This is a genomic window from Streptomyces gardneri (genome assembly GCF_006539185.1).
GTDB classification, from domain to species: domain Bacteria; phylum Actinomycetota; class Actinomycetes; order Streptomycetales; family Streptomycetaceae; genus Streptomyces; species Streptomyces gardneri.
Genome location: NZ_BJMN01000060.1, coordinates 1 through 50282, shown reverse-complemented (window position 1 = coordinate 50282; position 50282 = coordinate 1). Strand labels below are relative to the sequence as shown.

At 73.5% G+C, this 50282-nt stretch carries 38 protein-coding genes; 22 read left to right on the top strand and 16 right to left on the bottom strand.

Features of this window, described 5'->3' with window-relative positions; translation table 11 throughout:
* From SGA01_RS35615 to SGA01_RS35590, 6 genes are all read left to right on the top strand, one after another.
* Window positions 1-367, top strand: a 367-nt coding sequence (locus SGA01_RS35615; RefSeq protein WP_304364582.1) for a flotillin domain-containing protein, incomplete at its 5' end; no start/stop codon positions are given.
* Window positions 368-500: 133 nt separating this feature from the next.
* A complete protein-coding gene (gene pdxR, locus SGA01_RS35610) occupies window positions 501-1961 on the top strand; it encodes a MocR-like pyridoxine biosynthesis transcription factor PdxR (RefSeq protein WP_141302046.1) in 1461 nt (486 codons plus the stop codon).
* Between the two features lie 125 nt (window positions 1962-2086).
* Window positions 2087-3721 carry an alkaline phosphatase D family protein gene (locus SGA01_RS35605; RefSeq protein ID WP_229918345.1) on the top strand — a complete coding sequence of 545 codons (1635 nt, stop codon included), beginning with the start codon at window positions 2087-2089 and terminating at the stop codon, window positions 3719-3721.
* A gap of 105 nt (window positions 3722-3826) precedes the next feature.
* Window positions 3827-5257 carry an SWIM zinc finger family protein gene (locus tag SGA01_RS35600; RefSeq protein WP_229918344.1) on the top strand — a complete coding sequence of 477 codons (1431 nt, stop codon included), beginning with the start codon at window positions 3827-3829 and terminating at the stop codon, window positions 5255-5257.
* Between the two features lie 65 nt (window positions 5258-5322).
* Window positions 5323-8025, top strand: coding sequence for a DUF7824 domain-containing protein (locus SGA01_RS35595; RefSeq protein WP_229918343.1), 2703 nt, complete (start codon window positions 5323-5325; stop codon window positions 8023-8025).
* 227 nt (window positions 8026-8252) lie between these two features.
* Complete coding sequence (locus SGA01_RS35590; protein WP_141302043.1) at window positions 8253-9725, top strand: GNAT family N-acetyltransferase; 1473 nt, start codon at window positions 8253-8255, stop codon at window positions 9723-9725.
* Here the strand turns inward: SGA01_RS35590 and SGA01_RS35585 are convergent.
* Window positions 9634-10863: a trans-sulfuration enzyme family protein gene (locus SGA01_RS35585; protein ID WP_141302041.1), complete on the bottom strand. Its 1230-nt coding sequence runs from the start codon at window positions 10861-10863 to the stop codon at window positions 9634-9636. The genes SGA01_RS35590 and SGA01_RS35585 overlap by 92 nt on opposite strands.
* A 59-nt stretch (window positions 10864-10922) precedes the next feature.
* Between SGA01_RS35585 and SGA01_RS35580 the strand changes: the two genes are divergently transcribed.
* The 3 genes from SGA01_RS35580 (at window position 10923) to SGA01_RS35570 (ending at window position 13712) form a co-directional block, all read left to right on the top strand.
* Window positions 10923-11420: an Lrp/AsnC family transcriptional regulator gene (locus SGA01_RS35580; RefSeq protein WP_055644748.1), complete on the top strand. Its 498-nt coding sequence runs from the start codon at window positions 10923-10925 to the stop codon at window positions 11418-11420.
* A gap of 48 nt (window positions 11421-11468) precedes the next feature.
* On the top strand, window positions 11469-13172 hold the full coding sequence (locus tag SGA01_RS35575) for a DUF885 domain-containing protein (protein WP_167534249.1): 1704 nt from the start codon (window positions 11469-11471) through the stop codon (window positions 13170-13172).
* Between the two features lie 90 nt (window positions 13173-13262).
* Entirely contained in the window at window positions 13263-13712 is a 450-nt protein-coding gene (locus SGA01_RS35570; RefSeq protein ID WP_141302037.1) for an Lrp/AsnC family transcriptional regulator, read from the top strand.
* On the opposite strand, the gene SGA01_RS35565 is transcribed toward SGA01_RS35570, so the two are convergent.
* The 4 genes from SGA01_RS35565 to SGA01_RS35550 all read right to left on the bottom strand — a co-directional run bounded on the left by SGA01_RS35565 (window position 13702) and on the right by SGA01_RS35550 (window position 20437).
* Complete coding sequence (locus tag SGA01_RS35565; protein ID WP_141302035.1) at window positions 13702-16803, bottom strand: AAA family ATPase; 3102 nt, start codon at window positions 16801-16803, stop codon at window positions 13702-13704. The two genes, SGA01_RS35570 and SGA01_RS35565, sit on opposite strands and share 11 nt — an antisense overlap.
* Complete coding sequence (locus SGA01_RS35560) at window positions 16800-17978, bottom strand: exonuclease SbcCD subunit D (RefSeq protein WP_141302033.1); 1179 nt, start codon at window positions 17976-17978, stop codon at window positions 16800-16802. The genes SGA01_RS35565 and SGA01_RS35560 overlap by 4 nt, the downstream gene beginning before the upstream one ends.
* A 173-nt stretch (window positions 17979-18151) precedes the next feature.
* Window positions 18152-18778: a YigZ family protein gene (locus tag SGA01_RS35555; RefSeq protein WP_141302031.1), complete on the bottom strand. Its 627-nt coding sequence runs from the start codon at window positions 18776-18778 to the stop codon at window positions 18152-18154.
* A gap of 9 nt (window positions 18779-18787) precedes the next feature.
* Complete coding sequence (locus tag SGA01_RS35550; RefSeq protein ID WP_229918342.1) at window positions 18788-20437, bottom strand: RsbRD N-terminal domain-containing protein; 1650 nt, start codon at window positions 20435-20437, stop codon at window positions 18788-18790.
* Between the two features lie 186 nt (window positions 20438-20623).
* Between SGA01_RS35550 and SGA01_RS35545 the strand changes: the two genes are divergently transcribed.
* Both SGA01_RS35545 and SGA01_RS35540 read left to right on the top strand, forming a co-directional pair.
* Window positions 20624-22102 carry a long-chain-fatty-acid--CoA ligase gene (locus tag SGA01_RS35545; RefSeq protein WP_141302029.1) on the top strand — a complete coding sequence of 493 codons (1479 nt, stop codon included), beginning with the start codon at window positions 20624-20626 and terminating at the stop codon, window positions 22100-22102.
* A 77-nt stretch (window positions 22103-22179) separates the two neighbouring features.
* Window positions 22180-23694, top strand: coding sequence for a carboxylesterase/lipase family protein (locus tag SGA01_RS35540; RefSeq protein WP_141302027.1), 1515 nt, complete (start codon window positions 22180-22182; stop codon window positions 23692-23694).
* Between the two features lie 137 nt (window positions 23695-23831).
* Here SGA01_RS35540 and SGA01_RS35535 read toward each other — a convergent pair whose 3' ends face one another.
* Together SGA01_RS35535 and SGA01_RS35530 are read right to left on the bottom strand one after the other, a co-directional pair.
* The gene (locus SGA01_RS35535; RefSeq protein ID WP_141302025.1) at window positions 23832-28082 is read right to left on the bottom strand and encodes an nSTAND1 domain-containing NTPase; all 4251 of its coding nucleotides are present in this window, start codon (window positions 28080-28082) and stop codon (window positions 23832-23834) included.
* Between the two features lie 17 nt (window positions 28083-28099).
* A complete protein-coding gene (locus SGA01_RS35530) occupies window positions 28100-28477 on the bottom strand; it encodes a CU044_2847 family protein (protein WP_229918341.1) in 378 nt (125 codons plus the stop codon).
* A gap of 173 nt (window positions 28478-28650) precedes the next feature.
* On the opposite strand from SGA01_RS35530, the gene SGA01_RS35525 reads away from it, so the two are divergent.
* Complete coding sequence (locus SGA01_RS35525; RefSeq protein WP_141302023.1) at window positions 28651-29058, top strand: CoA-binding protein; 408 nt, start codon at window positions 28651-28653, stop codon at window positions 29056-29058.
* 32 nt (window positions 29059-29090) lie between these two features.
* On the opposite strand, the gene SGA01_RS35520 is transcribed toward SGA01_RS35525, so the two are convergent.
* Together SGA01_RS35520 and SGA01_RS35515 are read right to left on the bottom strand one after the other, a co-directional pair.
* The gene (locus tag SGA01_RS35520) at window positions 29091-29654 is read right to left on the bottom strand and encodes a YbaK/EbsC family protein (RefSeq protein ID WP_141302021.1); all 564 of its coding nucleotides are present in this window, start codon (window positions 29652-29654) and stop codon (window positions 29091-29093) included.
* Between the two features lie 44 nt (window positions 29655-29698).
* Entirely contained in the window at window positions 29699-30271 is a 573-nt protein-coding gene (locus SGA01_RS35515) for a helix-turn-helix domain-containing protein (protein WP_141302019.1), read from the bottom strand.
* Between the two features lie 111 nt (window positions 30272-30382).
* On the opposite strand from SGA01_RS35515, the gene SGA01_RS35510 reads away from it, so the two are divergent.
* Window positions 30383-31246 (top strand): EamA family transporter, encoded by an 864-nt coding sequence (locus SGA01_RS35510; protein WP_141302017.1) that lies wholly within the window; start codon window positions 30383-30385, stop codon window positions 31244-31246.
* 83 nt (window positions 31247-31329) lie between these two features.
* Here SGA01_RS35510 and SGA01_RS35505 read toward each other — a convergent pair whose 3' ends face one another.
* The gene (locus SGA01_RS35505; protein ID WP_141302015.1) at window positions 31330-32085 is read right to left on the bottom strand and encodes an acyltransferase; all 756 of its coding nucleotides are present in this window, start codon (window positions 32083-32085) and stop codon (window positions 31330-31332) included.
* Window positions 32086-32218: 133 nt separating this feature from the next.
* Here SGA01_RS35505 and SGA01_RS35500 point away from each other — a divergent pair, with 133 nt between their 5' ends.
* The gene (locus tag SGA01_RS35500; RefSeq protein ID WP_055644734.1) at window positions 32219-32746 is read left to right on the top strand and encodes a gamma carbonic anhydrase family protein; all 528 of its coding nucleotides are present in this window, start codon (window positions 32219-32221) and stop codon (window positions 32744-32746) included.
* 85 nt (window positions 32747-32831) lie between these two features.
* Here the strand turns inward: SGA01_RS35500 and SGA01_RS35495 are convergent, their stop codons facing one another.
* The 3 genes from SGA01_RS35495 to SGA01_RS35485 form a co-directional block, all read right to left on the bottom strand.
* Window positions 32832-33485 (bottom strand): DedA family protein, encoded by a 654-nt coding sequence (locus tag SGA01_RS35495; protein WP_141302013.1) that lies wholly within the window; start codon window positions 33483-33485, stop codon window positions 32832-32834.
* A gap of 66 nt (window positions 33486-33551) precedes the next feature.
* The gene (locus tag SGA01_RS35490) at window positions 33552-36098 is read right to left on the bottom strand and encodes a beta-glucosidase family protein (RefSeq protein WP_141302011.1); all 2547 of its coding nucleotides are present in this window, start codon (window positions 36096-36098) and stop codon (window positions 33552-33554) included.
* A gap of 161 nt (window positions 36099-36259) precedes the next feature.
* The gene (locus SGA01_RS35485) at window positions 36260-36712 is read right to left on the bottom strand and encodes a DUF4442 domain-containing protein (protein WP_174867632.1); all 453 of its coding nucleotides are present in this window, start codon (window positions 36710-36712) and stop codon (window positions 36260-36262) included.
* Between the two features lie 82 nt (window positions 36713-36794).
* Here SGA01_RS35485 and SGA01_RS35480 point away from each other — a divergent pair, with 82 nt between their 5' ends.
* Together SGA01_RS35480 and SGA01_RS35475 are read left to right on the top strand one after the other, a co-directional pair.
* Window positions 36795-37931, top strand: a complete 1137-nt coding sequence (locus tag SGA01_RS35480) for a DUF8017 domain-containing protein (protein ID WP_141302009.1) — start codon at window positions 36795-36797, stop codon at window positions 37929-37931.
* A gap of 87 nt (window positions 37932-38018) precedes the next feature.
* Window positions 38019-39380 carry an MFS transporter gene (locus SGA01_RS35475; RefSeq protein WP_141302007.1) on the top strand — a complete coding sequence of 454 codons (1362 nt, stop codon included), beginning with the start codon at window positions 38019-38021 and terminating at the stop codon, window positions 39378-39380.
* On the opposite strand, the gene SGA01_RS35470 is transcribed toward SGA01_RS35475, so the two are convergent.
* Window positions 39342-40187, bottom strand: a complete 846-nt coding sequence (locus SGA01_RS35470; RefSeq protein WP_141302005.1) for a spermidine synthase — start codon at window positions 40185-40187, stop codon at window positions 39342-39344. The genes SGA01_RS35475 and SGA01_RS35470 overlap by 39 nt on opposite strands.
* A 23-nt stretch (window positions 40188-40210) precedes the next feature.
* On the bottom strand, window positions 40211-40927 hold the full coding sequence (locus SGA01_RS35465) for a DNA alkylation repair protein (protein ID WP_141302003.1): 717 nt from the start codon (window positions 40925-40927) through the stop codon (window positions 40211-40213).
* 96 nt (window positions 40928-41023) lie between these two features.
* Between SGA01_RS35465 and SGA01_RS35460 the strand changes: the two genes are divergently transcribed.
* On the top strand, window positions 41024-41794 hold the full coding sequence (locus tag SGA01_RS35460; RefSeq protein WP_141302001.1) for a TVP38/TMEM64 family protein: 771 nt from the start codon (window positions 41024-41026) through the stop codon (window positions 41792-41794).
* A 19-nt stretch (window positions 41795-41813) separates the two neighbouring features.
* Here the strand turns inward: SGA01_RS35460 and SGA01_RS35455 are convergent, their stop codons facing one another.
* Entirely contained in the window at window positions 41814-42983 is a 1170-nt protein-coding gene (locus SGA01_RS35455) for a thiolase family protein (protein WP_141301999.1), read from the bottom strand.
* A 103-nt stretch (window positions 42984-43086) separates the two neighbouring features.
* Here SGA01_RS35455 and SGA01_RS35450 point away from each other — a divergent pair, with 103 nt between their 5' ends.
* The 5 genes from SGA01_RS35450 to SGA01_RS35425 all read left to right on the top strand — a co-directional run.
* Window positions 43087-43548 (top strand): winged helix-turn-helix transcriptional regulator, encoded by a 462-nt coding sequence (locus SGA01_RS35450; RefSeq protein WP_141301997.1) that lies wholly within the window; start codon window positions 43087-43089, stop codon window positions 43546-43548.
* A gap of 124 nt (window positions 43549-43672) precedes the next feature.
* On the top strand, window positions 43673-44545 hold the full coding sequence (locus SGA01_RS35445) for an undecaprenyl-diphosphate phosphatase (RefSeq protein WP_141301995.1): 873 nt from the start codon (window positions 43673-43675) through the stop codon (window positions 44543-44545).
* Window positions 44546-45113: 568 nt separating this feature from the next.
* Window positions 45114-45884, top strand: coding sequence for a leishmanolysin-related zinc metalloendopeptidase (locus SGA01_RS35435; RefSeq protein WP_229918340.1), 771 nt, complete (start codon window positions 45114-45116; stop codon window positions 45882-45884).
* A 264-nt stretch (window positions 45885-46148) separates the two neighbouring features.
* Window positions 46149-48815: a hypothetical protein gene (locus tag SGA01_RS35430; RefSeq protein WP_229918339.1), complete on the top strand. Its 2667-nt coding sequence runs from the start codon at window positions 46149-46151 to the stop codon at window positions 48813-48815.
* Between the two features lie 18 nt (window positions 48816-48833).
* Window positions 48834-50282 (top strand): M28 family metallopeptidase (locus tag SGA01_RS35425; RefSeq protein WP_167534248.1); only part of this gene is annotated, 1449 nt, incomplete at its 3' end.

Here is a 50282-nt window from a genome sequence, read left to right as displayed (position 1 = left end):
CGCGGCCATCACGGCGCGGGGCTCCGCCGAGGCCGAGGCCATGGAGAAGAAGGCCGACGCCTTCGCCCGGTACGGTGACGCCGCCGTCCTCCAGATGCTCGTCGAGGTCCTGCCGCAGGTCGTCGCCAAGGCGTCCGAGCCGCTGTCGGCCATCGACAAGCTGACCGTCATCTCCACCGACGGGGCCAGCCAGTTGACCCGTACCGTCACCGACAACGTCGCCCAGGGCATGGAACTCCTCTCCTCCACCACGGGCGTCGACCTCGCCCAGCTCCTCCAGGGCTTCACCCAGCGGAAGCCGGTCCCCGCACCGGCACCGGCACCGGCACCGGCCACCGCCGGCACTCCGGTCGAGATCGGCGAGTAGGGCACACTCGTCGGGAGCGGACTCCCAGAGACAGGATCGTGAGGCGGACGTGCCATTCGGGGTGGGCGTGCCAGGCGATGTGCCAGGCGGGCCGGACATGCCACGCGAACCGGACATGCCATGTGGGCCGGACATGCCATGTGGGCCGGACGTGCCGCGCGGGCCGGACGGGAATCCTCCGGCCGCGGGGCAGCACGCCCAGCCCGCCTGGGAGTTGCTCCTGCCGGCGGCCGGCGCCCCGGCCCGGCGGCGGGGGCGGGCCCTGCAGGAGGCCTTGCGCGACGCGGTGCGCTCGGGGCGGCTGACGCCAGGGACCCGGCTGCCGTCGAGCCGTGAGCTCGCGGCCGACCTCGGTGTCTCACGGGGCCTGGTCACCGAGGCCTACGAACAGCTCACCGCCGAGGGGTATCTGCGCAGCGACCGGGGCGCGGGGACCTGGGTGGGCGGTGCCGCTCGCTCGGCCGTGCGCGGGGTCCGCGACCCGGCGCCCGGGGTGCCCGGGGTCCTGGTGGACTTCCGTCCGGGCACCCCCGACCTGTCGCTCTTCCCGAGAGCCGCGTGGGCGGCGGCCCAGCGGTCCGTCATGACGCGGCTGCCGCACCCCGCGCTCGGCTACCCGGACCCGCGCGGACTGCCCGAACTGCGCGAGGCGCTGGCCGGGATGCTGGCCCGGCGGCGGGGCGTGGTGGCCGATCCCGAGCGGGTCGTGGTCTGTTCGGGCGTGGCGCAGGCGTCGACGCTGCTCGGCTTCGTCCTGCGGGCGCGGGGGCTGCGCACCGTGGGCATCGAGGATCCGGGCAGCCCGGAGCACGGACGGCTGTTCGCCGCGACCGGCATGGACACGGTGTGGCTGCCGCTGGACGAGGAGGGGCTGCGGCCCGGGCCGCTCACCGCCTCCGGGGTGCGCGCGGTGGTCGTGACGCCCTCGCACCAGTTCCCGTCCGGGATCAGCTGGTCGGCGGAGCGGCGCGCCGCGCTCCTCGACTGGGCGCGGACGGTGGACGGATACGTCCTGGAGGACGACTACGACGGGGACTTCCGCTACGACCGTGCGCCGGTGGGCGCGCTCCAGGGGCTCGACCCGGAGCGCGTCGCGTACGCGGGCTCGGTCAGCAAGTCGCTGGCGCCGGGGATGCGGCTGGGCTGGATGCTCGTCCCGGGGGAGCTCCTCGGCGAGGTCGTCGAGCGGAAACGGACGATGGACCTCGGTAATCCCGTACTCGATCAGGCCACGCTCGCGGAGTTCGTGACGCGCGGCGGGTACGACCGGCAGCTGCGGCGCTGTCAGCGTGCCTACCGGGAGCGGCGGGACGCGCTGCTCGCCGCGCTCGACGAGCATCTGCCGGGCACGCGGGTGAGCGGGATCGCGGCCGGACTGCACGTCATCGCGCGCGTGCCGGGGCGGTTCGGGCCGCCCGCGCGGTTCCTGGCGCGGGCGGCGGAGGCGGGCGTGGCGCTGCGGCCCCTGGAGGAGTACGGCACGGAGCGGCCCGTCGACGGGGACGTACGGCTGGTCCTCGGGTACGCGCATCTGGCGCCCTCGGCCATCGCCCGGGGCGTCCGGCTCGTGGCGGGGGCGGTCGGCAGGGAGTGACGGGCCGGCAGTGACGGGCCGGGAGTGATCTGTTCACGCGGGGTTCGCGCGGGCGCCGCCCCCGGCCGTTAGGCAGGGTGCGGCGGCGCGACTCCCGCGCCCGGACGCGCTTCCGGAGGTCTTCCATGTCCCACCCCGTGCCCGGTTCCTCCCCCACGCCCCCTTCCACTCCCCCTCCGTCTACGTCTCCGTCTCCCGGGCGGCGCGGTCTGCTGCGCGGGTCGCTGGCCGCCTCGGCGGCTCTCGCGCTCGGCGGCGCGGGCATGGCGGCGCCGGCGTTCGCGCTCTCGGGGCGGCCGCGCGCCGGCTGGGGTGTGCAGACGGGCGACGTCACGGCCTCCTCCGGTCTGGTGTGGGTCCGTGCGGACCGGCCCGCGCGCATGCTCGTCGAGACCTCGGCGAGCGAGTCGTTCCGGCGGGTACGCCGGCACCACGGGCCGCTCGTCGGCGCGGGCACGGACTTCACCGGCACGACCGCGCTGCGCGGACTGCCGGCCGGCGAGCAGATCCACTACCGGGTGACGCTGGCCGACCCGGACGACCCGCGCCGGACGGGCGAGCCGGTCGTCGGCACCTTCCGCACGGCCCCGGAACGGCGCCGTGACGGGGTCCGCTTCCTGTGGTCGGGGGACATCGCGGGCCAGGGCTGGGGCATCAACCCGGACATCGGCGGCTTTCGCGCGTACGAGGAGATGCGCCGCCTCGACCCCGACTTCTTCCTGTGCAGCGGCGACTCGATCTACGCCGACGGGGTCATCCAGCCGAGCGTGACGCTGCCCGACGGGCGGATCTGGCGGAACGTCACGACGCCGGAGAAGTCGAAGGTCGCGGAGACGCTCGCCGAGTACAGGGGCAACTTCCGGTACAACCTGCTCGACCACAACGTCCGGGCGTTCAACGCGCAGGTGCCGTCGGTGGTGCAGTGGGACGACCACGAGGTGCGCAACAACTGGTACCCGGGCCAGATCCTGGACGACGTGCGGTACTCGGAGAAGGACGTGGACGTCCTCGCGGCCCGCGCGCTGCGGGCCTTCGGCGAGTACACGCCGGTGTCCACCCTCCACGCGCGCGGGGGCGCGGAGGCGCGCGCGGGTCGGATGCACCGGGTGGTGCGGTACGGCCCGCTGCTCGACGTGTTCGTGCTCGACATGCGGTCGTACCGGAACGCCAACTCCCCCGGTCGGCAGGCCGACGACACCACCGGAATCCTGGGCGCGGAGCAGCTGGCTTGGCTGAAGCGGGAGCTGGCCGCGTCGACGGCGGTGTGGAAGGTGCTCGCCGCGGACATGCCGCTCGGGCTCGTCGTGCCGGACGGCTCCGCGAACTTCGAGGCGGTCGCGCAGGGCGACCCGGGCGCGCCGCTGGGCCGTGAGCTCCAGATCGCGGAGCTGCTGCGGTTCGTGAAGCACCGCCGGATCACCGGCACGGTGTGGCTGACGGCGGACGTGCACTACACGTCGGCGCAGCACTACGCGCCGGAGCGGGCGGCCTTCCAGGACTTCGCGCCCTTCTGGGAGTTCGTGTCCGGGCCGCTGGCGGCGGGCGGGTTCCCGGCGAACGCGCTGGACGCGACCTTCGGTCCGGAACGGGTGTTCGTCCGGGCGCCGGAGCGGGCGAACCTGTCGCCGATGGAGAGCCCGCAGTACTTCGGCGAGGTCGACATCGACGGACACAGCGGCGAACTGACGGTACGGCTCCGGGCGGAGGGCGGGTCGGTGCTGTTCAGCAAGGTGCTGCGGCCGGGGCTCGTCGGACAGTAACGGCCGGTCGTCGGAGTCGGTACTCGTCGGAGTACGCGCGCCCGTCGGGGGCGGTGCGGGGACGGCCCCGGGTCATTGTCAGTGGGGCGCCCTACCGTTTTCCTCATGACGCGATCCGTACATGCGCTCGCCTACGCACGCCCTTCCGTGCTGGAGTCCACGGGCTCCGGCCGGCTGCTCGGCCTGGAGACGGCGGGGGGTCTCACGCCCCGGGGTGCCGAGGCCCGTCCCCGTTTCTTCGCCGGCTTCCTGGCCGCTCCTCAGGTCGCCGCCCGCGGTCTCCTCGCGGTCGCAGACGTGGCGGCGGCCCGCTATCACCAGCGGATACGGCCGGGGTCGCTGGACCCGGTGGTGACGGGGAACGGGGACCGGCTGCGGTTCGAGTCCTTCTCCGGCTGCGGCGGGGTGTACGCGCGCCTGGACGTGCTCCACGAAGGGCTCGGCGGCGCGGAGACGGGTCACGGCACGACCAATGTGGATGTCAACGACCCACTGCGCGAGGCGCTGTCGCGGATGACCGGGGACGATCCGCTGCATCTGCGGGTCGGCCCAGAGGAGTTGGCGGTGACCACCCTCGCGGGGGCGGTCGTGGAGAAGAAGGTCCCGCTTCCGGACCGGTGGCTGCGGGGCTTCGCCGAGGCGCAGGTCGCCTCGGCCCGGTTCGACCTGCGGGCCGAGCTGACGGGGGCGGAGGCCGTACGGTTCCTGCGGTCCCTGCCGCGCACGCAGAGCCGGGGGCGCGGCCCGCTGTGGGTCGTCCCGGCGGGCCGGACGCTGCGGCCGACGACGCGACCGGGTCCGGGTGCGGTGTGCCTGCCGGGTCCCGACCGGCTGGTCGCCCTGGAGCGCGTGCTGCGGCATGCGACGGGGCTGCGGGTGTACGGGCCGGTGCCGGACGGCGCGGCGGCCACGGCGAGCGCCTGGGAGGTGACCCTGCCGGGCATGCGGCTCACGCTGACGCTGTCGCCCGATCCGGCGCGGGGCTTCTCCGGCGAGGGCGGGGTCCTGGAGGCGCTGGCGACGGAGGACGCGGCGCGGGACGCGGAGCTGATCGCCGTGCTGCTGGCCTGGGAGCCCCGGATCGACCCGGCGGACCTCGCGGAGCGGGCCGGACTCACGGTCGAGCGGGTGCGGGCGGCGCTGACCCGGCTGGGCACGGCGGGCCGGGTGGGCTACGACGTGGCGGAGGCGGCCTACTTCCACCGCGAGCTGCCGTACGACGCGGATCGCGCCGAGCGGCACAACCCCCGGCTGCTGAGCGCGCGCCTGCTGGTCGCGGAAGGCGCGGTGGAGCTCGACGGGGAGCTGGCGACGGTGGCCTCGGGCGAGCGGCGCTACCGGGTGCGGGAGTCGGGCGGGGCGCTGAACTGCACGTGCCAGTGGTGGGCGGACCACCAGGGGCGGCGCGGCCCGTGCAAGCACGCGCTCGCGGTGCGGATGGTCCGGCGGGGCGGGTCGGCCGCCGAGCCGGTGCCGGGAGGGGAACCACGGGTGACGCGGGTGATGCCGGAAGCCGAGACGGGAGCGACGTGGTGATCGGGCGCGAGACGGAGGAGCGGAAGTCGGGGGCCGGTGCAGTGATACGAGGGAGGGAGAGGGCCGTGGGGACGGAGAGCGCCGTGGGGACGACGAAGGGCGAGGGGGCCGAAGTGACCGAAGAGACCGACGTGGCCGTGGAGACCGGGAAGCTGATCGAGGCGGTGCGCGGCGGGCGCGCCGACGAGGTGCCCGCGCTTCTGGAGGGGCTGGGCGCGGCGGAGCGGAAGACCGTCCTCGCCGAACTGAAGGCGCTGCGCACCGAGGTGCGGAGCTGGGAGTCGAAGCGCCCGAGGGAGGCGGCCGACGTCCGGCGCGCGCTGTACGTCGCGGGGGCGGGTTGTCACCCGGGTTCCTCGGGGGCGGCGACCTGGCTCGGTGGCCGTGATCTGCTGCCCTGGCGCTCGGAGGGCGCTGATCTGGTCCTCCAGGTGGTCGCGGACTTCCCTCCGGAATGGCAGGCCGACGTGGCCGGCCGGCTCGCCGCACGGCCGTCCGTGGCGGAGCACAGTTACAAGCTGATCCGCGGCCTTGTGGAGCGGTCCGGCTGCGCGGTGCCGGCGACGGACGGCTATGTCCTGGGGTGGGCGTGGGAGTTCCGCGCCGGCAGTCGCTGGCGGCGGTCGTTCGAGGGCCCCGAGCTCCTGGAGCGGCTGCGGGAGGACTCGCAGACGCCCGTCCTGGCGCTCCACGCCCTCTCGATGACGGAGAGCCCCGACGCGTTGACCTGGACGGTCACCGAGGCTCCCCACGCGCACTGGCCCACGGCGGTCGCGGCGCTCGTCGGGGAGGGCCTGCTGGGCCGGGCCGAGGTCCTGGACACCGCACTGTCCCGGCTGTTGCGGGGCGGCCGCCCGCGCGACCTGCGGTTCCCGCTGGACGTGCTGCGGTTGGTCGAGCCGACCGCAGCGGAGTTCCGGGAGCGGATCCCCGACCTGGTCGGGATGACGGCCGACACGCCGTCGCCGATCGCGGGGTACGCGCAGGAGGTGCTGACGGAGTTGGCGGATGGCGGGGTGCTGTCGACCGCCGCGCTGGCCGAGATGACGAGTGCGGTGCTCTTCCGAACCGAGAAGAAGCTGATCCGGTCCCAGTTGACTCTGGTCGGCAAGGCGCTGGCGCGGGAGCCTGGCGCGGCGGGCGAGCTGCTGCCGGCGGTGGCGGAGGTCTTCGGGAACGAGGACACCGACCTCCAGGGGCGCGCGCTGAAGCTGGTGGGCCGTCATCTGGCCGCTGTGGACGAGTCCGTACGGCGGGAGCTGGCCGATCAGGCCGGGCTGCTGAGCCCGGCGCACCGGCAGGCCGCCGTGGAGCTGTTCGGGGAGGCTCTGGAGGAGGAGAGCGGGCTTCCGTACGAGGAGATCCTGCCGCCCGTGCCCGAGCCGCAGGGGGTCCGGCCGCCGGCGGCGACGGTCGAGGAGCTGGTGGAGGACCTGCTGGCGAAGGGGGTCTCCGACGATCCGGTGCGGTTCGAGCGGGCCCTCGACGGGCTGGTGCGCCACGCGCACCGGGACCGGGAGACGCTGGCGCGGGCGGTGCGGGAGGCGTTCACCACCACGAGCTGGCAGGAGCCGCACCACTTCTCCTACGACTTCCGCGCGCTCCACGCGGTGCTCGCGGGGTTGCTCGGGCTGCTGGAGCCGTCGTGGATCGAGGCCCGCCGGGTCCGGGAACCCGAGGCCACGGCCTGCTTCCACGAGGCGCTGACGGGCATCAGGGACGCGCGGCTGTGGGAGACCTCCGCTCTGATCGGCACGGACGCGCTGCCCTTCCTGCTCGCCTCGCCGACCGTGAGCACCGGCGGGATCGATCCTCTGGTGCTCGTCGAGCGACTGCGCGCCTACCGGGACGCGGGCGTCGAGCCCGCCCCCGCCGATCTGGCCCAGGCCCTGCTGCGGGTCCTGCGGACCGGCCCCGATGTCGGGCGGGCGGAAGGGGAGGCGTCGGCCCTCGGCACCGTGGCCGGGCAACGGCTCGGCGCGTGGCTGCGGGCGGACGAGCCGCTGGCGGCGACCGTACGGTTCCTCGAGCGGGAGGAGGACCGGTCCCTGGAGAGGTGGTCCGTCGTCCAGCGGGTGGTTGTCGAGCTCGCCGACCGGGCCGTGGTGCGGGAAGAGTTCCCGCCCTCCTTCCGGTGGCTGGGCGGCACTCTGGAGACGGCCCCCCGCCGCTGCTACCACTGGGTCTCCGGCGGGGAGCACTGGGCCCCGATCCTGCCGGCCGACCGCGAGGTACTCGCGGCCTGCTTTGTACCGTCGCTCGCACGCGGCAGCGACAGTTCACGGGAGACGACGGACCCGCTGACCGGAATCGCCGAGGCAGAGGGCCGGGTGGGCCGGGCCGTGGCCGTCACCCTCGCGCTCGGACTGGGCGACGGCGACGCGGACGACCGGCTGCGGGCGGTGGACGCGCTGCTCGTGCTCGCGTCCCGGGGCGATCTGGACGCGCGGCGCGTGGGCGAGGAGCTGGCGTGGCTGCTCGCCGAGGGTTCGGTCAAGCCGAACCGGCTGGCGGACGCGGCCCGGACGGCGGCGGCCACCGGGGCGTATGGGACGGTCTGGGCGGTCCTCGCCGCGGCGCTCCCCGAGGTGCTGGGCGCCGGGAAGCCGGTGCGGGGCCTGGGCGAGGTGCTCGCGGTGGCGGCCGACTGCGTGGAGCGGTGCGGGGCGCGGGGTGAGCTCGCCGGCCTCGACGGCGTCGCCTCGGCGAAGGGCGCCACGCAGCTGGTCGCCCAGGCGAAGCGGCTACGGGACGCGCTTCGTCGCTGAGCCGGGTCGGGACGCGCTCCGTCGGTGAGCCGGGCGGGACGCGCTCCGCCCCTGATCCCGTCGGGACGCGCTCCTTCGGTGAGCCGGTCCGGGCCGGCCCGGTCACGGGCCCGATCAGACCATGACCCAACCGGTCCGAATCGGGCCCTAAGGCACCAGATCGGCGCTTAACCCGTCAGTCACAGAACGTTCGTGATCACGCAACACCGCTGGGTCACAGTGAGGTCATGACCGATGTGACGTCTTCGAAGAGCACCCGCCGCCCGCACCACTGGCGGCACGACCTGATCGAGCTCGCCGCCCTCTTCACCGCCGTGGTGGTGGCCGACACGATCGCCAAGACCATCGTCAAGGGGCCCGACGGCCACTACCTCCTGGTGTTCTCGGCGATCGCGCTGGTCGCCACCGCCGCCTTCCACACCTGGTGGGCGCGGAGGCACAGTCATGCCAGTCATGCCCCGCCCCCCGGATCTCCGGGCGGTGACACCGGCGGGCGCTCCACCACGGCTTCGTCGGCCGACGCGGGCGCGGGAACGGCCGAGGGAGGCGAGGGCACGGAGGACGCCCCGCGACCGCCCGCCGAGACCGCGCTCTGGCGCATGCGGACCACCGTCGAGGACACCCCGGGCAGCCTCGCCGCCCTGTGCACGGTCCTCGCCCGGCTGGGCGTGGACATCCTCACCCTCCAGACCCACCCGCTCGCCCGGGGCACGGTCGACGAGTTCCTGCTGCGCGCCCCCGCCGGGCTCTCCGCCCAGGACCTCGCCCGCGAGACCGCGGCGGCCGGCGGCCGCGACACGTGGACCGAGCGGGCCGACGCCCACGACCTGGTCGACACGCCGACCCGGGTCCTCGGCCTCGCGACCCGTACGGCGCTCGACGCCGCCGAGCTGCCGCTCGCACTGCGCGGGCTCCTCGGCCGCTGCACGCTCCACTCCGTGCCCGCGCTCTCCCTCACCGGCCGCCCCGTCGGCGAACAGGCCCCGGTCGAAGGGGTGCTGGAGGAGACCGTGATGCGGCTGCGCGATCCCCACGGTGGCACGCTCATCGTCGAGCGGCCCTATCTGCCCTTCACCCCGACCGAGTTCGCCCGCGCCCGCGCGCTCGTCGAGCTCGACGCCCGGCTCGGCCCGCGCCTGCCGCGCAGCCAGGACGTGCTGACCCTGCCGGAGGGCAACGAGATCACGGTCCGCCGTGCGGACCAGCGCGACCTGCGGGCCGCGCGGGCGATGCACGACCGCTGCTCGGCCCGCACCCTCGGCCTGCGCTACCACGGCCCCGTCGGGGACGCCGACCGCTACCTCGACCATCTGCTGAGCCCCCGCTTCGGGCGCACGCTCGCGGTGCAGACGACCTCGGGCCGGCTCGTCGCCCTCGGCCACCTCCTGTGGGACGGCGACGAGACCGAGGTCGCCCTGATGGTCGAGGACGACTGGCAGCGGCGCGGCATCGGCTCCGAACTCCTCGGCCGGCTGGTGGCGATGGCCGAGGAGGCCGGCTGCGAGAGCGTGTACGCCGTGACCCAGGCGTCCAACACCGGGATGGTGGCCGCCATGCGGGCACTGCAGCTCCCCCTCGACTACCAGATCGAGGAGGGCACCCTCGTCATCACCGCGCGACTGGCCACGGCGTCGCAGCGGAGCCCGCGGTCCGCGCCGCGGTCCCTGCCTCAAGAGGAGGTCCGGCGGGCGGAGCGCTGAGCGCCTGCGTCAGGTCCCGCCACAGGTCCTCGACGTCCTCCAGGCCGACCGACAGGCGCAACAGCCGGTCGCTGACGCCCGCCGAGCGCCGGTCTCCCTCGGCCACGATCCGGTGGCTGATGGAGGCCGGGTGCTGGATGAGGGTGTCGACGCTGCCGAGACTGACCGCCGGCGTGATCAGCCGTACGCCGGCTATCACGTCGTGCGGGTCCCCGTAGACCTCGAAGGCGATCATCGCGCCGCCGATCCGCGGATAGTGGACGCGGGCGATCCGGGGGTCGGTGGCGAGCCGCCGGACCAGCTCGGCGGCCGAGGAGGACGCCGCCCGCACCCGTACGGGAAGGGTGGAGAGGCCCCGCAACAGCAGATAGCCGGCGAGCGGGTGGAGCACCCCGCCGGTGGCGAAACGGACCTGGCGGAGGGTACGGGCGAACTCCTCGTCGCAGGCGACGACGCCGCCCATGACGTCGCCGTGCCCGCCCAGGTACTTGGTCGCGCTGTGCAGCACGATCCGCGCGCCCTGCTCGACGGGCCGCTGGAGGACCGGCGTGGCGAAGGTGTTGTCGACCAGGAGCGGCACGGAGCCGCAGGAGTGGGCGAGGGCGCGGATGTCGGCCTCGGCCAGGGTCGGGTTCGCCGGGGACTCGACCATGACGAGGCCCGTGTCGGGGCGGATCGCGTCCGCGATGCCCGCCGGGTCGGTCCAGGTCACCTCGGTGCCGAGGAGCCCGGCTTCGAGGAGGTGGTCGCTGCAGCCGTACAGCGGACGGACGGCGACCACGTGGCGCAGCCCCTGGCTCGCCCGGGCGAGCAGGACGGCGGTGAACGCCGCCATGCCGCTGGCGAAGGCGACGGCGGCCTCGGCGCCCTCCAGGCGGGCGAGGGCCTCCTCGAAGCGGGCCACGGTGGGGTTGTCGAGCCGGGCGTAGACGGGCGGACCGTCGAGCCGCGCACCGGTGGTCGCGAACTCGTCGATGCGGGCGGCCTCGGCCCGGGCGTCGTACGAGGGGTAGGTGGTCGACAGGTCGAGCGGCGGGGCGTGCAGTCCGAGCGTGGCGAGGTCCTCGCGGCCGGCGTGCACAGCTTCGGTGGCGAGCGCCCTCGGGGTGGCCGAGGGGTCGCGGTCCATGGCGTCCATGGCGGCACTGTGAACGTTTACCGGAAGGTAGCGGGAACGAGCCGTGCTACGTTCGACAGATGGCCGAATCTGTCGTACTGGACGCGGTCGATCTGCACATTCTTCGCCTCTTGCAGAACGACGCCCGGACCACTTACCGCGAACTCGCCGCCGAGGTCGGCGTGGCGCCCTCGACCTGCCTGGACCGAGTGGCCCGGCTGCGCCGCACCGGCGTGATCCTGGGTCATCAACTACGGCTGGATCCGGCCAAACTCGGCCGTGGGCTGGAAGCCCTTCTCCTCGTCCAGGTCCGCCCCCATCGGCGGGAACTGATCGGTCCGTTCGTCGACCGGATCCGGGCCCTTCCCGAGTCCCGGGCGCTCTTCCATCTGACGGGTCCCGACGACTACCTGGTCCACGTGGCCGTGGCGGACCCCGCCGACCTGCAACGACTCGTGCTCGACGAGTTCACCTCGCGCCGCGAGGTGGCCCGCGTCGAGACCCGGCTGATCTTCCAGCAGTGGGAGTGCGGCCCGCTCCTGCCGCCCGCGGCGGGCCCTTCCTTGTCGGCCGACTGAGATCGAACGAGGGTGACGAGGCCGACGGGAGAGGCCAGGATGACCCCCATGCCAGAGACTTCCAGCAGCCCGCTGCCCCGCCAGGTCGCCGACGCCCACGTCGACGCACTCATCGCCCTCGACCCGATCATCGGTACGTACCTGGGAGTCAAGGAGAGCGCCGGTCGTCTGCCCGACTTCTCGCCCGCCGGGCAGAAGGCCGTGGCGGACCTCGCCCGGCGGACGCTCGCGGCCCTGGACGCGGCGGAGCACGCCCCTGGCGCCGAGAGCGACGCGGAGCAGCGGTGCGCCCGGCTGCTGCGGGAACGTCTCACGGCCGAACTCGCCGTGCACGAGGCCGACGAGGGTCTCTGCGTGGTCAGCAACATGCGCTCGCCCGCCCACAGCGTGCGCATCGTCTTCACGATGATGCCGACGGAGACCGCCGAGGACTGGACGGCGGTCGCCACCCGGCTGCGGGCCGTCCCCGCCGCGCTGGAGGGCTACCGCTCGGCGCTCGCGCTCGGCCTGGAGCGCAAGCTCCACGCCGGGCCGCGCCCGACCGCCACCTTCGTCGGCCAGCTCACCGAGTGGGCCGGCACGGAGAGCGAAGGGCGGGGCTGGTTCGAGGAGTTCGCCACGGCCTGTCCCGACACGCTGCCCCAGGAGCTGAGGACCGAGCTCGCGGAGTCCTCCCGGGGCGCCACCGCGGCGGTGGCGGCGCTGCGGGACTGGATGCGGGACGTGTACGCCCCGACTGTCGCGGACGCGCCGAACACGGTGGGCCGTGAGCGGTACCAGCGCTGGAGCCGCTATTTCAACGGCACCGACCTGGACCTCGACCAGGCCTACGCGTACGGCTGGTCCGAGTACCACCGCCTCCTCGGCGAGATGCGGACCGAGGCCGACCGGATCCTGCCCGGCGCGGGCCCCTGGGAGGCCCTCGCCCACCTCGACGAGCACGGCACGCACATCGAAGGGGTGGAGGAGGTACGGGTCTGGCTCCAGGAGCTGATGGACGAGGCCATCGAGGCGCTCGACGGCACCCATTTCGAACTGGCCGACCGCGTACGGCGGGTGGAGTCCCGGATCGCCCCGGCCGGCGGCGCCGCCGCGCCCTACTACACCGGCCCGTCCGAGGACTTCTCGCGCCCCGGCCGCACCTGGCTCCCGGTGGACGGCACGACCCGCTTCCCCGTCTACGACATGGTGTCGACCTGGTACCACGAGGGTGTGCCGGGTCATCACCTCCAGAGCGCGCAGTGGGTGCACGTCGCCGACCGGCTCTCCCGCTACCAGGCGACCATCGGCAAGGTGAGCGCCAACATGGAGGGCTGGGCGCTGTACGCGGAGCGCCTGATGGACGAGCTCGGCTTCCTGCCCGACGCGGAGCGGCGTCTGGGCTACCTCGACGGCCAGATGATGCGCGCGTGCCGGGTGATCGTGGACATCGGCATGCACCTGGGCCTGGAGATCCCGGCGGACTCGCCGTTCCGGCCGGGCGAGCGGTGGACCCCGGAGCTCGCGCAGGAGTTCTTCCAGCTGCACAGCAGCCGCCCGCCGTCCTTCGTGGAGAGCGAGATGACCCGCTACCTCTCGATGCCGGGCCAGGCGATCGGCTACAAGCTGGGCGAGCGCGCCTGGCTGCTCGGGCGGGCCAACGCGCGGGCCGCGCACGGCGAGGCGTTCGACGCGAAGGCCTGGCACATGGCGGCCCTCTCGCAGGGCCCGCTGGGTCTCGACGACCTGGTCGACGAGCTGTCGCGGCTCTGAGACGCGGAGCCGGAAACCTCGTACACCACCGCATGAGAATCCCCGGCCGTTCCCTTGATCGGCCGGGGATTCCCCTGCTACCTCTGGTGCATGACCAGCGCATACACTCCGGACGCCACCGACTGGCGCATTCTCGAAGCCCTGCAGTCCGAGGGCCGGGCCAGCTTCGCCGAGCTGGCCCGCGCCGTGTCGATGTCGCCGTCCGCCGTGACCGAGCGGGTGCGGCGCCTGGAGGACGCCGGGGTGATCGCCGGGTACACGGCGATCGTCGACCAGGACCGGCTCGGGCTGCCCATCCTCGCGTTCGTACGGCTGCGCTACCCGCACGGAAACTACAAGCCGTTCCACGACCTCATCGCCACCACGCCCGAGGTCCTGGAGGCCCACCACGTGACGGGCGACGACTGCTTCGTCCTCAAGGTCGCCGCCCGTTCCATGCGGCACCTGGAGGAGATCTCCGGGAAGATCGCCACCCTCGGCTCGGTGACGACGAGCGTCGTCTACTCCTCGCCGCTGCCCCGGCGCTCCATCAGCCGCTGAGCGCGTCCCCGCCGGTCCGCAGCCGCACCGCGGAGCCGTGCCGCGCCTTGACGACCTCCAGCTGGGCCGGGACCCGGCGGCGCAGGTCGCCGACGTGGCTGACGATGCCGACGCTGCGGTCGCGTTCGCGCAGCGAGTCGAGGACGTCGAGGACCTCGTCGAGCGTCTGCTCGTCGAGGCTGCCGAAGCCCTCGTCGATGAAGAGGGTGTCGAGCCGGACTCCGCCCGCCTCGTCCGTGACGACGTCGGCGAGGCCGAGGGCGAGCGCGAGGGAGGCGAAGAAGGTCTCGCCGCCGGAGAGTGTGGCGGTGTCGCGTTCGTTGCCCGTCCAGGCGTCGACCACGTGCAGCCCGAGGCCGGCCCGCTTGCCGCCGGAGCGCGCGTCGGAGTGGACGAGGGTGTAGCGGCCGGAGGACATGCGCTGGAGGCGGGCGGTCGCGGCGGCGGCGACCTGTTCGAGGCGGGCGGCCAGGACGTACGACTCCAGGCGCATCCGGCGCTCGTTCTCCGCGGACGTCCCGGCGGTGAGGGCGGCGAGCCTGGCCACCCGGTCGTACTCCTCGCGGAGCGGCCCGAGCCGGTGGACCTCGGTGCTCGCCTGCCGGGAGAGGCCGGTCAGTCCGGTCGCCCGGTCGCGGGCCGCCGCCAGGTCGGACGCGGCCTGCCGGAGCCGGCGTTCGGCCGCCGTGTGGGCGGCCTCGGCGGCCGCCGGGTCGGCGGGCGGGAGTGCGGCGGCAGCGGCGGTACCGGGCTCGGCGAGCCGGTCCGCGACGGCGGCCGCCTCTGCCTGCCAGGCGTCGACGCGCCGCTGGAGGTCGCGGCGTTCGGCCTCGCCGACGAGCGCGTCGCGGGCCTCGGCCGGGGTGGCGAAGCCCGCGCGGTAGGCGGCGTCGGCGAGCCGGTCGTCGGCCTCCTTGAGCCGCTGGGCGGCCAGTTCGGCGGCGCCCAGGGCCTTCGCGGCCTCGACGAGGACGGCGATCTTCCGCTCCAGCCGGGTGGCGTGCTCGGCCACGCTGCCGAACGCACCGCGCCCGCGCACGAGTTCCTCGTCGAGTGTCGCCTGCTCCCCTTCGAGGGCCTCGCGGCGCGAGGTGCGCGCGGCGGTCCGCCGCTCGGCCTCCCGCTGCGCGGCGACCCGCTCCTCGTACTCCCGCTCGGCCCGCGCGAGCGCCTCGCGGGCGCCGTGCGTCTGCCCGGCGAGCGCGTGCGCCTCGCCGTACAGACGGGTCAACTCCTCGACCTCACGGGTGAGTTCGTCGACGGTGGGATCCGCGCCGGAAGCGGGTTCAGGCAGGTCGGCGGGGTCGGACGCCACGGAGCCGGATACGGCGGAGGCCACGGAGCCGGACGCGGCGGACAAAACCTCCGCGCGGGCCGCGGACCAGGCCTCGCGGGTGACGGCCAGTTCGCGTTCGGCGGCGGTACGGGACTCGTCGGCGCGGGTGTAGGCCGCGTAGGCGGCGTCCTCCGTGGCCCGGTCGACGTGGTCGGCGGTGGTGCGGGCCGGGGCCGGGTGGGCCGTGGCGCCGCAGACCTGGCAGGCCTCGCCCTCGGCGAGGGTGGCGGCGAGTTCGGCGGCGATGCCCTGGAGACGGCGGGACTTGACGTCGAGCCAGGTCTCGTGGGCGGCGTTCCGGTGCTCGCGGGCGTCCGTGAGCCGCGCCTCTGCGGCCGTGGTGTCCCGCTCCAGCGCGTCGCGGCGGCGGGCCGCGGCGAGCCGGCGGCGGGCGGGGTCCAGGCGGCCGGCGAGGTGCTCGGCGCGGGCCGCGGCGTCGGTCGCGGCCAGGACGCGTTCGGCGAGGGCGGTCCGGCGGGGTTCCCAGTCGGCGAGCCAGCCGGCCGCGTCCTGGAGGGCGTCCTCGTCGGCCCGCGCCTCGCGCGCCAGGGCGGTGCGCTCCTCGGCGAGGGCGGCGGAGCGGCGCTCGGCGCGGCGGGCCGCGGCGAGGCCGCCGAGCTCCCCGCGCAGCCGGTGCTCGAGGGCGGAGAGGTGCTCGGCCCCCTGGTCGGCGAGGTCCGGCGGCAGGAGGGCGCGGGAGCGTTCGCGGGCCGCGTGCGCGCCGGCGTGCTCGCGCTCGGCGTCCGTGCGCATGCCGAGCGCGGGGGCGACGCGTTCGGCCTTGAGGGACCGGTCGAGGGCCGCCTGGTGGCGGTCGCGCTCGGGAGCGCGGGCGGTGAGCTGCTCGCGCCGTCGGAGTGCGTCGGCGTGCCGGGCCTGGCGGTCGGCGAGCTCCTTCTCGGCGTCGAGGGCGGCGCGCGCGGAGCCCTGTCCGCGTTCGGCGGCCGCGAGGCGTACGCCGGTGATGTCGAGGGCCTCACGGGCCTCGGTGCGGGCGACGGCGGCCCAGGTCAGGACGGACTCGGCGAGGCCGGGGTCGCCGGGGCGCCCCTCGACGGGGGTGCGGGCGGCTTCGAGGCCGCCGGCGGCCTGTGTCATGCGGTGGGCGAGGGTGAGGAGCCGCTCGTCCCCGTCCCGTACCTGCTGCTCGGCGGCGCGCCGGAGGTCGGCGAGACGCTCCTCGACGGCGGCGAAGCGGCGGGTGTCGAAGAGGCGGCCGAGGAGCTTGCCCCGGGCCTCGGCGTCGGCGCGCAGGAACTTCGCGAAGTCGCCCTGCGGGAGGAGGACGACCTGGCAGAACTGCTCGCGGCTCATGCCGACGAGCTGGGTGATCTCCTCGCCGATCTCCTGGTGGGAGCGGCTGAGCCCGGCCCACGTGCCGGTGGCGGGGTCGTACTCGCGGAGCCAGGTCTGGGCCTTCTCGGTGGTGAAGCCGCCGCCGCGCTTCTTGGGCCGCTGCTGGGCGGGCCGGCGGGTGATCTCCAGGCGCCGGTCCCCCACGGTCAGTTCGAGGAGGACCTCGGTGTACGTGCCGACCGGGGCGTGGTCGCTGCGCAGGGAGGTGCCCGGGCTCTGGCGGACGCCGGGCACGCTGCCGTACAGGGCGAAGCAGACGGCGTCGAGGACGGAGGTCTTCCCCGCGCCGGTCGGGCCGTGGAGGAGGAAGAGACCGGCGGAGGAGAGGGTGTCGAAGTCGACCGTCTGCCGGGTGCCGAAGGGCCCGAACGCGGTGATCTCCAGGCGGTGCAGCCTCACCGGCCCACCTCGCGCTCGGCCGAGTCGACCCGTACGTCGTCGAAGGCGCCGTACAGCACCGTCCGCTCCGGGCCGTCGAGCCCCTCGCCGCCGCGCACATGGGCCACGAAGTCCTCCGCGATCTGCTGGTCGCTGCGGTCCCGGAGCCGCTGGGCGTAGGAGGCGCCGGGGCCGTCCTCGGTCCGCTCGGGGTCGAAGACGAGGTTCAGGGTGTGCGGGAAGCGCTCGGCGAGCCGGGCCATGGGCTCGGCCGGCCGTGCGGGGTCGGTGAGGGTGGCCTCGACCCAGGACTGCTCGTGCGGCGCGAGCGCGGGGTCGGCGAGGAGGTCGTCGAGCCGTCCCCGGATCCGGGCGAGGGGGCGCGGGACGGGGCAGTCGAGGCGCTCGGCGCCGGTGATCGCCCCGTCGGGGCCGCTCGGGCCGAGGTCGACGAGCCACATCGTCTTGCGGTGGTCGGCCTCGGAGAAGGAGTACGCGAGCGGGGAGCCGGAGTAGCGCACCCGCGGGGTGAGGGTCTGGCTGCCGTGGAGGTGGCCGAGCGCGACGTAGTCGACGCCGTCGAAGACACCGGCGGGGACGGCGGCGACGCCGCCGACGGTGATGTCCCGCTCGCTGTCGCTGGGGGCGCCGCCGGCCACGAAGGCGTGGGCCAGGACGACGGAGCGGGTGCCTGCGGGGCGTGCCGCGAGGTCGGCGCGCACCCGGTCCATGGCGGCGGCGAGGACGGCCTCGTGCCCGCCCTTCGGCGCGCCGAGCTGTTCGCGCACGAGGGCGGGTTCGAGGTACGGCAGGCCGTAGAGCGCGATGTCGCCGTGGGCGTCGGTGAGGACGACGGGGGTGCCGATGCCGGCCGGATCGGTACGGAGGTGGATGCCCGCCCGCTCGATGAGCCCCGCGCCGACGCCGAGGCGGCGGGCCGAGTCGTGGTTGCCGGAGATCATGACGGTGGGCACCCCGGCCTCGGCGAGGCGGTGGAGGGCCGTGTCGAAGAGCTCGACGGCGGGCAGCGGTGGCACGGCCCGGTCGTAGACGTCCCCGGAGACGAGGACGGCGTCCACGCGGTGCGCGTGGACGGTCGCCACGAGGTGGTCGAGGAAGGCGGCCTGGGCTTCGAGGAGCCCGACGCGGTGGAAGGACCGGCCGAGATGCCAGTCCGAGGTGTGCAGGAGCCTCACGATGCCGTCCCACCCCGCATGTGTGCCGCTCCTCGCCGCCGCTTCCCGTCCTGTGCGCCCTCCACGCTATCCCGGCCGGGGGTGTGGGTGGGGCCGGACGGGATTCCGGGCGGGGGTGTGGGTGGCGGCCCGGACGGGATTCCGGGCGGGGCGCCGGGGAGGGTGTGCGGCGCTCAGGCGTCGCCGTACGCCTCGCCGCCGAGGGCGAGCAGCGCCGTGCCCGCCGTGGTGTCGGCGAGCCAGGCCCGGAAGGCGGGGACGTCGGCGTCAGGGAGGCCGATCTCGATCGTGACGGCCTCGGCGTACCGCACGTCCCGGACGGCGCGGCCGGTCGCCCGCAGGTCGTTCTCCAGCTTCCCGGCGCGCTGGTGGTCGACGGTGACGGTGGCGAGCCGGAAGCGCTGCCGGGTCACGGTGCCGAGCTCGTCGAGGGCCTCGCCGACGACCCCGCCGTACGCGCGGATGAGACCGCCCGCGCCGAGTTTCACGCCGCCGTAGTAGCGGGTGACGACGGCGGCGACGTAACGCATCTCACGGCGCAGGAGCATCTGGAGCATCGGCACGCCCGCCGTGCCGCCGGGCTCGCCGTCGTCGCTCGCCTTCTGCACGGAGGCGTCGGCGCCCAGGACGTAGGCGAAGCAGTTGTGCGTGGCGGTGGGGTGCTCCTTTCGGACGCGCGCGACGAAGTCCTGCGCCTCCCGCTCGTCGGCGACGGGGGCGAGCGCGCAGAGGAAGCGCGAGCGGTTGATCTCGGTCTCGTGGACACCCTCGCGGGCGAGCGTGCGGTACTGCTCCTGCATCCCGCCAGCCTACGTTCCGTCCACCTCGTACTCCCCGGCGGCCGGTTCGGGAGAGTCCCCCAGGCCCGCGTACGGCAGGGCGCGCAGCGCGAGGGCCCAGCCGAGGCGCGCCTCGCCGGACTCGCTGGAGCGGCCCGTGAGCTCGGCGATGCGGCCGATGCGGTTGAGGACGGTGTTGCGGTGGCAGTACAGCAGCTCCGCGGCCCGGGCGGCGGAGCAGCCGTGGTCCAGCCAGACCCGCAGCGTCGTCAGGAGCGCGGCCCGCTCGCCGCCGGTGGCGAGGACGGGTCCGAGGTGGACCGTGACGATCCGCTCGGCGATGTCGGAGCGGCCGCTGAGGAGCACCTGCGCGAGCCGGTCGTCGAAGGCGGCCGCCTCCCCGCTGCCCGCCGGGAGGGTACGGAGCGTCTGCTCGGCGAGCCGGAGGGCGCGGCCCGCGTGGGAGAGCCGCTCGAACTCCGGGGAGATCCCGGCCGTGGCACCGGTCAGCTCCCGCAGGACGTCGAGGAGGGCGTGCGCGGCCGGGTCGGCGGAGCCCCGGGGGCCTGCGGCCGGGCCACCGGCGGGGGTGTCCCGGCGCGGCAGCCGGACGATCCCGGCGTACCGGCCGGAGCGGGGCCGCCAGAACGACCACATCCCCCGCGCCTCCAGGACGGGCGCCGGGTGCGGCGGGGCGGCCGGGTCCTGGGCGGCGACCACGACGACGTACCGGTCGTACGCGGGGACGCCGAGCGCGGCGGCCGCTGCCGAGGCCACGGCGGGGTCGTCGGCGCGGCCGTCGAGCAGCGCCTCGAACAGGGCGACGCGCCGGGTGTCCTGGCGGCTCTGGAGCTCCAGCTGGGCGAGCCGGTACTCGTCGGCCATCGCGACGGAGTAGCGGTCGATCGTCTCCCAGACGCCGCTCGCCATGTCGAGCTCGACGTCCCGGCTGTCGGCCTCCCGGCCGGCCCGGGCCCTGAGGTGCTCGGCCATGACCTGCCAGAGGACCCGGCCGCCGCGCCGGTACGCCTGGAGCACGGTGTCGAGAGGGACGCCCTGCTCGGCGCGGCGGCGGCCGGTCTCGCGGGCCGCCCGCTCGAAGTCGCCGCCGGTCGGGGCGAGGCCACCGAAGTCCTCCAGGGCGCGCAGGAGGTTGTCGCGGCAGATCTCCCAGAGGTCGTCGCGGGTGACGGGGGCGTCGGCGGCGTACGTGCCCGAGTGGGCGCGGATGTCGTCGACGGCCCGGTCGGTGAGCCGGTCGACGTCGGCGAGCATCGTCGTGGACAGCGCGCGACGCAGCGCCCCGGACCCGGCGTCGGACCCGAGCGGCGTATGCGCTCCACCGGAGCGCGGCGAGCCGGAACGCGAGGCGGCGAGCCGCGCGGAGGCGACGGAGGCGGGGCGGGCGGCGGCGAAGGGGGAAGCAGGGCGGGCGGCGGCGGGGGAAGCAGGGCGGACAGCGGCGGAGGCAGGGCGGGGCTCGCCGGAGCGCGGGGCGTCGGCTCGGTCGTGGCGATCGGGGCGATCGGGCCGCGGGGCGTCCTGGCGATCGGGGCGCGGGGCTTCCCGACGGTCCGAGCGGTCCCGGCCGGGGGCACCCGGGCCGGGACCGGCGTCCGGGCGCGTGGCCTTCGCGCGGGGTTCGCCGCCGGGGAAGGGGGCGGCCGGGCTGTGCGTCATGGCTCGCACCGTAGCCCCGGGATTTGGCGAATGCCACGGGTCGCGCACGGCAGCGGGGCCGCTGCCCACCCCGAGGCGGCACATGGTGGGCACCTGCACATGGCATCCGGGCGGGGCGGCGTCGGATTCTTTGCCGTGTCAGCCGATCGTCAAAGCGCTGTTAACTCCGCGTCTCTGGAGCGTGTCATGTCACTGAGCGTCGCCGGCGTCCTGGGCGAGTCGGCCCGTCACTTCCCCGACCGGATCGCGGTCGTCGAGGGCGCGGCCCGGCTCACCTACCGCGAGCTGTGGACGGAGGCGCTCCGCTGCGCGGCCGGGCTGCGGGAGGCGGGTCTGAAACCGGGTGACCGGCTGGCCGTGCTCCTGCCGAACACGACCGAGTTCCTCCGCGTGTACTACGGCGCGCTGGCGGCCGGCGTGACCGTCGTGCCGGTCCACGCGCTGCTCGTCGCCGACGAGGTGCGGTACGTCCTGGAGCACAGCGGCGCGGTGGGCGTCGTGAGCGGCGGGCCGCTGTGGGCGGTGGCCGACGAGGCCGCGCGGGCGGCCGGGGTGCGGGCGTTCCAGGGAGCACCCTCGGCGGCCGAGCCGCTGCCCGCCGCCGAGCCTGCCGACCCCTCGGACGCGGCCGTGATCCTCTACACGAGCGGGACGACGGGCCGCCCCAAGGGAGCCCTGCTGACCCACCTCAACATCGTCATGAACGCCTCCGTGACCTCACGGGACCTCCTCGGGCTCGCAGAGGGCGACGTCGTCCTCGGCTGTCTGCCGCTCTTCCACAGCTACGGCCAGACCTGCGCGATGAACGGGACGCTGCGCCAGGGCGCGACGCTCGTGCTGATGCCCCGGTTCAGCGGCCCGGCGGCCCTGGAGGTGCTCGCCGCCGAGGGCGTGACGGTCTTCATGGGGGTGCCGACGATGTACCACGCGCTCGTGGAGGCCGCCGCGGTCTCCGATCGGCGCCCGACGGCCCTGCGCGCCGCCGTCTCGGGCGGCGCGGCCCTCCCGGTCGCCGTCCTGGAGCGCTTCGAGGAGACCTTCCGCACGCAGGTCCTCGAGGGGTACGGCCTGACGGAGACGTCACCGGTCGCCACCTTCAACCAGCCGCACCACGGCCGCAGGCCGGGGACGGTCGGGCACCCGGTGTGGGGTGTGGAGGTGGGGATCGCGGACGCCGCCGTGGAGCGGGAGATCGTGCCGCTCGCGGACGGCGAGGTCGGGGAGGTCGTGGTGCGCGGGCACAACGTCTTCGCGGGGTACCTCGACGACGCCGCGGCGACGGCCGCCGCGATCGTGGACGGCTGGTTCCGTACGGGAGACCTGGGCGTCCTGGACGAGGACGGTTTCCTGCGGATCGTGGACCGGAAGAAGGACCTGGTCATCCGGGGCGGCTTCAACATCTACCCGCGCGAGGTCGAGGAGGTGCTCGTGCGCCATCCCTCGGTCTCGGAGGTCGCGGTGATCGGCGTCCCCGACGACGCGAAGGGCGAGGAGGTCTGCGCGGTGGTGGTACGCCGGGACGGCGCGGCCCCGCTCTCGGAGGAGGAGCTCGTGGAGTGGTCGCGGGAGCGCCTCGGCCGTCACAAGTACCCGCGGATCGTGCGCTTCGTCGAGGCGTTGCCGCTCGGCCCGACCGGCAAGGTCCTCAAGAGGGCCCTGGTGTAGGGGGGTTGACCGCAAGCCCTCCCTTAACCGCATGATCTGGACGGTGCGTCACCGTCGACCCGAGGAAAGGTGAATCGATGTCGGAGCACGTCGCGGAGCACGTCCCGGACGGTCCCGGGGCCCGCACGAGGAACGGCATTCTGCGGGGCGCCCTGAAGGACGGCGTGGCGTCCTTCCTCGGCATCCCCTACGCGCAGGCCCCCGTCGGGGAGTTGCGGTTCCGCGCGCCGCAGCCGGCGGAGGCCTGGGACGGGATCCGGGAGGCCACCGCCTTCGGGCCGACGGCGCCGAAGCGCCCGTACGCCCCGCCGCTCGCCGCGCTGCTCCCCGACCCCGAGGTGGCGGGCGACGACTGCCTCAACCTCAACGTCTGGGCCCCCTGGCCGGCCACCGGTCCCCGCGGGGAGGGCCCCGGCGACGGCGGCACCGGCGAGGGCGGGCGCCCCGTCATGGTCTGGATCCACGGCGGGTCGCTGGTCCACGGCTCCTCGGCGCTCCCCGTCTACGACGGCACCGCCTTCGCCCGGGACGGCGTCGTCCTCGTCTCGATCAACTACCGCCTCGGCATCGAAGGGTTCGGGGTCTTCCCCGACGCGCCCACCAATATCGGTCTGCGCGACCAGATCGCCGCACTGACCTGGGTACGGGAGAACATCGCGGCCTTCGGCGGGGACCCGGACCGGGTCACCGTGTTCGGCGAGTCGGCCGGTGCGATATCGGTCGCCGCCCTGCTGGCCTCGCCGCTCGCGAAGGGCCTGTTCCGGCGGGCCGTGCTGCAGAGCGGCTCGCCGACCGCCCGGTCGATCGCCAAAGCCCGGAGGACCACCGAGGCGATCGCCGCGCGGCTCAAGGTGCCGGCGACGGCGGAGGCGTTCGCCCGTGTGGACCCGGAGCGGCTGCTCGCGGCGCAGACCGCGGTGACGGACAAGGGATCACCGTTGATCTCCGGCAACCCCTTCTTCATCGCCGTGGACGGCGACGTCGTGCCGGAGGATCCGGGGGACGCGCTCGCGGACGGCGCTTCGGCAGACGTGGAACTGCTGATGGGCACGAACACGGACGAGTACCGGCTCTGGTTCGTACCGGGCGGACAGGCCGACCGGGTGGGGCCGTTGATCCAGCGGCTCCTGCTACGGAAGGGACAGATAGCGTCCAGCACGGCGAAGGTGTACCGGGAGCGCCGGCCGCAGGAGAAGCCGGGCGAGGTCCTGGGCGCGATCGTGACGGACCGGCTGCTGCGGGTCCCGCTGAACATGCTGGCGGACTTCCGGCTGCACTCCGGAAAGTCCGCGACCTATCTGTACGAGTTCGGCTGGCCCTCCCCCGTCCTCGATCTCCGTGCCTGCCACGCGCTGGAGCTCGGCTTCGTCTTCGACACGCTCGACCTGCCGGAGACGCGCGCGCTGACGGGCCCGGACGCCCCCCAGGACCTGGCCACGGCCATGCACGCCGCCTGGGTGGCCTTCGCCACGACCGGCGATCCGGGCTGGCGTCCGTGGGACGCGGCCCGCCCGGTGATGACCTTCGGGCCGGGCAGCCCGACCCTGGTCGAGGCACCGCGCGAGGAGGAGCGGCTCGCCTGGGGCGGCTGACGAGGACGCGATGAGGGATGAGGACGGGGCGTCAGCCCCCGCCCTCATCTCCGTCCCCCGTCCCTGTCCCCATCCCCATCCGTCCCCCGTCCCCCGTCCCTGTCCCCATCCCCGTCCCGATCCCCTCCGCGTCCCCATCAACCCGACCCGCACGCCTCGGCGAACTCCTCGCTGTCCCCGGCCCGTTCCCTCTCCGCCTGCGTCGGTCCGCGCTGGGCGAGCGCACAGAGCCGCTCGATCGACGCCTCCGCGTCGAGAGGGACGGTGTAGGGGCGGGACCCCTCGACCGCGGTGATCCGCTCGCCGGTCGAGTTCGGCGACAGCGTCGTGTCGAAGCGCACCCAGTAGCGGTACCGCATGGTCTTGTCCCGGGTGTCCCAGACCACTTGCTCGCCGGCGCGGGTCATCGTGTGCAGAGTGTCGCCCCGCTCGTCGAGGAAGCGGCCGAGCGCGTACACGCCGTCGCCGGTGAGCACGCCCTCCCACGCCTTGCGCCCGATGTCCCAGATCCGGACGGATCCGCCCGCGTAGTGCACCGCGAGCCGTTTCCCGTCCGGGGAGACGAGCAGGCCGCGGACGGATTCGCCGTGGTCCCCGCGCGCGATCCACCGGGTGTACTCGCCCGTGTCGAAGTCCCAGCCGCCGACCTCTCCGACGGTCCGCACGACCGCCTTGCGCGTGCCGGGCACGGCGGCGCCCCAGGTGCCCGCCGCCGCCCCGGCGAGCGCCCACTTCTCCTGCTCCGAGGGTCGGTACGGTCTGCCGTCCTGCCGCCCGGTGTCGAGGTCCCAGCGCGACATGTAGGAGAGCCCCGAGATCACAGCGTGCCGGTCGTCGGCGAAGGAGGTGACGATCCACGACGGGGTGAGCCCGGTCAGCGGATCGGGTCCCTTGGCGGTGAGATCGGGCGGGGCCGGCAGCTCCAGCTCGTGCTCCCTCGTGAGGGTGTGCGTGGTGCCGGGTCCGGACGCGCCTTCGGTCAGCCGCCAGACGAGCATGCTGCGCCGGTCCTCGGTGACGGTCAGAACGCGGGATCCGTCGGGGCTGAAGGTGGTGTACGAGCGGGCCAGCGGTTTCGGCGACCGGGCGGAGCCCATCAGCGCGCGGGTCTTCAGGTCCCACAGCTGGAGCACACCGCCCGTGGCGTCGACGACCGCGAGGCGCCTGTGTTCCCCGTCCGCGGTGCGGAAGCCGCTGAGCAGGACGTTGGTGTCGAAGGCGTCCGGAGGACGGACCCGTGCGGTGACGATGCTTCCGCCGACCGCGACGGCGGCCCGCAGGTCGTCCGGCGGGCCGTTGATGGCCACCGCCGGAAAGCCGTTCCGGCCCGTGACGGAGGCGTCCTCGGGTGCGGGGGACGGCACGTCGAACGTACCGGGCCAGCCTTTCTCCAGGTCGACGACGAGGAAGCGCATCCGGCCGAGGTCGCCGCCCATGCGGCCCACCGGGTTGACGAGGTAGCGCCCGGTGGTGTCGAGCCGGGGCACGTGGAGCGGGCAGACCTCCACCGTCGTGGTGGTGTACGTGTGTGAGCGCCGCGGCTCGCGGCCGAGCCGCCACACTTCGAGGGTGCCCTGCGCTGTGCAGGTCACCAGGGTCCGGCCGTCGCCGCTGACGGTCGCGGAGGCGGCCGCCCGCTCGCCCCAGGGACGCTTCGGCGCTCCCGTCGCGAGGTCCCAGGCCAGCAGGCGGCCGGGCGCGTCGTCCCGGGCCGCACCGGCGGGCACGATCCGGCTCACGACCGTGCCGTCCGTCCCGAACCATGCCTCGACCGCGTCCCAGCCCTTCGGCGGGGTGAGCGTCCGGCCGACGCGGCCGCCGTCGGCGGTGCGCCACACGAGCACCCCTTCCCGACGGATCGCGGCGAGGACCCGGTCCCCGCCGCCGTCGAAGCGGAGGTCACTCGCGGGGCGCGGGTTCTTCTTCGCGGCCTCGGCCCCGCGCAGCGGGACGTACCGCACCTTCGCCCCGTGGTCGAAGGCCGCCTCCTCGGAGGCGTGGACACCGAGGGAGACGACGCCCCATTCGCTCGACCTCGCCATGACACGACCGTTCGGCGAGACGGCGAAGCGCGCGTTGTCGCCGGTACGCGTCCGGGCCCACGGCTCGGGCCGCTCGGCGTCGGCCGTGCGCAGGTCGAGCTGGACGACGTCGCCGCCGTCCAGGAGGGCGTACACCTGCTCACCGGAACCGGTGAAGGAGAGGGCCCTGACATCGGACCTGCCCTCCATGACGACACGGTCGACGTCTCTCATCCGCAGTTCCTGGGCGATCAGCGTCGAGCGGGCCGGCTGCCGGTCCGCGGCGCGGTAGGCCCCGACGGCGAACAGCGACGAGGTGGTGAGTGACACGCCGTCGAGCGAGGCAGCCTGCTGGGCCAGCCGGTCGGAGGTGAGCCGCCGCTGCTCCGCGACCATGCCCCGGTAGAGGAAGGCCCCCACGACCAGCGCCAGGGAGGAGACGACGGCGACGATCGCGGTGAGCAGCCGCACCCGTCGCGCGCGGGTGGCGCTCCGCGCGGCCTCCCTGCCTCTGCGGTCGCGCAGTTCCCCGCTGCGCCGGATGAACTCGCGGTCGTCCTGCGTGAGTTCGTCCCCCTGCTCCGCGAGTCGCTCCTCGGCCAGGGCCAGCGCGGGATCCTCCAGGAGGTGGCCGTCGGGCCTGCCCTCCCGCCGCCAGCGCTGCCCGTCGTAGCGCAGTGTGCCCAGCCACTCCAGGAAGGCGCGGTCCTCGGCGAGCAGCTCGGTCAGGGGGCGCCAGTGCGCGATGAGCGCCTCGTGCGCGAGCTCCACCGTCTCGCGTCCCTCCTCGTCCACGCCGAGCACGAGGATGCGGGAGTCGGCCAGCGCGCGGGCCACGGCCCACCGTTCCTCGCCCGCGTCGCGTCGGAGCAGTCGCGCCCGCAGCGCCGTCCGCGTCCCCGGCGGGATCCGCACGAGTGCACGCAGCAGACTCCTCGCGGCCGGCGAGGGATCCCCGCCCCGTACGTCGTCCCAGGCCGCGTCCGCCCGCTCGCCGAGGGCGCGGCCGACGCCGCCGAGTTGCTCGTAGACGTCGAACCGGAGGTGCCCGCCGCGGCGCTGCTCCCAGAGCGTCTCCAGGAGGAACCCGAGTAGCGGCAGCGCGCCGGGCCGCCCGACGGTGTCCTCGACGATCCGGGCCGCGAGCCCTGCGCCGTACTCGACGCCGGGTATCCCTTCCAGCGGTCGCACGACGGCTTCGGTCAGCTGCCGCACGGTCATCGGCCCCAGCTGGTGGGCGGGCGCACCGCCTACGAGCCGGCCCAGTTCGGGGTGGCTGAGCATCGCGTCCTGGAAATCGGAGCGGACGACCGTGAGCACCTCCGTACCGGGGCGCGCCGCGGCCTCCAGGAGCCGGCCGACGGTGTCGCTCAGCTCGCCGTCCGGCAGGGTGAGGAGGGCTTCGGCCTGGTCGACGGCCACGACCACGCGCCGGTGTCCGCCGTCGGCCGGCGGGGCCGGCGGCGGGGCGATCCGTCGTCCGGAGACGGCACGCACCAGGACGACCTCGACGCCCTGTTCCCTGAGGCGCGGTACGACGCCGGCCATGAGGACGGAGGACTTGCCGGACCCCGAGGGTCCGGTCAGCGTGGTGCAGCCGGTCGGTCCGCCTGCCTCCAGGAGTCCGAGGACCGCGGCGACGTCGGCGTCCCGGCCGAAGAAGTCGCGGGTGTCGTCCTCGGTGAAGGCGTGCAGACCGGGGAACGGGGACCGTGGGGCCAGCAGTCCGGCGAGTGCCGGTATCTGCTCGGTGATGGTCCGTGTCGGGATGCAGAAGCTCTGGCCGCCGGGCCGGGAGGCGGTCGCCGTGACGACGCCCACCACGGCGCCGGTCTCCTTGTCCCACACGCCCGCGCCGCTGAAGCCGGGGCGGATCGGGTCCGAGGCGCCGTCCGGGGACATCTGCAGCCAGCCGATACCGGTCCGTCCGTGGAGCGTGGCGGTGTGCCAGCCTCCCTCGGCCACGTTGTCGGGCAGCCCGAGGACGAGGGCCCGGTGCGCCATCGTCGAGGGCGGGTCGGCCATGACGACGGGACGCGCGCCGGGCAGGGCGCCGCCGAGGCGGAGCACCGCGAGGTCTCCTCGGCCGTCCGGCTGCTCGGGCACCCAGTCCCGGACGCGGGCGGTGACGGACTCCGCGTCACCGTGGGCCTGGAGCAGCCGCACGGCCAACGTGCCGCGGGGCGGCTCGGTGTGTCCGCGCGGCAGACCGGCGGCGTCGGTGACGACGTGGGCGCAGGTCAGGACGAGCTCGGGGGCGATCAGTACGCCGACACCGGCGACGCCCGCCGGGCCGGTGATCCGCACCGTGGCGGCGGCGAGCGCCTCCTCGGCGATCGCGTCGTGGGAGGGGTGCCGCTCGGTCATGGCTCGTCCGCTCCCGCTCAGCCGGCTCGGCGGGAGATGTCCGACCAGTTCAGGGTGACCGTGAAGTTCGCCTCGGTCCCCGTCGTCGCGATGACGACGTCGGCACCCGCGGTGAGGGAGATGCCGAATTCCAGGCCGATCTCGTCCGGAGGGTTCTCCATCTGCGTGAAGCGGGACACGAAGCTCTCCGCGACGGGCCGCACCGCGTCCAACATCTGGTCGAGGGTGCGCGAGGCCTGGACGGCGGCCCGCGCACCGCGTCCGACCCGGGTGACCGCGTCCGCGTCCTCGGCCTCCCTGATCCGCACCAGCACCGGCTCGTCACCGGGCCGCCCCGTCGGCACCTGCACCGTCACCTCGGCCATCGCGTACGCACTCCCGTCCTCGTGGGTCACTCGTCCGAGACGACCTGACCTCGGAGAGAGCGCCGCAGTCAAGACGATATGACGCCAACACCCTTACGGAACAGTCATGTTGGCGAGCGGGAATCCCACCGCGACCACGCCTGTTGAACACGTCGACGGCACCAGGGCGGCGCCGTCGAGCCACGGCCCTCAGGAGGCAGCGCGTGCACGGGACCCCGGAGACAATCCGCCAGATCCTCACCCGGAGCGGCGACACCTGGGCAGTCGTCGGCCTGTCGTCGAACGAGCGACGAGCCGCCTACGGAGTCGCGGCCGTCCTCCAGCGTTACGGCAAGCGGATAGTCCCCGTCCACCCGAAGGCCGAGACGGTCCACGGGGAGAAGGGCTACGCCACGCTGGCCGACATCCCGTTCCCGGTCGACGTCGTGGACGTGTTCGTGAACAGCGAGCTGGCGGGCGCGGTCGCCGACGAGGCGGTCGCGATCGGCGCCAAGGCGGTCTGGTTCCAGCTGGACGTGATCGACGAGGCCGCCTTCGCCCGGACCCGTGAGGCGGGGCTCGACATGGTCATGGACCGCTGCCCCGCGATCGAGATTCCGCGCCTCGGCTGACCGACCCGAGACGGGCCGAACCGCTCCCCGCCTCAGGCGAGCGGGAGACCGAGGCCCTCCAGGACGATCGCGCCGGGGAGTTGGGCGAAGGCCTTGCCCGGCACGATCAGCTTGCCGCGCCTGCGGCCGCTGCCGACGAGGACCCACTCGGTGTCCACGACGGCGGCGTCGACGAGGAGGGCCCAGTCGGCCGGGAGGCCGACGGGGGTGATGCCGCCGTACTCCATGCCGGTCTCGCCGGTCGCGGTGTCCATCGGCGCGAACGAGGCCTTGCGGGCGCCGAGGTGCTTGCGTACGACCCCGTTGACGTCGACCCGGGTCGCCGACTTCACGACACAGGCGGCCAGGGTCGTCGTCTCGCCCCGCCTGCCCGCGACGACGACGCAGTTGGCGGACTCGTCGAGCAGCGTGGGCCCGTAGTGCTCCACGAACGCGGCGGTGTCGGCGACGGCCGGGTCGGTGTCCACGTACACGAGCTGGTCGGCCGGTACGGGGCCACGCCAGGCGCGGAGGGCGGCGGCGACGGGTCCGGTGAGCTCGTCGAGGCAGTCGGGGGCGGGGCGGGCGTTGTCGAAGTCTCCGATGGGTGCGCGCATGCGTGTCACGCTAACAACCGGCGCCCGGTTCGCGGTCGTCCGTCTCAGCGTGCGGGCGGGATGGAGACGGCCATCGTCATCTCGACCGTCTCGTCGCCGTCGTTGCGGTAGGCGTGCGACACGTTGGCCTCGAAGACCGCGGACGTGCCGGCCGGCATCGTGTGCTCCACCTCGTCGACGACGAGGGTGAGGACCCCGGCGGTGACGTGCAGGAGCTCGGTGGTGCCGTCCGGGTGCGGGTCGGAGTCGCTGCCCTCGCCGGGCATCAGGGTCCAGGACCAGAGCTCCAGCGGTCCGCGGGCCTCGGTGCCGACGAGGAGGGTGGTGTGGCTGCCGGTCGAGGTGGACCACATGCGGACGGCCTGGTCTGGCGGGACCAGTCGGACCTGGGGGCCCTGCTCGTAGTCGAGGAGGGTCGTGATGGAGACGCCGAGGGCGTCCGCCAGCTTCACGGTGGTGCCGACGCTGGGGTTGGTCCTGGCCTGCTCGATCTGGATGATCATGCCTCGGCTGACCCCGGCCCGGGCGGCGAGCGCGTCCAGGGTGAAGCCCCGCTCCTTGCGCCAGCGCTTCAGGTTCCGGGCGAGCGACTGCGTGAGCTGATCGAGGTCCGACACATTCCGTCCAATATTTTGGATGACAGAGTTCAATGCACTGAACTACGGTGGGCTGTACCCGACTGTTCACTGCACTGTACTGCGTGCTGCCGCACGCGACTGCGAGGATCCATGACCGCCCTGTTCGCCCTGGCCACCGCCCTGCTCTGGGGTCTCGCCGACTTCGGCGGCGGGCTCCTCACGCGCCGGATCCCGGCCCTCACGGTCGTCGTGGTCTCCCAGGTCCTCGCGGTCCTCGTCCTCGGCACCCTCGTCCTCGCGACCGGAGCCTGGACCGAGGCGGGCCCCCAGCTCTGGTACGCGGTCGGGGCCGGAGTCGTCGGCCCGGCGGCCATGCTCGCCTTCTACAAGGCACTGGCCCTCGGCCCCATGGGCGTGGTCTCGCCGCTCGGTTCGCTCGGTGTCGTCGTCCCCGTCTCGGTCGGCCTGTTCCTCGGCGACCGTCCCGGGCTCCTCCAGCTCGCCGGCGTCGTCGTGGCGATCGTCGGCGTGACCCTCGCGGGCGGCCCCGAGCTGCGCGGCGCCCCCGTGCAGCGCCAGGCGGTCCTGCTCACCCTGTTCGCGGCCTTCGGCTTCGGCTCGGTGATGGCCCTCATCGCGGAGTCCTCCACCACCGTCACCGGCCTGTTCCTCGCCCTGCTCGTCCAGCGCGTCACCAACGTCCTGGTGGGCGGCGGCGCCCTGTACGTCTCCGTGCGCCGCGGCGGCCGGGCCCTCCCCGAGGGCGGTCCCGCCGTCATCCGCGCGGCCCTGCCCGCCCTCGCCTTCGTCGGCCTCGCGGACGTCGCGGCCAACGGGACGTACGCCATCGCCGCCCAGCAGGGGCCGGTCGTGGTCGCCGCGGTCCTCGCCAGCCTCTACCCCGTCGTCACGGCCCTGGCCGCGTTCGCGGTCCTGAAGGAACGCCTCCGCCCGGTCCAGGCGGCCGGCGCGGCCCTCGCCCTCGGCGGCACGGTCCTCCTGGCAGCGGCCTGACGCCCCGGCGAACGGCAGCGGCCCGACGTCTTGGCGAACGGCAGCGGCCCTACGTCCCGGCGAACCGACCGGCGGGACACGGCCTACGAGGACGTGCCCGCCTGTTCGACCTCCCAGGCCGCGAGCGCCGCGAGCTGTTCCGAGGTCACGTGCTCCGGGATCGGCTGGGGGGCCGGGGTGCGCAGCGGCGGCTGCCAGCCCTTCTCCGGGTCCCAGCTGCGGACGACCCTGGCCGGGGCGCCCGCCACCACCGAGTGGTCCGGCACCTCGCCGCGTACGACCGCGCCCGCGGCGACGACCACGTTCCGGCCGATGCGCGCGCCGGGCAGGATCACCGCTCCCGTGCCGAGCCAGCAGCCGGGCCCGATGGAGACCGGCTCCGAGCGGGGCCACTGGCGGCCGATGGGCTCGTCGGGGTCGTCGTAGCTGTGGTTGGTCGAGGTGATGTAGACGTATGGGCCGCAGTAGGTGTCCGAGCCGATGGTCACCGTGGTGTCGGCGATGACGTGGCTGCCGCGCCCGAGGACCACCCCGTCGCCGAGGGTCAGGACCGTCTCCGTGCCGAGGTCGAGGCCCGGCAGCATCCCCGCCGTGAGGGTGACCTGTTCGGCGATGATGCAGCACTCGCCGATCTCGATCCACGGCTCGCCGAAGACCGTGCCCTGCGGGAAGGCGAGCCGGGTCCCCGCGCCGAGGCGGCGGAAGCGCAGCTTCCCCGGGTGCTCGGCGGTGACGGAACCGGCCTGCTGCGCCCAGCGCCAGGCACCCTGCACGGCAGCGGCGACGGCCCTGCGCCGCCAGGCGGCGAGGGATGAGAACGTGTTTCTGTTCCTGGGCACCCGGCCACGGTAGTCGGCGCCGTCGTGCCTGATCAGTGCGGTGCGCTGTGATGTCGGTCATGGGCACCGCATAGGGTGCGGCCGGGGGCCACCCCCGGGCGTGACACGACGGCTGAACGATCAGGAGCGAACCATGGCAGAGGCGTTGATCAAGGGTGTGGGCGGTAAGGAGCCGCAGATCGACCCGACCGCGTTCACGGCCCCGACCTCGGTGGTGCTGGGCGAGGTGACCCTCGGCGCCCGCGCCAACATCTGGTACCACACCGTGCTGCGGGCGGACTGCGGTCCCATCGCGATCGGCGAGGACTCCAACATCCAGGACAACTCCACGGTCCACGTCGACCCCGGCTTCCCCGTCTCGATCGGGGCCCGGGTGACCGTCGGCCACAACGCCACCGTGCACGGCTGTGTGATCGAGGACGACGTGCTCGTCGGCATGGGCGCGACGGTCCTCAACGGGGCCCGGATCGGCGCGGGCTCGCTCGTCGCCGCCCAGGCGCTCGTCCCGCAGGGCATGCAGGTGCCGCCGGGTTCGCTGGTCGCCGGCGTCCCGGCGAAGGTCCGCCGCCCGCTCACCGAGGAGGAGAAGGCGGGCATCAAGCTGAACGCCGAGGTGTACCTGCACCTCGCGAAGAGCCACGCGGAGGCCTTCGAGGCCTGACGAAGCCCGAGCCGTACGCTCCGTACGTGAAGGAGGGCGGCACCCCGCGCGGGGTGCCGCCCTCTTCTCCGTCCTGCCGTCAGGCTCAGTCCCCGACGGTGACCGGCTCGGGCTCCACGGCGTCCGGCCGCTCCGCCGCCGCCTTCTTGGCGCGGTTCTTGATGATCAGCATCGAGGCGACGCCGATCACCACGGCGAGGACGAGGCCCAGCCAGGAGAAGCGCTTGAGCCAGGCCTCGGCGACGATGCCCACCGAGTAGATGACGGCCGTGGTGCCGCCGGCCCAGAGGATGCCGCCGAAGACGTTGGCGATGAGGAACTTCCAGTACGGCATGTGCAGGACGCCCGCGAGGGGCCCGGCGAAGATGCGCAGCAGGGCGATGAAGCGGCCGAAGAAGACCGCCCACATGCCCCACTTCTCGAAGGAGCGCTCGGCGAGCCCGATGTTGGCCTCGCTGAAGTGCTTCGGGAACCTCTTCCCCAGCCAGGCGAGCAGGGGCCTGCCGCCCTTGCGGCCGATGGCGTAGCCGATCGAGTCGCCGATGATCGCGCCGGCGGTGGCGCAGGCGCCGAGCACCCACGGGTTGATGTCACCGTGCTGCGAGGCGAGCAGCGCCGAGCTCACGAGCACGATCTCGCCGGGCAGCGGGATGCCCAGGCTCTCCAGACCGATCACCACGCCCACCAGCGCGTAGATCGCGACCGCCGGGATCGTCTCCAGCCATTCCTGCACGTGCAACGCGGTTCCTCCCGTGTCGGCCGCCCGGCGTGCACCGCGTCGGGCACGCCGGGGCAGCCTACCCGGTCAGGAGGGGCGGACCTCGACGCCGAGGCTGAGGCCGGGGTCGGCCGAGGAGGAGCCGACGCGGACGGTCCGGCGGCCCGTGCCGAAGAGCCACCCGTGCCGTGCGGTGTCCCAGGAGGACAGGGTGCGGGCGGTGACATGGACGGTCACCCGCCGCCGTGCGCCGGCCGCGAGCTCCAGGCGGCGGTAGCCGGCGAGGGCGGAGCGCGGCTGGTCGACGCCGAGGGCGGTCAGGTCCGGGGAGGGGCCGACGTAGACCTGGGCGACCTCGACGCCGTCCCGGCGGCCGGTGTTGCGGACGGTGAAGGTGACGTCCAGCCCTTCCGCGGCACCGGGGGCGACGGTCAGATCCTCGTACCGGAAGGTCGTGTACGAGAGGCCGTGCCCGAAGGGGAAGAGCGGGACGACGCCCTCCGCCTCGTACCAGCGGTGGCCGACGTGCACCCCTTCCCTGTACTCCTCCACCCCGCCCTCGCCCGGGTAGCGGCGCGGGTCCCCGGCCGTGGGGTGGCGGTCCTCGGCCGCCGGGAAGGTCTGGGTGAGGCGCCCGCCGGGGTCGGCGTCGCCGAAGAGGACGGCCGTGGTGGCGGCCGCGCCCTCCTGCCCGGGGTAGTACATCTGGAGGACGGCGGCGGTCCGTTCCCGCCACGGCATGGTGACGGCCGACGAGGTGTTGAGGACGACGGTGGTACGGGCGTTGGCCGCAGTCACCGCCTCGATCAGGGCCTCCTGGTGGCCGGGGAGGGCGAGGGTCACGCGGTCCTGGCCCTCGGTGGCGTCCTCGTAGGCGAAGAGCACGACGCTGTGCGCGGCCCGCGCGACCCGTACGGCCTCGGTCAGGTCGGCGGCGCGGGTCGCCCCGGTGACGGCGCGGAGCCGGAAGAGCTGACCGGCGGGGCCGCCGCGGGCGGTGACGGTCAGCTCGTGCGGTCCGGCGGCGAGGCGCCGGGTGGCACGCCGGACGTCGAGCCCGTCGGGCGCCCGGCCGAGGAGGCCGCCCACGAAGTACTCGGCGACGCCCTGTCCGACGGGGAAGAGCTCGGTGCCGTCGAGGGTGACGGTGGGCCGGGGGCCGCTGTAGTGGACGAGGAAGGTCCACTCGTCGGGGTCGGTGGCGGTCAGCGTGACCGTACGGGTCCAGGTGGCGCCGGCGGCGACGTCCACGCCCTCCAGGTCGACGGCGGGTGACAGCGGCGGCAGCGGGCGCCCGAAGAGGTCCTCCCCCACGGCGTACGCGACGGAGCCGTCCTCCCCGGCCCTGGCGCGGATCGCGTCCAGGGGGCTGGGTGCCGCGTCGGGGACGACATGGGCGCTGCCGCCGCCGCTGACGAAGGGCACGGAGGCCGTGGGCCCGAGGACGGCGAGGGAGCGGGCGGCCCGGTCGGTGAGCGGCAGGGCTCCGCGTTCGTTGCGCAGGAGGGTCGCCCCGGCGACGGCGACCCGCAGGGCGAGCCGGGCCCCGGAGGCGGCGTCCCTGGCGGGGCGCGACGGTGGGGCGTCGAGGAGCCCGAAGCGCTCGCGTACGGAGAGGATCCGGCGTACGGAGCGGTCGACGGTGGCCTCGTCGATCAGGCCCGCGCGGACGGCGGTGCGCAGGGCGTCGCCGTAATGGGAGCCGCCGGGCATCTCCATGTCGAGTCCGGCGGCGAGCGCGGGGCCTGTCGTGTGGACGGCGTCCCAGTCGCTCATGACCCAGCCGTCGAAGCCCCAGCGGTCGCGCAGGATCCCGGTGAGCAGGGTCGCGTTCTCGGCGGCGTGGACGCCGTCGACCTTGTTGTACGCGGCCATGACGGCGCCCGCTCCGGCGGCCACGGCGGCTTCGAAGGCGCGCAGCTCGGTCTCGTGCAGGGTCTGTTCGCCGGCGCGGACGTCGACGGTGGTGCGGTCGCGCTCCTGGTTGTTGAGGGCGAAGTGCTTGACGGTGGCGACGAGGCCCTCGGCCTGGATGCCGCGGATCTCCTCGGCGACGAGGTCGGCGGTGAGGAGCGGGTCCTCGGAGAAGGTCTCGAAGTTCCGTCCCGCGTACGGGGTACGGATGAGGTTGGCCATGGGGGCGAGCAGCACGTCCTGGCCGAGGGCGCGGCCCTCGCGGCCGATGACCCGGCCGTAGGCGCGGGCGAGGCCGGGGTCGAAGGCGGCGGCGAGCATGACGGGTGCGGGCAGGGCGGTCGCGGTGCGGCGGACGCGGATGCCGGCGGGTCCGTCGGCGAGGCGGAGCGGCGGGATGCCCAGCCGGGGCACGCCGGGGACGTGGCCGGCCTGGCCGAGGCTCGCGGGGTCGGCGGCGCCGTGGAGGAGGGAGACCTTCTCGTCGAGGGTGAGCCGGGCGAGGAGTTCGTCGACCCGGCCGACGGGCGGGGCGAGGGGGGTGGTCCGCCGGGGCCGCGTGCCGGCCGTCGCGGGCGAGGCGGCGGCCGCGAGGGCGGCGGCGCCGGTGAGCGCGAGGAGCAGCGCCCGCCGGGAGAGCCGCGGGCCGCGCCGCCGGGGCCGGGCGGAGGTGGCGGTCTCCGGGGCTGGGGCTGTGGCGGGTGACGCTTCGTCGGGCACGCGGCGGCTCCTTCGCACGGGGTGCGGGCCCGGCCCGGGTGCGTCCGTGCCCTGCCCGCACTATGCGTGACGGGGCGTCCGATTCCGGGGCGGCGGCCCGGAACACGTCGACCCCCGCACCCGAAGGGGGGTGCGGGGGTCGACGCGGGGTACCTCGTGGATCAGGCGTTCGGGCGCAGCGTCCACAGGACGGTCATCTCGCCGGTCACGGCGCCGTCCTCGCGGGTGATGTCGATCCGCACCGGGAACTCCGGCCGCTGTCCGGCGTCGAGTTCGGCGACGACCTCGGCCACGGGGCGGCCCAGGGTGGCGGTGGCGGTGACGACGCCCATGGCCAGCTTCTTGTAGGCGATCTCGGCGCTGACGGCGAGCGGCACGGCGCGGGTCAGCTGGTCGCCGAAGGCGGCGAGCACGATGGCGCCGCTGGCGGACTCGGCCAGGGTGAACATCGCTCCGGCGTGCGGGCCGCCGACGTGGTTGTGGTAGGCGGGCTGGTCCGGCAGGCGCACGACGGCGCGCTCGGCGGTGGTCTCCAGGAACTCCAGGTTGAGGGTTCCGGCCATGGGGACCGTGGCGGCGAGCATCTCGCCGACGGTCATCTGGTCTGCGCTCATGGCCGTGATGTTACCCACCGGTAGCAGCCTTGGCCATCCCTCTCGTGGCCCCGCCGCCGCCACACCTCTATCGTTACTGGCCATGTGGCCAGGACAGCAGCCGCCCGGGGGCGAGCAGAACCCGCAGGACCAGAGTCAGAACCCCTACCAGCAGTCGGGGTACCAGCAGCCGAACCCGTATCAGCAGCCGCCGGCCCAGCCCGGTTACCCGCAGCCGCCGACGCAGCCCGGGTATCCGCAGCAGCCCGCTCAGCCGGGCTACCCGCAGCAGGGGTACGGCCAGCAGGGCTACCCCCAGCAGCCGGGGTACCAGCAGCCGAACCCGTACCAGCAGCCGACCGTGCCGCAGTACGCGGTCCCGGGGCAGGCGATGGGTCCGGGGCAGCCCGGTGCGCCCGGCCCGGGCGGCGGCAAGAAGAAGTCGACGCTCGTGGCGATCGTCGCCGCGACCGCCGTGGTCGTCGCGGCCGGCGTCACCGGTTTCCTGGTGCTCTCCGAGGACGACGACAAGAAGCCGACCGCCGACGGCAAGCAGCCGTCCGTCGCGGCGCCCTCCACCGCGCCGTCCGAGGCCGGGGAGCCTTCCGCGCCGCCGCTCGACAACCCGCGTGACGGCGCGGCCCAGCAGCCGACGATCCCCGGCTGGAAGGTCGTCCACAACCCGAAGTACGGCACCCTGTTCGACGTACCGCCCGAGTGGGAGGTGATGAAGCCGGGGCTGATCACCTACTTCGACGACGAGAAGAAGCCCGGCACCCCGCTCGTCACGATGTCCAGCCCCACGCGCTTCAAGAAGAACTGGTGCTCCTACGACGTCGACAAGAACGGCACCCAGGAGACCTGGGGCCTGAGCACGGCGGGCACCAAGGGCGGCCAGGGCGCCAAGAACACGTCGGACGCCGCGCGCGGCGAGGCGGGCACCTGGGTGTGGGGCGGCTACGCGCAGCACATGCCCAAGAGCACCATCAAGATCTCCAAGCCCGTGCCGTACACGACGAAGTCCGGGCTCACCGGCAGCATGGCGACCGCCACGGCACCGGGCGTCAAGAAGCGCAACAAGTGCGAGTCCGACGGCAAGTCGATCGCGTTCACCTTCAAGAACACCAAGGGCGACTTCACGACCTGGGTGCTCTACGGACCCGACGGCGTCAAGGACGAGCTGCCGGACGCCACCATCAAGCAGATCCTCTCCACGGTCAGGCTCACCTCCGCGTCCTGACACGGACGGTGGGGAACTCCGTCCGGCGCTCCCCACCGTCCGGATATCGGTTTGGCAGGAGGGGGAGGCGACAGGGATAGTCCCGGGGTGACGAATCCCGCCGACTCCCCCCGCCGCACCCCCTTCGCCTCCCGCCGCCCCGAGTGGGCGGGCCGCAACTACGTCCTGCTCACGGCCGCGACGGTGGTGACCAACCTCGGCGCGCACGGCGCGCTGATCGCCACCACCTGGGCGGTCTTCGAGAGCGGGGGCAGCGCGGGCGACGTGGGACTCGTCGCGATGGCCCGCTTCCTGCCGCTCGTCCTCTTCCTGCTCATCGGCGGCGCGGTGGCCGACCGGATACCGCGCCACCGCGTGATGGTCGCGGCCAACGCCCTCAACTGCGTCTCGCAGGCCGTCTTCGCCGTCCTCGTCCTCTCGGGCGGGGCGCAGATCTGGCAGATGATGCTGCTCACCGCCCTGTGCGGCACCGGGCAGGCCTTCTTCAACCCGGCCGCCGAGGGCATGCTCCTGACCAGCGTCACGGGGGAGCAGGCCGGCCGGGCGTTCGCCGTCTACCGGATGGCCATGCACGGCGCCGGCATCGGCGGCGCCGCGCTGGGGGGAGCGCTCGTCGCCTTCGTCGGGCCCGGCTGGGTCCTCGCGATCGACGCCCTCGCCTTCGCCGTCGCGGGCGGACTGCGGGCCTTCCTCGATGTGAGCGGCACCCCCGAGCGGGCCCCGAGCGGCGGCCTCTTCGCCGATCTGCGCGAGGGCTGGCAGGAGTTCGTCGGCCGGCCGTGGCTGTGGTCGATCGTCGCCCAGTTCTCGGTGGTCGTGGGCCTGATCGGGGCGGTCGAGGCGGTCTTCGGACCGCTCGTCGCCCGGGACGAGCTGGGCGGCGCCCGCCCCTGGGGCATCGCGCTCGCCGCCTACGGGGTGGGAACCGTCGCCGGCGCCGTCCTGATGACCCGCTGGAAGCCGCGCAGGCTGCTGTTCGTCGGCACGCTCTGCGTCTTCCCGATAGCGCTGCCCTCGGCGGCGCTCGCCGTACCGCTGGACGTGGTGGGGCTCACGGCCGCCATGTTCATCAGCGGTATGGCGATCGAGGTCTTCGGCGTCTCGTGGATGACGGCCCTGCACCAGGAGATCCCGGAGGAGAAGCTCTCCCGGGTCTCCGCCTACGACTGGTTCGGCTCGACCGCCCTGCTGCCGCTGTCCACGGCGCTCGCGGGCCCGGCCGAGAGCGCGTTCGGCCGGAGCGAGGCCCTGTGGGGCGCGGCGGCACTGATGGTGTTCGTCACGGCCCTGGTCCTGCTGGTGCCGGACGTACGGAACCTGACCCGCCGTCCGCACACCAAGGAGGTCACGGGCGCGACCCCGGAGCAGGCGGCGGTGGAGAAGCAGCCCGTCTCGGCCGTCCCGCCCGTCTCAGCCGACGCCGAAGGCGCCCTCGGGCGGAACGGGTGACGGTACGGCCCCGGCGTCCAGGACCGGTTCAGCGTCCCCGGTGAACCGGTCGAGCGTCGCCCCGTGCTCCACGCGCGCGGGGAAGGCGTCCGCGGCGGCCCGCCGGGCGAGGTGGGCGATGTCGATCTCCCGGGCGGAGGCGACCAGGACCGCGTTCCCGAAGCGGCGGCCGCGCAGCACGGCCGGTTCGGCGACGAGGGCCAGTTCGGGGAAGACGGCGGCGAAGGTCGCGAGCTGGGAGCGGAGGAAGCCGAAGGGCGCGCCGTCGGCCAGGTTGGCGGCGTAGAGCCCGCCGGGCCGCAGGACGCGCCGGACCTCCCGGGCGTACTCGACCGAGGTGAGGTGCGCGGGCACCCGCGAGCCGCCGAAGACGTCGCCGACGATCAGGTCGGCCGAGGCGTCCGGGGCCGTCTCCAGCCAGCCCCGGGCGTCGGCTCCGTGGACGGTGACTCCCGAGCCCTCGGGCAGCGGCAGGTGTTCGGCGACGAGGGCGAGCAGCTGCCGGTCCGCCTCCACGACGTCCTGGCGCGAGCCGGGCCGGGTGACGGAGACGTACCGGGGAAGGGACAGCGCCCCACCGCCCAGGTGCAGGACGTCCAGCGGTTCGCCCTCGTCGGCGGCGCCGTCGACGACATGGGCGAGTCTGCGCGCGTACTCGAACTCCAGGTACGCCGGATCGTCCAGGTCGACGTACGACTGGGGTGCGCCGTCGACCGTCAGGAGCCACGCCCGCTCCCGGTCCACGTCGGGCATGAGGCGCGCGGTGCCCTGGTCGACCTCGCGGATGACGGGGATGTGCTCGTTCACGCTCTCATTGTGCCGATGTTCTCTCAGCCGAGGTTCTTCAGGGCCTCGCGGACGGAGAGCGGGGCGAGCAGGGAGCGGTTGGCGGCCACGAAGGCGCGCACCTCTCCGGGGGCGGTCTTGCCGTACTCGCGCAGGCTCCAGCCGATCGCCTTGCGGACGAAGAAGTCGGGGTGGGCGGCGCGGCGGAGGCAGTAGGCGAAGAGCCGGTCGGCGTCGGTCGCGTCCTTGTAGCGGAGCTGGTGGAGCAGCGCGGTGCGCGCCACCCACAGGTCCTCGTCCTCGATCCACTCGTCCATGCGGGCCGCGAGGGCCGGGTCGGCCGCGACGAGGCCGCCGACGACATGGGCGGCGAGGTGGTCGACCGTGTCCCACCAGGAGACGGTGGTGACGAGCCGGCGGGCGACGGGCAGGAAGCCGGAGGAGCAGCGCTTCACATGGCGGCGGAGGTAGTCGACGGCGAAGTAGTGGTACTCCCGCTCGGGCAGGGCGAAGCAGCGCAGGGCGATCGCGGTGCAGTCGTCCTCGTCGGGGCGGGGGGTGCCGTCGAGGACGGTACGGGAGAGGGCGCGGCGCTCGGGGGTCCGTACGCCGAGGAAGGGGGCGACGCCCTTCATGTACGCGACCATCTCCTGGGCCCGGAAGGGGTTGCCCGCGGCGGGGTAGAGAGTGGTGAGCCGCTCCAGGACGGTGTCGGCGAGGACGCTGCCGGGGACGGCGTCGGTCGGCGCGGTCTCGGTCATGGAGCCCTCTCGGTCACGGCACGGTGCGGTCCGTGCTCCGGACGGACATGACGCACATTACGGCGATCATACGGACCCGTCCGCTACTCTCCCCGAATGCTCGCTCCCGTGCCCCGGCCGCCGGGCTCTCTCGCAGTCCGCTGTTCCCAGGCCCTGCTCGCGCCCCGCTCGCGGCTCTCGATCCTCGCCCTGCTGCTGCTCTCCGCGGCGGGGCTCGTGCTGCTGTACGAGCCGCAGCGGCTGCTGTCCTCGGGCTGGCCGCAGCAGACGAACGGCGCGGGCGCGGTGATGCTCTTCGGCCTCGCGTACGGTGTGTGCACGGCGGCGTTCGTACCGCGCCCGGTGCTCAATCTGGCGGCGGGCGCGCTCTTCGGCTCGGCCTTCGGTCTGACGGCGGCGGTGGCGGGGACGGTGCTCGGTGCCGGGATCTCCTTCACCCTCGGCCGCTTCCTGGGACAGGACGCGCTGCGGCCGTTCGTACGGGGCCGCTGGCTGACGGCGGCGGACGGGCAGCTGAGCCGGCACGGTTTCCGCTCGATGCTGGCGATCCGGCTCTTCCCCGGCGTCCCCTTCGCGGCGGCCAACTACTGCGCTGCGGTCTCCCGGATGGGATACGTGCCGTTCCTCCTGGCGACGGCGATCGGCACGGTGCCGAACACGGCGGCGTACGTGATCGCGGGCGCCCAGGCCGGTTCACCGGGGTCTCCGGCCTTCCTCATCTCGGCGGGGTTCATCGTCCTGTCGGGTCTCGGCGCGGCGGTGGTGGCCTGGCGCAAGCGCCACGCCCTGCGGGGCACGTCCGGGACCCGGGCCGCGACCCCGGACGCGGCTCCCGCCCTGGAGCGGGAGCCGGTCGGCACGGCCTGACGACCTGGCGGCCCGGCTCTCAGAGCGCCTCGACGATCATCGCGTTGGCGAGACCGCCCGCCTCGCACATCGCCTGGAGGCCGTAGCGGGCGCCCCGGGCCCGCAGGGCGTGGACCAGGGTCGTCGCGATGCGCGTGCCGCTGGCGCCGAGGGGGTGCCCGAGCGCGATGGCCCCGCCGTGGGCGTTGACCCTGGCCGGGTCGGCGCCGGTCTCCTGCTGCCAGGCGAGCACGACGCTCGCGAAGGCCTCGTTGATCTCGAAGAGGTCGATGTCGGCGAGGGAGAGGCCCGCGCGGCGCAGGACCTTCTCGGTGGCCGGGATGACGCCGGTGAGCATCAGGAGCGGGTCGGAGCCGGTGACGGCGAAGCTGTGCAGACGGGCGAGGGGCCGCAGGCCGAGGCTCCGGGCGGTGTCGGCGGCCATGACGAGCACGGCGGAGGCGCCGTCGTTGACGGGGCTGCTGTTGCCGGCGGTGACGGACCAGTCGATCTGCGGGAAGCGGGCCGCGAAGCCGGGGTCCTCGAAGGCGGGCCGGAGACCGGCGAGGATCTCGGGGGTGGTCGCGGGGCGCACCGACTCGTCGCGGCGGACTCCCTCGTACGGGACGACCTCGGCGTCGAAGAGACCGGCCTCCCAGGCGCGGGCCGCCTTGGTGTGCGAACCGGCGGCGAACTCGTCCATGGCCTCGCGGCCGATCGACCACTTGGCGGCGATGAGCTCGGCGCTGACGCCCTGCGGGACGAGCCCCTCGGGGTAGCGCTCGGCGACGCCGGGTCCGAAGGGGTCGGCGCCGGGCGGCACGTTCGACCACATGGGGACCCGGCTCATGGACTCGACACCGCAGGCGACGGCTATGTCGTACGCCCCCGAGAGGACGCCCTGGGCGGCGAAGTGGACGGCCTGCTGGGAGGAACCGCACTGCCGGTCGACGGTGGTGGCGGGCACGGACTCGGGAAATCCGGCACCGAGCCAGGCGTAGCGGGTGGTGTTCATGGCCTGCTCGCCGACCTGGTCGACCGTACCGCCGATCACGTCGTCGACGAGGGCGGGGTCGATGCCGCTGCGTTCGATCAGGGCGCGCAGGGTGTGGGAGAGGAGGGCTACGGGGTGGACGTGGGACAGGGCTCCCCCGGCCTTGCCCCTTCCCATCGGTGTACGGACGGCTTCGACGATGACGGCGTCACGCATGACCAACTCCTGAGTTGGAAAAGTGGACCAACACTCGTCGGTAACATAACCCAGTCGGTTGGATTTTCAAACCCTCGTGCTGCTCCTGCCCTAGGCTGACTCCATGAAGGCCGCTCCCCGCCCCTGCTCGATCGCCGACACGCTCTCGCTCGTCGGCGAGAAGTACGCGCTGCTCGTGCTCCGCGAGGTCTCCCTCGGCGTGCACCGCTTCGACCGGATCGCGCGCAACACCGGCGCCCCGCGCGACATCCTCACCGCCCGCCTCAAGCGGCTCGTCGAGGCCGGGATCCTGGAGCGCGTGCCGTACAGCGAGCGCCCGCAGCGCTTCGAGTACCGTGCGACGGCCGCCGGCGAGGAGCTCCAGCCCGTGCTCCTGACCCTGATGGCCTGGGGCGACCGCCACCTCAACGAGAACGACCGCCCCGTCGTCCTGGAACACGACTGCGGCGAGATCCTCAGCCCCCGTGTCGTCTGCGCCCACTGCGGCGGAGAGGCCGACCGGCCGAGCCTCCGCGCCCACGTCCGGGCGCCGGGATGGACGACCTCGGGCCCCTACGAGGCCTGAAGACAGCCGATGTGGCCTGATCACGGGACCGTCACGGGCCTCATCGCGAGCGCGTCATCTTGGGACGGTACGCTGCGCTCGACCTTCTGACCGCACACGTACATAACGGGACGGCCCTAGCCCCATGAGTTGGTTCGAATCGTTCATCCTCGGACTCGTACAGGGGCTGACGGAGTTCCTTCCCATCTCCTCCAGCGCGCATCTCAGGCTGACCGCGGCCTTCGCCGGCTGGCACGACCCGGGCGCGGCCTTCACCGCGATCACCCAGATCGGCACGGAGACCGCCGTCCTGATCTACTTCCGCAAGGACATCGCGCGGATCGTCTCGGCCTGGTTCCGCTCCCTCACCGACAAGTCGATGCGCTCCGACCACGACGCCCAGATGGGCTGGCTGGTCATCGTCGGCTCGATCCCGATCGGCGTCCTCGGCATCACGCTCAAGGACCAGATCGAGGGCCCCTTCCGCGACCTGCGGCTGATCGCGACCACCCTGATCGTCATGGGCATCGTCCTCGGCATCGCCGACCGGCTCGCCGCGCGGGACGAGGCCGGCGGCCGCCACCGCGTCGTCCGCGACCGCAAGACGCTCAAGGACCTCGGCGTGAAGGACGGCCTGATCTTCGGCGTCTGCCAGGCGATGGCGCTGATCCCCGGCGTCTCCCGCTCGGGCGCGACGATCTCCGGCGGTCTGCTCATGGGCTACACCCGCGAGTCCGCCGCCCGCTATTCCTTCCTCCTCGCGATCCCGGCGGTCCTCGCCTCGGGCGCGTACGAGCTGAAGGACGCGGGCGAGGGGCACGTCTCCTGGGGCCCGACGATCTTCGCCACGATCATCGCCTTCGCCGTCGGCTACGCGGTGATCGCGTGGTTCATGAAGTTCATCACCACGAAGAGCTTCATGCCCTTCGTGATCTACCGCATCCTGCTGGGCATCCTCCTCTTCATCCTGATCGGCACGGACGTCCTGAGCCCCCACGCGGGCGAGTCCGCGGGCTGACGGAGCCGCCACGAGAACGGGCCCGCGCAGCGTCAGCTGTGCGGGCCCTTCTGCGCGGCGGACGGGGCTGGGGCAGTCCCACGCGGACACGCAGTGTGGCGATCGGCCTGTACGCGGAACCCGAACGCGCTGATGCCGAGCGCCACATACCGCACGGGGCAAGGCGCCGGCTCAATCGGCTTGAAGGTGCCCTCAGGACTCTCGAATTCGCACACGCTGTGTAGTCGACGGGCGTTGGGGAAGACGGCGATCCAGGTGGCAATCCCGATGCGGACCTCGGCACGGGTCCGGAGCGACCCTGACCACGTATCAGAGGGTCCACAGGGTGGTTTCCGGCGTCCCAGGAGGTACACCACGCGAACCGGAGACCCTCAACCAAATCTGGTTGCATGGTCTACAACTACGAACATGTTTAAGCTGGTTTGGGAGGGGATAAGGGCGGGTGCACGTGATGGGAGCAAGCGCCATGACCAGGCGAACCTACCAATCCTTCGAAATCTATACGGCCGTAGCGGACAGCGACCGTGCAGCGAAAATCGCCAAGACCACCTCTCCGTTCCAGATCGACGTGCGGTTCATCCAAGGACTGACGAACAGCCAGAAGGACGTCTTCGCCGAGGCCGCCGAGCGCTGGGCGCGCGTGATCGTCGGAGACCTGGAGACCGCGATCGTTCATGACTTCACCGGCACGGTCGTCGTCGACGACCTCCTGATCGATGCCGAAGGCGTGCCGATCGACGGCGTCGACAACGTTCCGAACATTCTCGGACAGGCCGGCCCCACGCGGTTCCGTCGGCACGACGCGATCAGCGGAGCGGGACTTCCCGCCACGGGGCGGATGAGGTTCGACAGCGCCGACCTGGCCCAGATGGAGGACGAGGGTTCCCTCCTCGACGTCATCACGCACGAGATGGGGCACGTGCTGGGCATCGGCACCGTCTGGACCGACTTCGGCCTGCTGAAGGACTTCCCCGGCGACGACCCCACGTTCGTCGGCCCCGGAGCCATGAAGGAGTTCGGCACGCTCGCCGGAGAACCGCCCGGCCCCGTGCCGGTGGCGAACGTCGGCGGCCTGGGCAGCGCGGGCAGCCACTGGCGGGAGTCCGTCTTCGACAACGAGCTGATGTCGCCGAGCATCGACGGCAGCAACAACCCCTTGAGCAGGCTGACGGTCGCGAGCCTGGAAGACCTCGGGTACACGGTCGACCTGGAAGCCGCGGAAGCGTACGAGCTTCCGAACTTCCTCAAGATCGCCCGCTCGGGCCGCACTCCGTCCTCGGCTCGGGAGCGCATCGTGCTCCCGACCATCCCGACACGTGTCCCCGCGGAGGCGCCGTGACGGGACTCGACACCGCCCGCACCGCCGCGGCCGGTTGACGACCGCGGCGGGGGCATCCAGCCATCGGGGATTCCACCTGTCGGGGACATCCATCCCTTCCGACCGGGGCGTTCCGCCCGAGGGAACGCTCCTCCCTCCGCGTGTCTCAAGGAGCACATGATGGGCCGGGAAGACGTACAGAAGCAGAGAAGCAGGTCGGGGCCCAAGGCGGACGAGCCCCTGAGGCTGGTCCCTGACGTCGGTGAACGGAAGGACTCCGGCGGCGTGCTGCGGAAGTTCGTCGATCCGGGGGCGACCCTGGGCCGCGCGTCGAACGCCCGCAAGGCCATCGACTCGTTCATGAAGGCACGCTCGAAGGACCTCAAGGCCGACAGGATGGATCTGCGGGAGGTGGACTCCAGCGAAGGCGCGGCCACCCTGCGCGTGCGCTACCAGCAGTTCCACAAGGGCCTTCCCGTCCTGGGCGCCACCGTCCAGGCCGTCGCCGACATCGAGCAGGCCGGCGTCGTCCAGGTCGACAACGGGGGTGACCTCAAGGTCGCCGACGCTCCCGACCCGAGCGAGGCCCGTGACGTCGAGGACGTCGAACGGGTCGCACTCGCGCCCTTCCGGAAGGACTACGAGACCGCCAGCATCTTCAAGGACGAACTCGCCTACCTCCGGGACACGACCAGGCCCGGACTGCCGGACGAGGACTACCCCACGGCCTCGATCGAGCTGCTGAAGAAGGGCAGGAGGAAGCCGGACGGGACGCTCCATCTCGTACACGACCTCTCCGTCGAGACCACCGGTCCCTTCGAGCACTTCCGTGTGGTCGTCGACGCCATCTCCGGCAAGCTGCTGTGGATCGAGCTCCTGGGCAAGTACGTGACGGCGAGCCTCAAGGTCTTCGTGCCCGATCCCGTCACCGAGTCGAACGACGGCACGCTCTCCAGTGCGTCGACCGCGGCCGACCTGAACCCCTTCCGGCACGACGTCCAGGCCGAGATCGCCACGGCCGTCAACGGCATCTTCCAACTCGACGGGGACTGGTTCCGCTGCAACGACTGGGACACCCCGGCGTTCGCGCAGCCCGCCGAGAACACCGCGACCTTCTCCTACGAGACCTACCCCCAGAACCGTGCCTTCCTGAGCGCGAACGCCTACTACTGGCTCGACGCCGTTGCCCGCTATCTCCGCGCCCTCGGCAACCCGACGCTCAACGGCAGCATGGAGAAGGTCGACGTCGACCCGCAGGCGTACGACTTCGAGGACCAGAGCGAGTGGATCGGCTCGGCGACGCCCCCGCGGATCCGCTTCGGCGAGGGCGGCGTCCCCGACGCCGCGGACCTCGGCGTCGTCGCGCATGAGTACGTCCACGGTGTGTTCCAGTGGCTGGGCGCCGAGCACGGCGGTTCCGGGGCATACGAGCACAGCGTCTGCGACGCCCTCCCGGCCATCTACCGTGACCGGTTCAACCTCAACGGACACCGCCGCACCGAGACGTTCCCCTTCGACAACAACGCGTCCGACCAGTGGAGCTCGGAGCGCAGGCTCGATCTGACCCAGCGGTTCGACGACCCGGGGTTCAACAGTTACAGCCGCAACCTGCGCAACTCGATGCTGGGCACGGCGCTGTGGCGGTGCTACCTGGGCATGGGCGGCGACTCGCCCGATGCCGCCGTCCGTGTCGAGGCGGCCGACGCCATGATCAAGACGATGATGGAGATGCTGCTCATCGTGCCCGACGACATCACGAGCAGTGCCGCGCACGCCGTGAGCATGGCCCAGGGCTGCATCACCGCCGACGCCGCCCTCACCGGTGGCCTCTACAGCAAGGTGATGGACGAGGCCTTCATCGCTCAGGGACTGTGGGCACGGCGGCCGGTGGACCTCTACATCTCGGACAGCGACACGGACCTCGGCGCCCAGCCGAGCGGTGTGCCGTTCTGGACCTCGCCCGACATCTGGGTCCGCAACAACCACATCAGTACCGGTGACAATCCCGAGCTCGGCCACGAGGCGCCGATCAACAACCAGCCGAACTACCTGTACGTCCGCGTCCACAACCGCGGGATCCAGCAGGCCGCGGCCGGCGGGTTCCAGGTCGACACGTACCGGTGCGACCCTGGCACGGGGATGATGTGGCCGACGCACTTCACGTCGCTGGGTACGTTGGTGATCACCGCACCGATTCCGGCGGGCGGCTCGGTGCGCGTCGGTCCGTTCGCCTGGACGCCCCAGATCGTCGACCACGAATGCCTGGTGGCCGTCGTCCACGGCGCGCAGGACCCGGCCATCACCGCCACCGTCAACGGGCCGGTGCCGAACGACCGCATCGTGCGCTTCGACAACAACGTGGGGCAGCGGAACGTGGCCCCGCAGATGGCGGCGCCCGGCGGCAAGACCCGCATGACGATCACGCTGCGGGGCGGCCTCAAGGCCACCGACGGCTCCTGGGAACTCGACGCGAGCGCACTGCCCGAGGACACACGCATCTCCGTCCGCACGCTGAGCCGCATGATCGAACCCGCGACGCTGACCGATCTGGAGGTCAAGGAAACCGGAGCCGTACGCAGCACCATCGAGATGAAGGGCGGAAAGGTCGCCGTCGTCGACGGGTACCGCCTCGACGCCGACGACCAGGTGACGGCCGAGATCACGATCGACTTCTCACACCAGGCCGAACACATGAAGCGCTATCCCTTCGTCGCCACGCAGTACCAGGACGGAACGGTCGTCGGACGCATGACGATCCAGATCACGGCCGTGAAGGAGCTGGACGACTTCTTCTTCGGCAACCCGCGCAGCGGCGAGATCCACATCAACACCTGCCCGTACTGGCCGAAACTCGGGCCCGGCAGCAAAGTGCCCTTCCTGCGCATCGAGGACGCGCTCGCCCGCGGATACAACGGCTGCGCCTACTGCCTCCCCGACCACAACACCGGCTGAGGCGGAACGATGGCTCGCGTGGAACGTGACCGTGACGCGGTGGCGGGGGCGGGCATGCCGCTCGTCTCCCCCGAGAAGGGGCACCCGCCCGGCCCCGCCACACTCGTCGCACCGACCCGGCGCAAGTGGACGGGCACCCTGCCCGACAAGTTCGTCGCGGCGCTCGTCGAGCTGGTGTCGACGGACGCCCTGAGAGAGACGGTCGAGGCCCTCGCCTCCTTCCACACCCGGCACACGTTCTCACCGCTCGTCGAGCAGGCCGCGGAGGAGATCGCGAACCGGTTCAAGGCCGCGGGATACGGCGACGTCACCTTGCGTACCTGGTCCAACGCCGGTCACAGCGCCGACAACGTGATCTGCACCAAACCGGGCACGGACGCCGGAAGCCCCGTCATCATCCTGTGCGGCCACTACGACAGCCGGATGGAGAACCTGAACGACGCGACGGCACGCGCCCCCGGGGCGGACGACAACGCCAGCGGGGTCGCGGCGGTCCTCGAGATCGCGCGCCTCCTGGAACCCGTCGCGCTCACCTCCACCGTGCGCTTCGTGGCGTTCTCCGGCGAGGAACAGGGCCTGTGGGGAGCCACCGCGTACGCCGCGGAGCTCCACGCGGCGGGCGCACAGGTCTTCCGGGTCGTGAACCTGGACATGGTGGGCAGACCGCCCGCGGACGGCTCCGTGACCGTGGAACGCGACATCGGGAACGCCGTGGCCGGCAACGACGCCGCGTCCCTGGCCTTCGGCGCGGTCATGGCGCAGGCCGCAGCGGACTACACGACCCTGCCGGTCAAGCTCGGCCACATCTACTCCAGCGACTACATGCCGTTCGAAGCACACGGCGACGTGACCATCGGCGCGTACGAGGGCGAGGGCAACCCGCACTACCACCGCACGACCGACGCGCCGGCCACGCTCGACTACGGCTACCTCGCCGACGTCACCAGGATCACCCTGGCGACTTTGCTCGCCGAGACGCTGGAGGCCGTCGACGAGGCGAGTTCGGCGGTGGACCTGTACATCCGGGACAACCCGACCGACACCGGCGCCCAGCCGAGCGGTGTGCCGTTCTGGACCTCGCCCGACATCTGGGTCCGCAACAACGACGTGAGTACGGGTGACGACCCCGAGCTCGGCCACGAGGCGCCGATCAACGACCGGCCGAACTACCTGTACGTCCGCGTCCACAACCGCGGCACCGCGCCCGCGGCGGCCGGCGTCGCCGAGGTGCGGACGTACCGGTGTGATCCGGGGACGGGGATGATGTGGCCGACGCACTTCCAGCCGCTGGGTACGTTGGTGATCACCGCACCGATTCCGGCGGGCGGCTCGGTGCGGGTCGGTCCGTTCGTCTGGACGCCCCAGATCGTCGACCACGAATGCCTCCTCGCGATCGTCTCGGCCGCCGGCGACCACGCGATTCCCGACATCTACCCGGGGGAGCTCAACCACGGTCTGCTGGCCAGG

Excerpts from the sequence above, each read along its gene's own strand:
- SGA01_RS35480 (WP_141302009.1), top strand. The coding sequence starts at position 36,795 with ATGTGGCCAGGACAGCAGCCGCCCGGGGGCGAGCAGAACCCGCAGGAC.
- SGA01_RS35485 (WP_174867632.1), bottom strand. The coding sequence starts at position 36,712 with ATGAGCGCAGACCAGATGACCGTCGGCGAGATGCTCGCCGCCACGGTC.
- SGA01_RS35545 (WP_141302029.1), top strand. The coding sequence starts at position 20,624 with ATGTCACTGAGCGTCGCCGGCGTCCTGGGCGAGTCGGCCCGTCACTTC.
- SGA01_RS35535 (WP_141302025.1), bottom strand. The coding sequence starts at position 28,082 with ATGACCGAGCGGCACCCCTCCCACGACGCGATCGCCGAGGAGGCGCTC.
- SGA01_RS35445 (WP_141301995.1), top strand. The coding sequence starts at position 43,673 with ATGAGTTGGTTCGAATCGTTCATCCTCGGACTCGTACAGGGGCTGACG.
- SGA01_RS35585 (WP_141302041.1), bottom strand. The coding sequence starts at position 10,863 with ATGGACGCCATGGACCGCGACCCCTCGGCCACCCCGAGGGCGCTCGCC.
- SGA01_RS35520 (WP_141302021.1), bottom strand. The coding sequence starts at position 29,654 with ATGCGCGCACCCATCGGAGACTTCGACAACGCCCGCCCCGCCCCCGAC.
- SGA01_RS35540 (WP_141302027.1), top strand. The coding sequence starts at position 22,180 with ATGTCGGAGCACGTCGCGGAGCACGTCCCGGACGGTCCCGGGGCCCGC.
- SGA01_RS35450 (WP_141301997.1), top strand. The coding sequence starts at position 43,087 with ATGAAGGCCGCTCCCCGCCCCTGCTCGATCGCCGACACGCTCTCGCTC.
- SGA01_RS35465 (WP_141302003.1), bottom strand. The coding sequence starts at position 40,927 with ATGACCGAGACCGCGCCGACCGACGCCGTCCCCGGCAGCGTCCTCGCC.
- SGA01_RS35555 (WP_141302031.1), bottom strand. The coding sequence starts at position 18,778 with ATGCAGGAGCAGTACCGCACGCTCGCCCGCGAGGGTGTCCACGAGACC.
- SGA01_RS35580 (WP_055644748.1), top strand. The coding sequence starts at position 10,923 with ATGGCCGAATCTGTCGTACTGGACGCGGTCGATCTGCACATTCTTCGC.
- SGA01_RS35600 (WP_229918344.1), top strand. The coding sequence starts at position 3,827 with ATGACGCGATCCGTACATGCGCTCGCCTACGCACGCCCTTCCGTGCTG.
- SGA01_RS35500 (WP_055644734.1), top strand. The coding sequence starts at position 32,219 with ATGGCAGAGGCGTTGATCAAGGGTGTGGGCGGTAAGGAGCCGCAGATC.
- SGA01_RS35605 (WP_229918345.1), top strand. The coding sequence starts at position 2,087 with ATGTCCCACCCCGTGCCCGGTTCCTCCCCCACGCCCCCTTCCACTCCC.
- SGA01_RS35575 (WP_167534249.1), top strand. The coding sequence starts at position 11,469 with ATGCCAGAGACTTCCAGCAGCCCGCTGCCCCGCCAGGTCGCCGACGCC.
- pdxR (WP_141302046.1), top strand. The coding sequence starts at position 501 with ATGCCATGTGGGCCGGACGTGCCGCGCGGGCCGGACGGGAATCCTCCG.
- SGA01_RS35570 (WP_141302037.1), top strand. The coding sequence starts at position 13,263 with ATGACCAGCGCATACACTCCGGACGCCACCGACTGGCGCATTCTCGAA.
- SGA01_RS35550 (WP_229918342.1), bottom strand. The coding sequence starts at position 20,437 with ATGACGCACAGCCCGGCCGCCCCCTTCCCCGGCGGCGAACCCCGCGCG.
- SGA01_RS35510 (WP_141302017.1), top strand. The coding sequence starts at position 30,383 with ATGACCGCCCTGTTCGCCCTGGCCACCGCCCTGCTCTGGGGTCTCGCC.
- SGA01_RS35460 (WP_141302001.1), top strand. The coding sequence starts at position 41,024 with ATGCTCGCTCCCGTGCCCCGGCCGCCGGGCTCTCTCGCAGTCCGCTGT.
- SGA01_RS35590 (WP_141302043.1), top strand. The coding sequence starts at position 8,253 with ATGACCGATGTGACGTCTTCGAAGAGCACCCGCCGCCCGCACCACTGG.
- SGA01_RS35455 (WP_141301999.1), bottom strand. The coding sequence starts at position 42,983 with ATGCGTGACGCCGTCATCGTCGAAGCCGTCCGTACACCGATGGGAAGG.